Genomic DNA, 54,996 nt, shown 5'->3' with positions numbered 1-54,996 from the left:
CACAGCCCCAGCGGGCCACCGGCCCGCGACAAGACTTCTGAGATTCCACGAGAGAGAGACAGGGACCACATGTCCAGCGATTCCTCCTTCGGCCACATGCGCATCGGCCTCGCGACCGCGGAAGAGATCCGCGGTTGGAGCTACGGCGAGGTCAAGAAGCCGGAAACCATCAACTACCGCACCCTCAAGCCGGAGAAGGACGGGCTCTTCTGCGAGAAGATCTTCGGCCCGTCCCGCGACTGGGAGTGCTACTGCGGCAAGTACAAGCGCGTGCGCTTCAAGGGCATCATCTGTGAGCGCTGCGGCGTCGAGGTGACCCGCGCCAAGGTGCGCCGCGAGCGGATGGGCCACATCGAGCTCGCCGCCCCCGTCACGCACATCTGGTACTTCAAGGGCGTGCCCTCGCGCCTCGGCTACCTGCTCGACCTGGCGCCGAAGGACCTCGAGAAGATCATCTACTTCGCGGCCTACATGATCACGTCGGTCGACGAGGAGCGCCGCCACGCGGAGCTGCCGAACCTGCAGGCCCAGCACGACCTGGAGAAGAAGCGCCTCGGCGACGAGCGCGACGCCGACATCGCCGCGGTCGCCCGCGACCTCGAGAAGGAGCTCGAGCAGCTCGAGGCCGACGGCGCCAAGGCCGCGGACAAGAAGAAGGCCCGCGACCTCGCCGACAAGACGATGGCGCAGATCCGCAAGCGCTCCGACGCCGAGCTCGACCGCCTCGAGCAGGTCTGGGACCGCTTCAAGAACCTCAAGGTCGCCGACCTCGAGGGCGACGAGGGCCTCTACCGCCAGCTGCGCGAGAAGTACGGCCTGTACTTCGAGGGCTCCATGGGCGCCGAGGCCATCCAGAAGCGCCTGGAGACCTTCGACCTCGACGCCGAGGCCGAGATGCTGCGCGACACGATCGCCAACGGCAAGGGCCAGCGCAAGACCCGCGCCCTGAAGCGCCTCAAGGTCGTCAACGCGTTCCTCACGACGGAGAACTCGCCGCTGGGCATGGTCCTGGACGCCGTTCCGGTGATCCCGCCGGAGCTGCGCCCGATGGTGCAGCTGGACGGCGGCCGCTTCGCGACCTCCGACCTGAACGACCTGTACCGCCGCGTGATCAACCGCAACAACCGCCTGAAGCGCCTGCTCGATCTCGGGGCCCCCGAGATCATCGTGAACAACGAGAAGCGCATGCTCCAGGAGGCCGTCGACTCGCTGTTCGACAACGGCCGCCGCGGCCGCCCGGTCACCGGCCCGGGCAACCGCCCGCTGAAGTCGCTCTCCGACATGCTCAAGGGCAAGCAGGGCCGCTTCCGCCAGAACCTGCTCGGCAAGCGCGTCGACTACTCCGGCCGTTCGGTCATCGTCGTCGGCCCGCAGCTGAAGCTGCACCAGTGCGGCCTGCCCAAGCAGATGGCGCTGGAGCTGTTCAAGCCGTTCGTGATGAAGCGGCTCGTGGACCTGAACCACGCGCAGAACATCAAGAGCGCCAAGCGGATGGTCGAGCGCTACCGCCCGCAGGTCTGGGACGTGCTCGAGGAGATCATCACCGAGCACCCGGTGCTGCTGAACCGCGCGCCGACGCTGCACCGCCTGGGCATCCAGGCGTTCGAGCCGCAGCTGGTCGAGGGCAAGGCCCTGCAGCTGCACCCGCTCGTGTGTGCCGCGTTCAACGCCGACTTCGACGGCGACCAGATGGCCGTGCACCTGCCGCTGTCGCCGGAGGCCCAGGCCGAGGCCCGCATCCTGATGCTGTCCTCGCACAACATCCTGAAGCCCTCCGACGGCCGTCCCGTGACCCTGCCCTCGCAGGACATGATCATCGGGCTGCACCACCTGACCACGAAGCGTCCGGGCGCGCTGGGCGAGGGCCGCGAGTTCTCCTCCGCCGCCGAGGCCATCATGGCCCTGGACGCCGGCGAGCTGCACCTGAACGCGGTCGCGAAGATCCGCGTCTCCGGGTTCGTCCCCTCGGACGAGCAGCCCGCGCCCGAGGGCTGGGAGGAGGGCCAGCCGGCCCTGCTCGAGACCTCGCTCGGCCAGGTGATGTTCAACGAGACGCTGCCCGCGGACTACCCGTGGGTGGAGCACGTGGCCGGCAAGGACGCGCTGTCCGAGATCGTCAACGACCTCGCGGAGCGCTACCCGAAGACGGTCACCGCGGCGACGCTGGACAACCTGAAGGACGCCGGCTTCCGCTGGGCGACCCGCTCGGGCGTGACCGTGGCCATCTCCGACATCACGTCGAACATGGACAAGACCGCCATCCTGGCCCCCTACGAGGAGCAGGCGCTGAAGGTCCAGGCCCAGTACGACAAGGGCCTGATCGCCGACGACGAGCGCCGCGCCGAGCTGATCGACATCTGGACCAAGGCGACCGACGAGGTGGCCGCGGCGATGCGCGAGGGCATGGAGAGCCTGAACACCATCAACCGCATGGTGACCTCCAAGGCCCGTGGTAACTGGCTGCAGCTGCGCCAGATCGCCGGTATCCGTGGCCTGGTGTCCAACCCGAAGGGCGAGATCATCCCGCGCCCGATCAAGTCCTCCTACCGCGAGGGCCTGTCGGTGCTGGAGTACTTCATCGCGACCCACGGTGCCCGTAAGGGCCTCGCGGACACCGCGCTGAAGACCGCCAACTCGGGCTACCTGACCCGTCGTCTGGTGGACGTGTCGCAGGACGTGATCGTGCGCGAGGCCGACTGCGGCACCGAGCGGGGCCTGACCGTCCCGATCGCGTCCGTGGACGAGATCGGCACCGTGCGCAAGCACGAGACCGTCGAGAACTCCGCCTACACCCGCACGCTCGCCACCGACGTCACCGACGCCGAGGGCAACGTGCTGGCCCAGGGCGGCGCCGACGTCGGCGACGTGCTGATCGACGAGCTGTACAACGCGGGCGTCACGGAGATCAAGGTCCGCTCCGTGCTGACCTGCGAGTCCGCCGTCGGCACCTGCGCGCTGTGCTACGGCCGCTCCCTGGCCACCGGCAAGCTGGTGGACATCGGCGAGGCCGTCGGCATCATCGCGGCCCAGTCGATCGGCGAGCCCGGCACGCAGCTGACCATGCGTACGTTCCACACCGGCGGCGTCGCCTCGGCCGAGGACATCACGCAGGGTCTGCCCCGTATCCAGGAGCTCTTCGAGGCCCGCACCCCGAAGGGCGTGGCCCCGATCTCCGAGGTCGCCGGCCGCATCACCATCGAGGACGCGGAGAAGCAGCTGCGCGTCGTGGTGACCCCGGACGACGGCTCCGAGGACATCGCGTACCCGGTGCTGCGCCGTGCGCGCCTGCTCGTCGCCGACGGCGACCACGTGGGCGTCGGCCAGCAGCTGGTCGCGGGTGCGATCGACCCGAAGCAGGTGCTGCGCGTGCTCGGCCCCCGCGAGGCCCAGAAGTTCCTGGTCCGCGAGGTCCAGGACGTCTACCAGTCGCAGGGCGTGGGCATCCACGACAAGCACGTGGAGGTCATCGTCCGCCAGATGCTGCGCCGCATCACGGTCATCGAGTCGGGCGAAACCGACCTGCTGCCGGGCGAGCTGGCCGACCGGTCCCGCTTCACCCAGGAGAACCGCCGCGCGGTCTCCGAGGGCAAGAAGCCGGCGTCCGGCCGCGACGAGCTCATGGGCATCACGAAGGCCTCGCTGGCCACGGACTCGTGGCTGTCGGCCGCGTCCTTCCAGGAGACCACCCGCGTCCTGACGCAGGCGGCCATGGAGGGCAAGTCCGATGCGCTGCTGGGCCTGAAGGAGAACGTGATCATCGGTAAGCTGATCCCGGCCGGCACCGGCCTGGACCGCTACACGCAGGTCACGGTCGAGCCGACGGAAGACGCCAAGGCGAACCTCTTCACCGGCCCGAGCGCCTTCACCGGGTTCGACTACGAGGGCATGGAGCCCGGCAGCGCGCCGGAGTTCCAGGCCATCTCGATGGACGACTACGACCTGGGCAACGACTTCCGGTAGCCCCGGAACGTCACACCACCCGCGGGGCGGCACCGATCCGGTGCCGCCCCGCGGCGTTCCCGGCTGCGGGCCCCGCGGGGTCCCGGCCGTGGGCCCGCGGGGTTCCCCCTGTGGGGTCGGACACGGACCGGCGCCGCCGCCGTCGTCCCCCGCCTAGTCAGCGGCGCGCCGGGCGCGCCCCGGCGCCGGGGGAGGGGCCTGGGGCTCCGCGGAATCGGAGGAGCCGGGCCGCGCGTGATACCCTAGGATCAATTGTTTTGTGTGTGGCAATAGGGACACGGTCCGGGTTGCGGGGAAGTTGCGCAACGTATGCCACACTTTTGCACGCCTACGGACTTTTGCCGCGGACGCTGCGAGAAACGAGCAAGGCAGCGTCCCGGCCCCGCGGTGAGCGGAACCGAGTCGAGGCAGAACCCAGAAACCGGAGGACACGATAGTGCCTACTATTCAGCAGCTGGTCCGCAAGGGCCGCTCGCCGAAGGTCAACAAGACCAAGGCCCCCGCCCTGCAGGGCAACCCCATGCGCCGTGGCGTGTGCACCCGCGTGTACACCACCACCCCGAAGAAGCCGAACTCCGCCCTCCGCAAGGTCGCCCGCGTGCGCCTCGCCGGCGGCGTCGAGGTCACGGCCTACATCCCGGGCGTCGGCCACAACCTGCAGGAGCACTCCATCGTGCTCGTGCGCGGCGGCCGAGTGAAGGACCTGCCGGGCGTTCGCTACAAGATCGTCCGTGGCGCCCTCGATACCCAGGGCGTGAAGAACCGTGGCCAGGCCCGCTCCCGCTACGGCGCCAAGAAGGAGAAGAAGTAATGCCTCGTAAGGGTCCCGCGCCGAAGCGCCCCCTCGTCTCCGACCCCGTCTACGGGTCGCCGCTCGTCACCCAGCTGATCAACAAGGTCCTGGTCGACGGCAAGAAGTCCACGGCCGAGCGCATCGTCTACGGCGCCCTCGCCGGCGCCCAGGCGAAGACCGGCTCCGACCCGGTCCAGACCCTGAAGAAGGCCATGGACAACGTCCGCCCGGCCCTCGAGGTCAAGTCCCGCCGCGTCGGTGGCGCCACCTACCAGGTCCCGGTCGAGGTCAAGCCCGGCCGCGCCACCGCGCTGGCCCTGCGCTGGCTGGTGGGCTACTCCAAGGCCCGCCGCGAGAAGACGATGATCGACCGTCTCCAGAACGAGATCCTCGACGCGTCGAACGGTCTCGGTGCCGCTGTGAAGCGCCGCGAAGACACGCACAAGATGGCCGAGTCCAACAAGGCCTTCGCCCACTACCGTTGGCAACTGGTGGGGGGAGATGGCGGCGGGGCCGGCCCGAAAGGAACCGGCCCCGCCGCCGTCCCCCGCACCAACACATAGGGAGACACCGTGGCACTGGACGTGCTCACCGACCTCAAGAAGGTCCGCAACATCGGCATCATGGCGCACATCGATGCCGGTAAGACCACTACGACGGAACGCATCCTGTTCTACACGGGTGTGAACCACAAGCTCGGCGAGACGCACGACGGTGCTTCGACGACCGACTGGATGGAGCAGGAGAAGGAGCGCGGCATCACCATCACGTCCGCCGCCGTGACCTGCTTCTGGAACCAGAACCAGATCAACATCATCGACACCCCGGGCCACGTGGACTTCACGGTCGAGGTGGAGCGCTCCCTGCGCGTGCTCGACGGCGCCGTCGCCGTCTTCGACGGCAAGGAGGGCGTCGAGCCGCAGTCCGAGACCGTCTGGCGCCAGGCCGACAAGTACGGCGTCCCGCGCATCTGCTTCGTCAACAAGATGGACAAGATGGGCGCCGACTTCTACTTCACGGTCGACACCATCATCAAGCGCCTCGGCGCGACCCCGCTGGTCATGCAGCTGCCGATCGGCGCCGAGTCCGACTTCATCGGCGTCGTCGACCTGCTGACCATGAAGGCCCTGGTGTGGCCGGGCGACTCCAAGGGCGACGTCACCATGGGCGCCCAGTACGAGACCCGCGAGATCCCGGAGGAGCTCAAGGAGCGCGCCGAGGAGTACCGCGCGAAGCTCGTCGAGCAGGTCGCCGAGGCCGACGAGGCCCTGATGGAGAAGTTCTTCGAGGGCGAGGAGCTCACCCTCGAGGAGCTCAAGGGCGGCATCCGCAAGCTCGTCATCGACAACGCGGCCTACCCGGTCCTCTGCGGCTCGGCGTTCAAGAACCGCGGCGTGCAGCCGATGCTGGACGCGGTCATCGACTTCCTGCCCTCCCCGCTGGACGTGCCCGACATGATCGGCCATGACCCCAAGGACGAGGAGAAGGAGCTCAAGCGCGAGCCCAACGAGGAGGAGCCGTTCTCCGCGCTGGCGTTCAAGATCGCGGCCCACCCGTTCTTCGGTCAGCTGACCTTCGTGCGCGTGTACTCCGGCAAGGCCACCTCCGGCATGCAGGTGCTCAACTCCACGAAGGGCAAGAAGGAGCGCATCGGCAAGCTGTTCCAGATGCACGCCAACAAGGAGAACCCGGTGGAGGAGGTGCACGCGGGCCACATCTACGCGGTGATCGGCCTCAAGGACACCACCACCGGCGACACCCTGTGCGCCACGGACGCGCCGATCGTCCTCGAGTCGATGTCCTTCCCGGAGCCGGTGATCTTCGTGGCCATCGAGCCGAAGACCAAGGGCGACCAGGAGAAGCTCTCCACGGCCATCCAGAAGCTCTCCGCCGAGGACCCGACGTTCACCGTCTCCCTCAACGAGGAGACCGGCCAGACCGAGATCGGCGGCATGGGCGAGCTCCACCTGGACATCCTGGTGGACCGCATGAAGCGCGAGTTCAAGGTCGAGGCCAACGTCGGCAAGCCGCAGGTCGCGTACCGCGAGACCATCAAGAAGGCCGTCGAGAAGGTCGACTTCACCCACAAGAAGCAGACGGGTGGCTCCGGCCAGTTCGCGAAGGTCCAGGTCTCGTTCGAGCCGCTGGACACCACCGAGGGCACGTTCTACGAGTTCAAGAACGCCGTCACCGGTGGCCGCATCCCGCGCGAGTACATCCCGTCCGTCGACGCGGGCATCCAGGACGCCATGCAGTTCGGTGTCCTCGCCGGCTACCCGATGGTGGGCGTGAAGGCGACCCTCATCGACGGCGCCTACCACGACGTCGACTCCTCGGAAATGGCGTTCAAGATCGCCGGTTCCCAGGTGTTCAAGGAGGGCGTGCGCCGCGCCAACCCGATCATCCTCGAGCCGATGATGAGCGTCGAGGTCCGTACGCCCGAGGAGTACATGGGCGACGTGATCGGCGACATCAACTCCCGCCGTGGGCAGATCCAGTCCATGGAGGACGCCGCCGGCGTCAAGGTCGTCAAGGCCCTGGTGCCGCTCTCCGAGATGTTCGGCTACATCGGCGACCTGCGTTCCAAGACGCAGGGCCGCGCCGTGTACTCGATGGAGTTCAACTCCTACGCCGAGGTCCCGAAGGCCGTCGCCGACGAGATCATCCAGAAGTCCCGCGGCGAGTAGCCAAGGAACACCATCCGCCGGACCCGGCCCCCGGGGCCGGCGGAACCGTGGGGCCGGCCCTCGTGGCCGGCCCCACGGGGCGGACCCGAAGCCCGCGGGCGAGCGGCCTGGCGGACACCGCACAATTTCAAAAAAGTAACAAGCCCACAGTAGACTTGCATGAGTTTCGTCCACGAACCGCGTGGGCGGGGTAAGTCTTCTGACAACGTTCTAGGAGGAACCTGTGGCGAAGGCAAAGTTCGAGCGGACTAAGCCGCACGTCAACATCGGCACCATCGGCCACGTTGACCACGGCAAGACCACGCTGACCGCCGCCATCTCGAAGGTGCTGGCTGAGAAGTACCCGGACCTCAACGAGTCCCGGGACTTCTCCGCGATCGACTCCGCCCCGGAGGAGCGCCAGCGCGGCATCACCATCAACATCTCGCACATCGAGTACCAGACCGAGAAGCGCCACTACGCCCACGTTGACGCCCCCGGCCACGCCGACTATGTCAAGAACATGATCACCGGCGCTGCCCAGATGGACGGCGCGATCCTGGTCGTGGCCGCCACCGACGGTCCGATGGCCCAGACCCGCGAGCACGTTCTGCTGGCCCGCCAGGTCGGCGTTCCGACGCTGCTGGTCGCCCTGAACAAGTCCGACATGGTCGAGGACGAGGAGCTGCTGGACCTCGTCGAGATGGAGGTCCGCGAGCTGCTGTCCTCGCAGGGCTTCGATGGCGACGACGCCCCCGTGGTGCGCGTCTCCGGCCTGAAGGCCCTCGAGGGCGACGCCCAGTGGGTCAAGGCCGTTGAGGACCTCATGGAGGCCGTCGACGAGTACATCCCGGACCCGGTCCGCGACCGCGACAAGCCGTTCCTGATGCCGATCGAGGACGTCTTCACGATCACCGGCCGCGGCACCGTCGTCACGGGCCGCGCCGAGCGTGGCACCCTGCCGATCAACTCCGAGGTCGAGATCGTCGGCATCCGCCCGATCCAGAAGACCACGGTCACCGGCATCGAGATGTTCCACAAGCAGCTCGACGAGGCTTGGGCCGGCGAGAACTGTGGCCTGCTGCTCCGCGGCATCAAGCGCGAGGACGTCGAGCGCGGCCAGGTCGTCGTGAAGCCGGGTTCCATCACCCCGCACACGAACTTCGACGCGAACGTGTACATCCTGTCCAAGGACGAGGGTGGGCGCCACAACCCGTTCTACTCGAACTACCGCCCGCAGTTCTACTTCCGCACCACGGACGTCACCGGCGTCATCACGCTGCCCGAGGGCACCGAGATGGTCATGCCCGGCGACAACACCGAGATGGCCGTCGAGCTCATCCAGCCGATCGCCATGGAAGAGGGCCTCGGCTTCGCCATCCGCGAGGGTGGCCGCACGGTCGGCTCCGGCCGCGTCACCAAGATCACCAAGTAGCCACTGCTTGATGGTCTGACCGAACGGTCGCCAGGAACCCCGCTGCTTCGGCAGCGGGGTTCCTGCGTTTAACGGTTGTCCACAAGTCGCGGAGGGGCCGTTTCGGGCGGGGCGGCGCGAACTATACTGGTGAGTAATCAAGGGGGCGGGTCATGGAACTGGCGGTGGTGGTTCTGGTCGGACTCGGATTCGCGGCGGGGTGGTTCGTCCGCGGCAGGACGCGGGGGCGTCCGTCGACGCGCGCCGGGTGGGACCCGGCCCTGCGTGCCGCCATGGCCCGGGCCTGGCAGGAGGGGTACGACGCCGGCGCCGGGACAGGGGCGCCAGCCGACCTGGCGTCCGCGCCGACGGCCCACGGCGGCCCCGCGCCCGCACACGCCGCCCCCTCGTCCGGCACCGCCGGCCCCGCGCCGGGCCCGGGCTTCCGCGGCGAGGTTCCGCCAGCGGAACACCCGCAGCCCCGCCCGTTCGGTGCCGACCCGGTCGTCGCGTGGGCGCCGCCCGCCGACCCCCGGGCCCGCACCCTGCGCAACATCAACGTGGCCCTGTACGCCGGGGCCCTGCTGCTGGTCGCCGCCGCGTCCCTGTTCATCGGGATCGCCCTCCCGGCGGGCTGGAAGTTCGGCGGGCTCGTCCTGCTGACGGCGCTCTTCTACGGCGGCGGCCTCCTGGTGCATGCGCGCAGCGAGACGCTGCGGCCGGCCGCGACCGCGTTCACGGGCACGGGGCTGGCCCTGGTGCCCGTCACCGGCCTCGCGCTGCACCTGCTCGTCCTGGACCACGCCGCCCTGGCCTGGTTCGTCACCTCCACGGTCGGGCTCGCGGCCTTCGTCCACGCGGCGGCCCGGCTGCAGAGCCGCGTTCTCGCGGCCCTGGCGTTGACGTTCCTGGTGTCGACGACGTGGTCCGGCGGTGCCGTGCTGAACCGGGGCCTGGTCTGGTACTTCATCTTCTCGATCCTGCTCGCTGCCCTCGCCACCCTCGCGGTGTACGCCCGTCCGCGCTGGCTCGGCCACACCTACGCGGCGGCGTTCCGGGCCTCGCACCGGTACCTGGTGCCCGCGGTCCTGGCCGCGTCGCTCACGGTGGCGTGGATGCTGAGCGCCCATGACTTCATCCTGCTGCTGCTCGTCTCGACCGGCTACTACGGTGCGGGCTTCGCGCTGGGGCCTGCCGCCGACCGCCGGCTGAACCTCTGGGCGGGGCGCGCGACGGCCACGCTCCTCGTCGCTCCGCTGGGCGTCGCGCTGGCCTGGGGACCGACCGGCACCGTCCGCGCCATGGCGCTGGTCGTCGTGGCGCAGCTGGTCGGCATCGAACTCCTGCGTCCCGGCTACGAACGGCTGCTGGCCGCCGGCGGCCGCCGTGCCGCGCCCGCGGTCCGGGTGGAGCAGTGGCTCCTGGGCTCCGCGGCCCTGCTGCTGGCGATGCTGGGGTCGGAGACGCTGGCCGCCCTCGCCCGGGGGGCCGCGCCGCCCCGGCTGCACGACCTGAACTGGGCGCTCGCGGCGGCCCTCGCGGCCGTGGGCTTCGTGGCCTGGCGCCGCCGGCAGGGGATGTTCTGGCTCCCCGTGGCGGGAGGGCTCCTGTTGGCCTTCGAGCCGTTCGAGCCGGCCCCGTGGCGGCAGGCCGTCGGCGGACTGCTGGCCCTGGCGGTGGTGGCGGCCGCGGGACGCCGGGAACCGGGGCGGTGGCGCCGGCACGCCGTCGTCGCGATGCGCTGCGTGGCACCGCTGCTGGCCGCCGCCTGGGCCGCGTGGGCGGCCCACGGATTCGCGGTGGGCCTCGGCCCTGCGGCCGGCGGACCGGCAGGGGGCGGGCAGCGGGCCGCCACGCTGGCCTTCACCGGGGCGTGGCTCGCCAATGCGGGGGCCTCGGCCTGGCTGGCCGGGAGAGGGCGCCGGCACGGGCGGGGTCCGGCCCGGCCGACCGGCCACGCGCTGTTCTTCGCCCTGTCGCTGGTCGCTGTCGTGTGGGGGACTCTGTCGGCCCGCGGGCTCGACCTGCGAGACGGGGCCAACGGCGGGGGCACGCCGCGCTGGGGCGAGGCCTGCGCCTGGGCGCTGCTGGCGGTCGGCGTCCTGGGGGCCGGGGTCATCCTCCACCGGGTGGCCCGCATCGAGGGCGGCGAGGGCGCCCGGGGCGGCCACGGGCCGGGAACCGCGCGCTTCCTCGCCCACGCAGCCGGCGCCGGCACCCTGCTCGTCGTGTTGGCCTTCTCCGGGTCCTTCGCGGGGGAGTGGGCCCCCGAGGCCGTGCTTGCGGTGGGGGCGGCGTACTTCATCGTGCGGGCCCTGTCCCCGGACGGCCACACGGTCCGCGGCGCCTACGCCCTGGCGGCCCACGTGTTCCTCGTGGGCGGCCTCCTGCACGCCGCCGACCGGCTGGGTGCCGACGACCATGCCAGGGCCGCCCTGTTCGCCGTGACGGTGGCGCTCGGCCAGGTCGGCCGCGCCGCACTCGTCCGCCGCGTTCCCCGCGGCCGGGGGATCGGCCTGTCCCGGACGACCGGATGGGCCGCCTACGTGCTGCTGCCGCTGGGGTTCCTCGCGTACGCGGCGGGCGGTGTGGTGGACCGCGCGTCCCTCGTGGTCCAACTTGTCGCCGCCGGGACCTACGCGGCCCTCTGGTGGCGGGAGACGCGCGACGGCCGGTGGGGCCGGGACCTCGTCGTCCTTCCGGCGGTGCTCGCCGCGGGACTGCTCGCCGTCGTCCCCTCCGACGCCGTCGCCGCCCGCTCCGGAGGCTGGCTGCCCGGACCCCTGTGGTCCGCGGCCGCCGCCGTCGCGGTCCTGGCCCTCGCGACGGGGGCCCTGCTCCTGCTGGAGGGCGCCACGACCGCAAGGGCGGCCGTCGGTGGGCCCACGGACCGGGTCCACTTCCAGCGGAAAACGCGCGCGGCGGCGGTCGCCACCGTGGTGGCGCTGGCCGCCTCGACGGCGCCCGCCGGGAACGGCTGGGCGGCCCTCGTCGCCGGGCTCGCTGCGGCCGCCCTCGCGGTGTTCGCGGCCGGGACCGCCGCGGCCGTCCTGCTCGCGGGCACCGTCGTCGCCGTCCAGGTCGCCGCGCACCTCGGGGCGCTCCAGCTGGTGGACGCCGTCTCCGGCCCGGCCGGGACCTCCAGCCCGTGGCTGTTCCCGCTTGGGCAGGCGGGCGCGGCGGTCGTCCTGTTCGCGGGGGCCGTCGCGGGCGGCCGCTTCGGTTTCGACGACGGCGACGGCCCGGCGAGCCCGACCTGGGCGATGGTCCGCGACGGGTCCCTCGGCCGCGGGCGCCCGGGATGGACCTGGCTTCACGCCCGCTACGTCTTCGCGGGGTCCCTGCTGGCGCTGGCGGTCGCGGGGCTGGCCGCGGCCGGCAGCGCGCGGGACGCCGTCGCCCTCACGGGATGCCTGTTCCTGGCGGTGGTCGCCGTCGCCGCGGTCTTCGAATGGCCGCGCCGGCGCCGGGAGGTCGCGGCGGAGGTCGCGGCGCTCGCCCTCGCGGCGCTGGCCCAGCGCGCGTGGTGGGTCGTGGACGGGCCGCACGAGGCGTTCTGGATGGTGCAGTACTGGGTCCTCGTGGTCGCGGCGCTGGCCGGCTACGAATACTGGCGACGCCGCCCGCAGCGGGGCACCCCGATCCTGGCGGTGTCCGCCGGCCTGCTCACGCTGAGCGGCCCCTGGGCGGTGTTCGGTTCCCTGCCCGCGGGGCAGGTGTGGGTGCTGCTCGGGTTCGCGGCGCTCCTGGCCTTCGGCCTGCTGTCCAACCGGAGGCTGTTCGTCCTGTGGGGCGCGGCCGGGATCCTCGTGGCCGTGCTGTGGTACCTGCGGTCCCTGACCTTCCTGCTCCTCGCGCTGCTCGCGCTGCTGATCATCGGGCTGGCGGTGTGGCGGCTGTCCCGCCTCGGGCGCCCGCGCGAGGGCGGGGTGCCGGCCGAACCGGGCGTCCCGTCCGGCGGCCCTCCGACCGTGCCGGCTCCCCGGCAGGGCCCGCTGGGCCTGCAGGCGCCGCCTGTCGTGGCGCCGCAGGACCCGCCGGTGCCCCCGGGGACAGCACTGGGGCTGCCGCATCCGACACGTCCCGCGCCGCAGGCCCCGCCGGAACCGGAACCGGGGGCGAGCCGGGCGGGCGGGATGCCCGGGCGTTAGGCTCGGAACCATGGAGTGGCTCCTGTTCTGGATCGTCGTGGGCATCGTCGTCGCCGTGGCCTCGGCCGTGCTCTGGGGGCGTCGGTACTTCCGGCACGAGATCGACCGGGCCCGACGGATCCGCCGGTCGCGCCGGGGACGCTAGCCGTGCCGCGCAGGATCGGCGCGGGCCGCGGCGCCGGGCCCTGGAGACTATTCGGACGGCAGGGCCGCCGCAGGCTCTGGCCGAAGCTGCTCGTCGCGCTGCTGCTGATCGGCATCGGGCTCTGGCTCGCCGCCGAGCGAGGGGACCTCGACCTGCCACTCGGCAACGCGGCCGCGGAAACGGCGGACTCGGCCACGGAGACGGCGGACCAGGCCGCGGGCCCGGCGGGCCCGCCGGGTTCGACCGCGGCTTCGGGGGGTTCGGCCGCGCCCCCGGCGGCGGCCCCGCGCCCGCCGCGGCCCCAGAGCGCGGTGCGCTTCGCCGTCGTCTCCGTCCACGACGGGGACACGCTGCGCCTGCGCCCCGAGGGCGGGGGAGCGGCCTGGGTGGCGGCGGCGGGGCGCGAAAGCACGAGGCTGCTCGGCATCGACGCCCCGGAGACCGGGGACCGGGCCGAATGCTTCGGCGACCGGGCCACCGCCGCGCTGCGCCGGCTGGCCGTTCCGGGCTCGTCCGTGTGGGCCGCCCCGGACCGGGAGCACTTCGACCAGTACGGGCGGGTCCTGCTGCACCTGTGGACCGCGGACGGGCGGTTCGTGCAGGGGATTCTCGTCGCGTCCGGGGCCGCCGAGGTCGAGTACTACGAGCCGAACACGACGTACGTGCCCGCGCTCCTGGACGCCGAGGCGGAGGCCCGCGGCCTCGGTGCCGGGCAATGGGGAGCGTGCGCCTAGCGGGACACGCTGTGGCGGGGGCCACCACTGGGCCGCCCTTTTGAGAATTCGGCGTCGCTGTGGGAGACTGGACAAGTTGTTCAAGCGCTTTTCCGTGTCTTGAGTCCGGTGGTCGGCCCCCGATCCGCGGACTAGGACGGTTCCGACCGGGATCGCGTCCCGCCCGGGATAATGCCCGGGGCGGGGACGGATCCGACGGGAACCGGTGGGAAGGCCAACAGAATCCACCCCCATTCTCCGGGGCGGCGTCGCGGATCTAACGCGACACGCCCGACCGCGGGGGTCGGAGGCCCGACGGGGTGAGGAACCCGGATCCTATCCGGATTCAGTCCGTGCGGGCGTGCCAGTCCGCAAGGACCCGTAGGGCACAGCAACTGTACAGAGAGTGCTACTCGAGAAAGAGGCATGACGCCATGGCGGGACAGAAAATCCGCATCCGGCTGAAGTCGTATGACCACGAGGTCATTGACGTTTCTGCCCGGAAGATCGTTGAGACGGTCACGCGCGCAGGCGCAACCGTAGTCGGCCCCGTGCCGCTGCCGACGGAGAAGAACGTGTACTGCGTTATCCGTTCGCCCCACAAGTACAAGGACAGCCGCGAGCACTTCGAGATGCGCACCCACAAGCGCCTGATCGACATCATCGATCCGACTCCGAAGGCCGTCGATTCGCTCATGCGCCTCGACCTGCCCGCGGACGTCAACATCGAGATCAAGCTTTAAGGGGAGGTGCTGAGAGACTATGACCGCAACCCGTAACCTCAAGGGCCTGCTGGGCACGAAGCTCGGCATGACCCAGGTCTGGGACGAGAACAACAAGCTCATCCCGGTCACCGTTGTCCAGGCCGATTCCAACGTCGTCACCCAGCTGCGCGACGCCGAGCGCGACGGCTACGCCGCCGTCCAGATCGCCTACGGCCAGATCGACCCCCGCAAGGTCACCAAGCCCCTCGCCGGCCACTTCGACGCCGCGGGCGTGACCCCGCGCCGCCACGTCGTCGAGCTGCGCACCGCAGACGCCGCCGACTACGCGCTGGGCCAGGAGCTGTCCGTTGGGCTGTTCGAGGCCGGCCAGAAGGTCGACGTCATCGGCAAGACCAAGGGCAAGGGCTTCGCCGGTGTCATGAAGCGCCACGGCTTCTCCGGCGTCGGCGCCTCGCACGGTGCGCACAAGAACCACCGCAAGCCGGGTTCCATCGGTGGCGCGTCCACCCCGGGCCGCGTCTTCAAGGGCCTGCGCATGGCCGGCCGCATGGGTAACGTGCGCCAGACGACGCAGAACCTCACCGTCCACGCTGTGGACGCCGAGAAGAACCTCCTGTTGATCAAGGGCGCCATCCCCGGTGCCCGCGGCCAGGTCGTCCTCGTACGCACCGCCGTGAAGGGAGCTTAAGTAAATGGCTAACAACGCTCTGAAGGTCGAGCTTCCCGCCGAGATCTTCGACGTCCAGACCAACGTCCCGCTGCTGCACCAGGTCGTCGTGGCCCAGCTGGCCGCTGCCCGCCAGGGCACGCACAAGGCCAAGACCCGCGCCGAGGTCTCCGGTGCCGGCCGCAAGCCGTTCAAGCAGAAGGGCACCGGCCGCGCCCGCCAGGGTTCGATCCGCGCCCCGCACATGACCGGCGGCGGCGTCGTCCACGGCCCGGTGCCGCGCGACTACAGCCAGCGGACGCCCAAGAAGATGAAGGCCGCCGCCCTGCGTGGCGCCCTCTCCGACCGCGCTCGCCACGACCGCATCCACGTGATCGAGGCCCTGGTGGCCGGCGAGAAGCCGTCGACCAAGGACGCCCTGGCGACCCTGCGCGCTCTCACCGAGCGCAAGAACCTGCTCGTTGTCATCGACCGCGAGAACGACGTTGCCGCGCTGTCCGTGCGCAACCTCGCCGACGTGCACGCCATCTACGTCGACCAGCTCAACACCTACGATGTGCTGGTTGCCGACGACGTCGTGTTCACCAAGGCCGCGTTCGATGCCCTGGTCAACAAGGAGGCCGCCAAGTGAGCGCCGCGACCCACAAGTCCCCGCACGACGTGATCATCGCTCCCGTCGTGTCGGAAAAGAGCTACGGCCTGATCGACGAAGGCAAGTACACCTTCCTGGTCGACCCGCGCTCGAACAAGTCCGAGATCAAGTACGCCGTGGAGTCCATCTTCGGCGTCAAGGTGGCCTCGGTGAACACCATCAACCGTGCCGGGAAGCGCAAGCGCACCCGCTTCGGGTGGGGCGAGCGCGTTGCGACCAAGCGCGCGATCGTCTCCCTGAAGGAAGGCACGATCGACATCTTCGGCGGTCCGCTCTCGTAGCGGAGACCACTTTAACGAGGAACTGACACATGGCTATCCGCAAGTACAAGCCGACGACGCCGGGCCTGCGTGGCTCGTCCGTCGCCGACTTCGCAGAAATCACCAGGACGACTCCGGAGAAGTCGCTGGTCCGCCCGCTGAGCAAGACCGGCGGCCGCAACAACTCCGGCAAGATCACCACCCGGCACAAGGGTGGCGGGCACAAGCGCGCCTACCGCGTCATCGACTTCCGTCGCCATGACAAGGACGGCGTGCCGGCGAAGGTCGCGCACATCGAGTACGACCCGAACCGCACCGCCCGCATCGCGCTCCTGCACTACGCCGACGGCACCAAGCGCTACATCATCGCGCCGGTCAACCTGAAGCAGGGCGACCCGGTCGAGGCCGGCGCCGGCGCCGACATCAAGCCGGGCAACAACCTGCCGCTGCGCAACATCCCGGTCGGCACCACGGTGCACGCCGTGGAGCTGCGCCCGGGCGGCGGGGCCAAGATGGCCCGCTCCGCCGGTGCGTCCATCCAGCTGGTGGCCCGCGAGGGCAAGTACGCCCAGCTGCGCCTGCCCTCCGGCGAAATCCGCAACGTCGACGTGCGCTGCCGCGCCACGATCGGCGAGGTCGGCAACGCCGAGCAGTCGAACATCAACTGGGGCAAGGCCGGCCGCATGCGCTGGAAGGGCGTCCGCCCGACCGTGCGTGGTGTCGTCATGAACCCGGTCGACCACCCGCACGGTGGTGGCGAGGGCAAGACCTCCGGTGGTCGCCACCCGGTCAACCCGAACGGCAAGCCCGAGGGCCGTACCCGCCGCCCCAACAAGGACAGCGACAAGCTCATTGTCCGCCGTCGTCGCACCGGCAAGAACAAGCGATAGGAGCCTGGAGACATGCCACGCAGCCTGAAGAAAGGCCCCTTCGTCGATCAGCACCTCTTCGTGAAGGTCGCTGCTCAGAACGAAAAGGGCACCAAGAACGTCATCAAGACGTGGTCCCGCCGTTCGATGATCGTGCCCGACATGCTCGGCCACACGATCGCCGTTCACGACGGCCGCAAGCACATTCCGGTGTTTGTCACCGAGTCGATGGTCGGGCACAAGCTCGGCGAATTCGCCCAGACGCGGACGTTCCGCAGCCACGTGAAGGACGACAAGAAGGGCAAGCGCCGCTAACCCCCCGGGGTTAGCCCAGCGCTCGCGCTTTTTCGAGAAGACGAGAGAAGGAAAGCAATGGAAGCCAAGGCAATTGCGCGCCATCTTCGCGTAACGCCTATGAAGGCCCGGCGCGTCGTCGACCTTGTTCGTGGTAAGCAGACGAACGAGGCCCTGGCGATTCTGAAGTTCGCCCCCCAGGCGGCTTCGGAGCCGGTGTCCAAGGTTGTTGCGTCGGCAGTGGCGAACGCCCGTGTCGCCGCGGACCGCGACGGCGTCGCGTTCAACGAGGACGAGCTGATCATCAGCGAGGCCTTCGTCGACGAGGGTGCCACCATGAAGCGGTTCCGCCCGCGTGCCCAGGGCCGCGCGTTCCGCATCAACAAGCGCACCAGCCACATCACCGTGGTTGTTTCGACCCCGGAGAAGGGTGGGGAGAAGTAAATGGGCCAGAAGATCAACCCGAACGGGTTCCGTCTCGGCATCACCACGGACCACATTTCGCACTGGTACGCCGACAGCAACAAGCCCGGCCAGCGCTACAAGGACTTCGTCCGCGAGGACGTCAAGATCCGCGAGCTGCTCTCCACCGGAATGGACCGCGCCGGCATCGCCAAGGTCGAGATCGAGCGCACCCGTGACCGCGTCCGCGTGGACATCCACACGGCGCGCCCGGGCATCGTCATCGGCCGCCGCGGCGCCGAGGCCGACCGCATCCGCGGCGAGCTCGAGAAGCTCACCAGCAAGCAGGTCCAGCTGAACATCCTCGAGGTCAAGAACCCCGAGATCGAGGCCCAGCTGGTCGCCCAGGGCGTCGCGGAGCAGCTTGCTTCCCGCGTGGCGTTCCGCCGCGCGATGAAGAAGGCCATGCAGTCCGCGATGCGCGCCGGCGCCAAGGGCATCCGTGTCCAGTGCTCCGGCCGCCTCGGCGGCGCCGAGATGAGCCGCAAGGAGTTCTACCGCGAGGGCCGTGTGCCGCTGCACACCCTGCGCGCGAACATCGACTACGGCAAGTTCGAGGCGAAGACCACCTTCGGCCGCATCGGCGTGAAGGTCTGGATCTACAAGGGCGACCTGACCTCCAAGGAACTGGCCGCCCAGGCCGCCGCCGCTCCGGCGCGCGGCCGTGGCGACCGCGGCCGTCCGGGGGCGGGCGGCGGCGAGCGCCGTCGTCGCAACGACCGCAACACCGGCGGCCAGGGCCAGCAGGCCCAGGCCCCGGCCGAGGCTGCCGCCCCGGCCGCAGAAGGAGGACAGGCTTAAATGCTGATCCCACGTCGAGTCAAGTACCGTAAGCAGCACCACCCGAAGCGTTCGGGCGCTGCCTCCGGGGGCACCACGGTGTCCTTCGGCGAGTACGGCATCCAGGCCCTGACCCCGGGTTACGTCACGAACCGCCAGATCGAGGCCGCCCGTATCGCGATGACCCGCCACATCAAGCGTGGCGGCAAGGTCTGGATCAACATCTATCCGGACCGCCCGCTGACCAAGAAGCCGGCCGAAACCCGCATGGGTTCCGGTAAGGGTTCGCCGGAGTGGTGGGTCGCGAACGTCAAGCCGGGACGGGTCATGTTCGAGCTCGCCGGCGTCAATGAAGAGGTAGCTCGCGAGGCCCTGCGCCTGGCGATCCACAAGCTGCCGGTGAAGGCACGCATCGTGCGTCGTGAGGGTGGTGAATAGGAATGGCGATCGGATCCAAGGATCTTGCCGTCGAGAAGCTCGACGGGTATGACAACGCCCGCCTGGTCGAGGAACTGAAGAAGGCCAAGGAGGAGCTGTTCAACCTGCGCTTCCAGTCCGCCACCGGCCAGCTCGAGTCGCACGGCCGGCTCAAGTCGGTCAAGCGCGACATCGCGCGCATCTACACGGTGCTGCGCGAGCGCGAGCTGGGCATCCGCGAGGAGGTCGTTGTCCCGGTCGAGGAGGCCAAGGGCAAGAAGGCCGCCAAGGACGCTCCGGCTGAGGAAACCAAGTAATGAACGAGAAGGAGAACGCAGTGGCTGAGCAGGCAGAGGCCCGCGGTTACCGCAAGACCCTTCGCGGGTACGTGGTTTCCGACAAGATGCAGAAGACCATCGTTGTGGATGTCGAGGACCGCGTGAAGCACTCGCTCTACGGCAAGGTCCTGCGCCGCAACAAGAAGGTCAAGGCCCACGACGAGAACAACACCGCCGGCATCGGCGACCTCGTCCTGATCGCCGAGACCCGCCCGCTGTCCGCGGACAAGCGGTTCCGCCTCGTCGAGATCATCGAGAAGGCCAAGTAGCCGAATCGCCCCGACAGGCACCCCGACCGGCGCCGGCGCTTCCCCCAGCGGGAGGCGCCGGCGCCGGCGTTTAACCGGCGGGGCGCCCGGTGCGGGCCGGTTCCGGCACGCCGCCCGCTAGCGGTCCCGGACCGGAAAGCGCGCCGCGGCGTCGCCCGACAGCTCGCCGGGGCGGACGGGCCGCCCGGGGCGACGGCGGCGAACGCCGCCAGCGTGCGTCCCGGGTCGGCGGAGCGCTCGCGCGCGACGCCGCGCGCGTTGAGCCGGTCGAAGTCGAAGCCGGCGCCCACGAGGCCGCGGAGGAAGCCCCAGCGCGTCGTCTTGGCGTCGTTGACCAGGTGGGCGAGCACGTCGTGGTCCCACCCCGGGCACAGCGACGGCGTCGCCCACGCGGCGGCCGGCAGCCCGGCGAGGTCCCGGACGAGGGCGTGGCGCTCGGCGTGGACGGTGGGCCAGGGGTCGGGCGTCACGGCGGCCTCCGGTTCGCGGGGGTGCCCGCCGCTCGGCGGACGCGGCCGACGCTACCCGGGGCGCGCGGGCGGCGGAAGAGCATATACCATGCGATTTCGGTTTGCGCACAGCGTCGCGTAGACTTGAAGTCTGTGCGCTTTCGCGTGCGGGGACTATCCACCTCCGCCGCGGGCATTTGCACGCCATCGGCCCTGGCCGACGGCGCGCGGCACGGCTCCCCGGCATGACGCCTCGGCCCTGCTTCCAACCAGACGGAATCCTTCGGACCGTCGGAGGTGGGGGTAAGCGATCGCCGGGGGGAGTCCATCAACCCGTTCCGCAAGGCTCACCTGGTGAGAACCAGCGAGACGACAGGAGTGAAGAGTGATTCAGCAGGAGTCGCGACTCAAGGTTGCCGACAACACCGGTGCCAAGGAAATCCTTGCCATCCGCGTGCTGGGCGGTTCCGGACGTCGCTACGCAGGCATCGGCGACACCATCGTCGCCACCGTCAAGGACGCGATCCCTGGCGGCAACGTGAAGAAGGGCGACGTCGTCAAGGCCGTCATCGTCCGCACCAAGAAGGAGCGCCGCCGTCCGGATGGCTCGTACATCCGCTTCGACGAGAACGCCGCCGTCATCCTCAAGAACGACGGAGAGCCCCGCGGTACCCGTATCTTCGGCCCCGTCGGCCGCGAGCTGCGTGACAAGCGGTTCATGAAGATCGTTTCCCTGGCTCCGGAGGTGCTGTAACCCATGGGTGCAAAGATCAAGAAGGGCGATCTCGTCCAGGTCATCACCGGCGCCACGCAGGAGCGCGGCGGCGACCGCGGCAAGCAGGGCAAGGTCCTGAAGGTCTTCCCGGAGCGCAACCGCGTTCTCGTCGAGGGCATCAACCGCGTCACCAAGCACCGCAAGGCGGGCCAGAACGCGTCCGGCGCCAACACGGGCGGCCTCGAGGTCGTTGAGGCCCCGATCCACGCGTCCAACGTCGCTGTCGTCGACCCCGAGACCAAGAAGCCGACCCGCGTCGGTTTCCGCCTCGAAGAGGTCGAGAAGGACGGCGTCAAGAAGACCGTGCGCGTGCGCTACGCCAAGGCTTCCGGAAAGGCACTCTAATGACTGAAGCAGCTGTGAAGATCCAGCCGCGCCTGAAGGCCAAGTACCTCTCCGAGATCCGTGGCTCCCTGCAGGACCAGTTCAACTACGCGAACACCATGCAGGTCCCCGGCCTGGTGAAGGTCGTCGTGAACATGGGCGTCGGCGAGGCCGCCAAGGACTCGAAGCTCATCGAGGGCGCCGTGCGCGACCTCACCGCGATCACCGGCCAGAAGCCGGTCGTCACGCGGGCCCGCAAGTCGATCGCCCAGTTCAAGCTGCGCGAGGGCATGCCGATCGGCGCCCACGCCACGCTGCGCGGCGACCGCATGTGGGAGTTCGTCGACCGCCTCGTCACGCTCGCGCTGCCCCGTATCCGCGACTTCCGCGGCCTGTCCGGCAAGCAGTTCGACGGCAACGGCAACTACACGTTCGGCCTCACGGAGCAGTCGATGTTCCACGAGATCGACCAGGACGGCATCGACCGCGTCCGCGGCATGGACATCACCGTGGTGACCACCGCCAAGAACGACGACGAAGGCCGCGCCCTGCTCAAGGCGCTCGGCTTCCCGTTCAAGACCGAAGACTAAAACCACTACGTTGCAGGTCCGCACTGACGGAAACCGCAACGAGGAAGGGCTGAAGCCCACATGACCATGACAGATCCTGTCGCAGACATGCTGACCCGTCTGCGCAACGCCAACTCGGCATACCACGACGAGGTCTCCATGCCCTCGTCCAAGCTGAAGGTGCGCATTGCGGAGATCCTGAAGCGCGAGGGCTACATCGCGGACTTCAAGGAGGAGGCAGCCGAGGTCGGCAAGACGCTGACCATCACGCTGAAGTTCGGCCAGAGCCGTGAGCGCTCGATCGCCGGCGTCCGCCGCATCTCCAAGCCGGGCCTGCGCGTCTACGCGAAGTCGACCAACCTCCCGCACGTGCTGGGCGGCCTCGGCATCGCTATCCTGTCCACCTCCTCCGGTCTGCTGACGGACCGCCAGGCCGCGAAGAAGGGCGTGGGTGGGGAAGTCCTCGCCTACGTCTGGTAACGGGAAGGGAGAGTAAAACCATGTCTCGTATTGGACGTCTTCCCATCACCGTTCCCGCGGGTGTCGACGTGAAGATCGACGGCAACGTCGTTTCCGTCAAGGGCTCCAAGGGCGAGCTGAGCCACACCGTGGCCAGCCCGATCACCGTGGCGCTCGAGGAGAACACCCTCACGGTGTCCCGCCCGAACGACGAGCGCGAGTCGCGTTCGCTGCACGGCCTGACCCGCACCCTGATCAGCAACATGATCGTGGGCGTGACCGACGGCTACACCAAGCGCCTGGAAATCCACGGCACCGGCTACCGCGTGCTGGCCAAGGGCGCGAACCTCGAGTTCGCCCTGGGCTACTCGCACCCCGTCCTCATCGAGGCCCCCGAGGGGATCACCCTCGCGGCCGAGGGCAACAACAAGGTCGTCGTCTCCGGCATCGACAAGCAGCGGGTCGGCGAGACCGCCGCCAACATCCGCAAGCTGCGCCGCCCGGATCCCTACAAGGGCAAGGGCATCCGTTACGAAGGCGAACAGATCCGCCGCAAGGTCGGAAAGGCTGGTAAGTAACCATGGCTCTGATTGTCAAGAGGGGCAAGAGCAAGGCCGCTGCCCGCGGCCGGCGCCACCTGCGCGTCCGCAAGCGCGTCACCGGCACCGCCGCGCGTCCGCGCCTGGTCGTGAACCGGTCGGCCCGCCACATGGTCGCCCAGGTCGTCGACGACGCCAAGGGCATCACCCTGGCGTCCGCCACCACCATGGAGGCCGACCTGCGTGCGTTCGACGGCGACAAGACCGCCAAGGCCAAGCGCATTGGCGAGCTGATCGCCGAGCGCGCCAAGGCCGCTGGCATTGAGGCCGTGGTCTTCGACCGCGGCGGCAACAAGTACCACGGCCGCGTGGCCGCGGTCGCCGACGGCGCCCGGGAAGGTGGACTGGCACTGTGAGCGAAGCTACGAACGAGAAGGATACCCAGGTGTCTGAAGGTACCCAGACCACTGGCGCCGACGCCGCAGGCCAGCAGGCCGGCGGCCGCCGCGACAACCGCGGCGAGGGCCGCGGACGCGGCGACGGCCGTGGCCGCGGCGAGGGCCGTGGCCGTGGCCGCGACGGGCGCGACAACCGCAACGAGGACAAGGACCGCTTCCTCGAGCGCGTCGTCGCCATCAACCGCGTCTCCAAGGTCGTCAAGGGCGGCCGCCGCTTCAGCTTCACCGCCCTCGTGGTGGTCGGCGACGGCAACGGACTCGTCGGTGTTGGCTACGGCAAGGCCAAGGAGGTCCCCGCAGCGATCGCCAAGGGCGTCGAAGAGGCCAAGAAGTCCTTCTTCCGCGTCCCGCGCGTCGGCTCCACCATCCCGCACCTGGTGCAGGGTGAGGCCGCCGCAGGCGTCGTCCTGCTGCGTCCGGCCGCCCCGGGTACCGGCGTGATCGCCGGTGGTCCGGTCCGCGCCGTCCTCGAGTGCGCCGGCATCCACGACGTCCTGTCCAAGTCGATGGGCTCGTCGAACCAGATCAACATCGTGCAGGGCACCATCGCGGCGCTGAAGGCGCTCGAGGAGCCGGCCTCCGTGGCGGGCCGTCGTGGCCTCGCCATGGACGAGGTTGTTCCGGCCCAGATGCTGCGCACGCTCAACGAGCAGAAGGCAGGTGCCTAGGCCATGGCCAAGAACCTTGTCCCCAGCGACGCGAAGCTCGCTATTACCCAGATCAAGTCCACCATTGGTGGCAAGCAGAACCAGCGCGACACCCTGCGGTCGCTCGGTCTGAAGCGCATCGGCCACACCGTGGTCCGGAACGCCGACGCCGTCACCGTGGGCATGATCAACACGGTTCCGCACCTCGTGAAGGTTGAGGAGGCGAAGTAGACATGGCGAAGGAATCCGCACTCAAGGTGCACCACCTGCGTCCGGCCGAGGGGTCCAAGACCGCGAAGACCCGCGTGGGTCGCGGTGAGGGCTCCAAGGGCAAGACCGCTGGCCGCGGCACCAAGGGCACCAAGGCCCGCTACCAGGTGAAGGCCGGCTTCGCGGGCGGGCAGCTGCCGCTGCACATGCGCCTGCCGAAGCTGCGCGGCTTCAAGAACCCCTTCCGGGTCGAGTTCCAGGTCGTGAACCTGGACAAGATCCAGGAGCTGTTCCCCGAGGGTGGCCAGATCACCGTCGAGGACCTGGTCGCCAAGGGCGCGGTTCGCAAGAACCAGCCGGTCAAGGTGCTCGGCACCGGCGAGATCTCGGTGAAGGTCGACGTGAAGGCCGACGCCTTCTCGTCCTCCGCCGCCGAGAAGATCGCCGCCGCGGGCGGCTCCACCTCGGAGCGCTAGGCCGCGTGAAGTCCAGCTGAAGGTCCCCCCGGACCGGGTCGCCCCGGTCCGGCGGGGGCCTTCCGCGTTTCCGGGACGGATGACGACGGCGGCGCCGCCGCCGTCGTCATCCGTTCACCGGGTCCCCAGCCACAGGCGGTAGACTCGGGAAGTCATTGCCGGCCGATCGGCCGGACCCACGTTTTCCAGGAGGACGCTTGCTCAGCGCCATCGCCCGGGTCTTCCGGACCCCCGACCTGCGAAACAAGCTGCTGTTCACGATCGCGATCATCGCGGTCTACCGCCTCGGCGTCTTCATCCCCGCCCCCGGCGTGCACTACGGCAACGTCCAGCAGTGCCTCGCGCTCGGCACCACCCAAGGCGGCCTCTACCAGTTCGTCAACCTGTTCAGCGGCGGCGCGCTGCTGCAGGTGTCGATCTTCGCGCTCGGCATCATGCCGTACATCACGGCCTCCATCATCGTGCAGCTGCTGCGCGTGGTCATCCCGCGCTTCGAGGAGCTGCACAAGGAGGGCCAGGCCGGCCAGTCCAAGCTGACGCAGTACACGCGCTACCTGACGATCGCGCTCGGCCTGCTGCAGGCGACGACCCTGGTCTCCCTCGCCCGCTCCGGGCAGGTGTTCCCCGGGTGCCCGGTCCCCGTGATCCCGGACGACAGCCTGATCAACATCATCCTGATGATCGTCGCCCTCACGGCGGGCACCGGCCTGATCATGTGGCTGGGCGAGCGGATCACGGAGCGGGGCATCGGCAACGGCATGTCCCTGCTGATCTTCGTGGCGATCGCCTCCGGCTTCCCCGCCTCCATGGGCGCCATCGCGTCCTCGCAGGGCTGGGGCGTGTTCGCCGGCGTCATCGCGATCGGCCTGGTCGTGGTCGCACTCGTCGTGTTCGTCGAGCTGAGCCAGCGGCGCGTGCCCGTGCAGTACGCCAAGCGCATGATCGGCCGCCGCACGGTCGGCGGGACCAGCACGTACATCCCGATCAAGGTCAACATGGCCGGCGTGATCCCCGTGATCTTCTCGTCCTCGATCCTCGCCCTGCCCGCCATGCTGGTGCAGTTCAACGTCCGCCCGGACGGGACGCTGCCGGAGTGGGCGCTGTGGGTGCAGACGAACTTCAGCTCCTCCTCGCCGGCGTACATGGCCGTGTACCTGCTGCTGACGATCTTCTTCACGTACTTCTACGTGGCCATCACGTTCAACCCGACCGAGGTCGCGGACAACATGAAGAAGTACGGCGGGTTCATCCCCGGCATCCGCGCCGGGCGGCCCACGGCCGAGTACCTCCAGTACGTCCTGACGCGCATCACGTTCCCGGGCTCCATCTACCTGGGCCTGATGGCGCTCACCCCGCTGATCGCATTCGTGCTGATCAACGCGGACCAGAACTTCCCGTTCGGCGGCGTCTCCGTGCTCATCATGGTGGGCGTCGGCCTCGAGACGGTGAAACAGATCAACGCCCAAATGCAGCAACGACACTACGAAGGACTTCTGCGATGACCCGACTGCTGATCATTGGTCCCCCCGGCGCCGGCAAGGGCACCCAGGCCGAGCGCATCTCCGAGAAGCTCGGCGTGGTCGCCATCTCCACCGGCGACATCTTCCGCGCGAACGTCAAGGGCGGGACCCCGCTCGGGCTCGAGGCGAAGAAGTACATCGACAACGGGGACTTCGTGCCGGACTCCGTCACGAACAACATGGTCCGCGACCGCCTGGACCAGGACGACGTCAAGGACGGCTTCCTGCTGGACGGCTACCCGCGCACGTCCGCGCAGGTCGACGAGCTGGACGCGATCCTCGCCGAGCAGGGCTCGAGCCTGGACGGGGTCATCCAGCTGACCGCCGACAGCGAGGAGCTCGTCTCCCGCCTGCTCAAGCGCGCCGAGATCGAGGGCCGCGCCGACGACACCGAGGACGTCATCCGCCACCGCCTGGCGCTCTACGAGGAGCAGACCGCCGTCGTCGTCGACCGCTACCTCGAGCGCGGCATCGTCCGCCGCGTGGACGGCATCGGCGCCATCGACGAGGTCACCGACCGCGTCCTGGCCGCGCTGGAGCCCGTCAAGTAGCCAGCCGGCGCCGCCGACCCGCAACCGCGGGCCACGGCGCCGCCCCGAGGAGAGCCTCCGCCACCGCGCGGGGGCTTTCCCGTTGGGGCCGCGGGGGAGTGCCCCGCACCACAGGCGGCCTCGCTCCGGAGACGCCCACGCGGACAGGCCCCGTCCGCACCCGGCGCGCTCTCCGCGGAGCGGCCCCCACCCCGCACCCCCACCCCCGCCGCAGGAAAGGCAGCACCATGGCGTTCGGCCAGCGAAAGATCGAGTACAAGTCCAACCCCCAGATCCTCAAGATGCGGGAGGCCGGCCTGGTCCTCGCCGAGGCCCTGGACGCCGCGGTGGCCGCCGCCCAGGTCGGGACGACCACGGCCGAGCTCGACGCGATCTTCTCCTCCGTCCTGGACAAGCACGGGGCCAAGAGCAACTTCAAGGGCTACCACGGCTTCCCGGCCACCATCTGCGCGTCGGTCAACCACGAGGTCGTCCACGGCTTCCCGTCCGACTACAAGCTCGCCGACGGGGACGTGCTGAAGATCGACGGCGGCGCGATCATCGAGGGCTGGCACGCCGACTCCGCGCGCACGGTCATCGTCGGCACCGCGGACCCGGCCGACCAGCGCCTGTCCGACGTCACGCAGGAGGCCATGTGGCGGGGGATCGCGGCCCTGGACGGCGCGCGGTTCACGGGCCAGATCGGCGAGGCCATCGACGACTTCGTCTCCGCGCAGGACGGCGAGCCGCTCGGCATCCTCGAGGACTACGTCGGGCACGGGATCGGGTCCGAGATGCACCAGGCCCCGGACGTGCTGAACTACCGCACCTCCCACCGCGGAGCCCGCGTGAAGCCCGGCATGTGCCTGGCGATCGAGCCGATGCTGGTGCGCGGCTCCATCGAGACGAAGGTCCTCGACGACGACTGGACGGTCGTGACCACGGACGGCCAGCGCGCCTCGCAGTGGGAGCACACCGTCGCCGTGCACCTCGGCGGCATCTGGGTGCTCACGGCCCCCGACGGCGGCGCGGCCGGCCTGGCCCCCTTCGGCGTCACGCCGTCCCCGATCCAGGCCTAGCCCGCGGGCCGGGCGGGAGTTCGGGCGTATCCGCTCGAACTTTCGTAGCGAAGACGCCGGTATCGACGCAGATCGTAGCGAAAACGTAGGAACGCCAAGATTTCGGAGCGAACCTGCAGCCATTCGGCCCGGATGGCTGCATGTTCGCTCCGAAATTTCTTACCTCCTCCGGAACCTCCGGACCATGCGAGGGCTACGTCCTAGGCCGCTCGCGACAAAAGGCGGCGGATGCGTGCCGTGCCCTCGCGGAATCCCTCCCGCAGATCGACCTCATGAAACACCACATGGATCCATCCCGCCCGGGTCCATCGGCGGTCTCGCTCCCGGTCGCTCCGCTTCGACTCGTAGTTGTCGTGGACCCTGCCGTCGTAGTTCATGGCGATCCGGTGCTCCCGATAGCCGAGGTCGGCATGGTCTGTCACCGGCGACGCCGGGTCCAGGGGCACCTGCAGTTCGGGCTCCGGCAGCCCCGCGGCGATGAGAGCGAGCCGGAGCTTGGTTTCGGCGGGGGAGTCCGCCCCGACGCGCACGTGGGCGAGGGCGCGGCGCGCTTGAGCGACTCCGCGCACCCCGCTGTGGGTGTCGACCGTCTGCCTCAGGTCGTCCAGACTGCACCACGGCTTGTTCCGGCCCTCCTGGTGTGGGCGCGGCTGCCGAACGAGGTGGTCCCCGACTGCCACGAGTTCATCCCGGCTCATGAAAGACGCCAGATCAAGCCAGAGCCGCGGACGTGTCGTGAAGGTGATGCCGCGTCTTGTGTCGAGATCTCCGGGGAGGAGCACTGTGCGCCGAACAGTGACCGTGCGGCCATCCACCGGCCGCGGTGCGCGCCCGCACATCCCGTGGTTGGCCACGAGATGGATCCGGGGGTCCCTCTGCATCGCGGGCGGGACGGGAAGTTGAAGGATGCGCGCCATGGTCGGGCCGGCCACAGCGTGGGACCGATGAGTGGCGCAAAGGGCGGCCAGAAGCTGTAGCTCGTCGGTCGGGCCCGGGCCGTGCCGGAAGATTCCCCTGCCGAGCTGGGTGACGTCGCTGGACCGCAACCGGCCGGTGGAGATGCCCGCGGCCTTCGCATCCGCCAGCGTGAAGGTCCTCAGGGCGAGGGAAGGTGGCAGGGGAGCTGCGGGTCGCATGCGGACAGGCTGCGCGCTGGAGCAGGGCAGGGGACTCCTAAATCGCCGATTGTGGGTAACTCCCCGCAGCGGCTGAGCGGTGGAGGGACGTCGCGGCCGGGGGACGCGGACGACCTCGCGGCCGGGGGAGGCGGACGATGGCGGCCGCGCGGCCAGCCTGGCGCGGGAGGCGGGCGATCCGCGACCGGGCCAACGTCCACCGGTGACATCCGGCGGGGATGGGGTGCATAGTGGCCCGAGAACTTCATGCTGTGGCGGGAGGCCGGTCCTGCACCGGGGCGGGCGGCGGGGAATGCTACCCCGCGGGGCGCGCCGTGTGGAGGATCTCGTCGGCGCGATTTCACGATTCGCGTCCGGGGCGGTAGGCTTGAGCGTTGGTTGTCTCTATGCCTGTGCCCAATTGCGTCTGACGCGTGGGGATCTGGCGCGGGAACAATCAAAGAACACACAGGCCGCGAGCGCAAGCGGACGGCCATGACGTTAGCGGAGGATATGGCCAAGAAAGAGGGTGTCATCGAGGTCGAGGGCACGGTGTCCGAGGCTCTGCCCAACGCGATGTTCCGCGTTGAGCTGCCGAACGGACACGTGGTGCTTGCCACGATCTCGGGCAAGATGCGACAGCACTACATCAGGATCCTCCCGGAGGACCGCGTGGTGGTGGAACTCAGCCCGTACGACCTGAACCGCGGCCGCATCGTCTACCGCTACAAGTAGCCAACCAGACGTCCGCCTTGGACCGACCGCTGCCGCGCGCGAGCGCGGGCCACGCTGCCGGGACGGGTGGGCGACGACGGCGGCTACTCCCAACGAATCCAGCAACCGCAAAAGGATAGAGCCTTGAAGGTCAACCCTAGCGTGAAGCCGATCTGCGACAACTGCCAGGTGGTCCGCCGTAAGGGCCGGGTCCTGGTGATCTGCAGCAATCCGCGTCACAAGCAGCGCCAGGGCTAAGTTCCCGCACGGGAACCAGCCTGCGCGTAGTTGAACACCAGGCAGCGCAGCGTCCACCACTACGCGGGACGCATACCCCCGGGCCCGGAGGCCGGGGACCTCGCAAGAGGGAATGCGCTGCTCCAAACCTCCGAATGAAACACGAAGGAAGACAACCGTTATGGCTCGTCTCGCAGGCGTAGACATCCCGCGCGAAAAGCGCGTTGTCATTGCGCTTACCTACATCTACGGCGTGGGCAAGACCCGTGCAGAGCAGACCATCGCCGAGACCGGGATCGACCCGAACACTCGCGTGAAGGACCTCAGCGACGACCAGCTGGTCCAGCTGCGTGACTACATCGAGGGCAACTTCAAGGTCGAGGGTGACCTCCGCCGTGAAGTGGCTGCCGACATCCGCCGCAAGGTGGAGATCGGCTCCTACGAGGGCCTCCGCCACCGCAAGGGCCTGCCGGTCCGCGGCCAGCGCACCAAGACCAACGCCCGCACCCGCAAGGGCCCGAAGCGGACCGTCGCCGGTAAGAAGAAGGCCCGCTAGAACTAGCGGCATCCAGCAGCAGGAACTTCGTAGGAGAACAAAATGCCCCCAAAGACTCGTGGAGCGGTGCGTAAGCCCCGCCGCAAGGATAAGAAGAACATCGCCGTGGGCCAGGCCCACATCAAGTCCACCTTCAACAACACCATCGTGTCCATCACGGACCCGACCGGTGCCGTGATCTCCTGGGCCTCGGCCGGCGAGGTCGGGTTCAAGGGCTCCCGCAAGTCCACCCCGTACGCCGCCCAGCAGGCCGCCGAGTCCGCCGCCAAGCGCGCGCAGGACCACGGGATGAAGAAGGTCGACGTCTTCGTCAAGGGCCCGGGCTCGGGCCGCGAGACCGCCATCCGCGCACTGCAGGCCGCTGGCCTCGAGGTCGGTTCCATCCAGGACGTGTCCCCGAGCGCGCACAACGGCTGCCGTCCGCCCAAGCGTCGCCGCGTCTAGTCGGTTCAATCCGCCGGGCACCGCCGTCGTCGGCCTCCTTCGGGAAGCCGGCGACGGCGGCGCCCACCGGATCGGGTCAAACCGAAGGCCGATCCAGACGAACGCCTCCTGGGCAGACGTCGTTTCCACCCCCATGTGTTGCGTCATATAGCGGACGCTCGCTGAAAGGAAATGTAAGTGCTCATTGCACAGCGCCCCACCCTGACTGAAGAAGTCGTCTCCGAGAACCGCTCCCGCTTCGTCATCGAGCCGCTGGAGCCGGGCTTCGGCTACACCCTGGGCAACTCCCTGCGTCGCACGCTCCTGTCCTCGATCCCCGGAGCCGCTGTCACCAGCGTCCGGATCGACGGCGTGCTGCACGAGTTCACGACCGTCCAGGGCGTCAAGGAAGACGTCACCGAGCTTGTCCTGAACATCAAGAACCTCGCTGTGTCCTCCGAGCACGACGAGCCCGTCGTCGCCTACCTGCGCAAGCAGGGCCCCGGCGTCGTGACGGCCGCGGACATCACGCCGCCGGCCGGCGTGGAGTTCCACAACCCGGAGCTGCACATCGCGACGCTGAACGCGAACGGCAAGTTCGACATGGAGCTGACCATCGAGCGTGGCCGCGGCTACGTCTCGGCGGCGCAGAACAAGTCCGTCGACGCGGAGATCGGCCGGATTCCGGTTGACTCCATCTACTCGCCGGTCCTGAAGGTGACCTTCCGCGTGGAGGCCACCCGCGTCGAGCAGCGCACCGACTTCGACAAGCTGATCGTCGATGTCGAGACCAAGGAATCGATCACCCCGCGCGACGCCGTCGCGTCCGCCGGCACCACCCTGGTGGAGCTGTTCGGCCTCGCCCGCGAGCTGAACACCGCCGCGGAGGGCATCGAGATCGGCCCGTCCCCGACGGACGCCGCCCTCGCCGCCGACATGGCGCTGCCGATCGAGGACCTGGAGCTGACCGTCCGCTCCTACAACTGCCTCAAGCGCGAGGGCATCCACACCGTGGGTGAACTCGTGGCGCGCTCCGAAGCCGACCTGATGGACATCCGCAACTTCGGCGCGAAGTCCATCGACGAGGTCAAGGCCAAGCTGGTCGAGCTGGGCCTGTCCCTGAAGGACTCCCCTCCAGGCTTCGATCTCGCTGCCCGCGCCGCCGCCCTCGACGAGGACGAGGCCGCGTACAGCGACGAAGAGGCCTAGGGCCCACTTCACCACCATTTCGTAGTCCGCCGGACCGCGCCGGCCGCGGCGGATACCACCCGAGGAGAAACCAACCATGCCTACCCCCCCGAAGGGCCCGCGTCTCGGAGGCGGCGCCGCCCACGAGCGCCTGATGCTCGCCAACCTGGCCGCCCAGCTGTTCGAGCACAAGCAGATCACCACCACGGTGCACAAGGCCAAGCGCCTGCGCCCGTACGCCGAGCGCCTCGTGACGTTCGCCAAGCGCGGCGACCTGTCCTCGCGCCGCCGCGTCCAGGCCGCGATCGCGTCCCGCTCGCGCACCAACAAGGGCATCGTCTACGAGCTGTTCGAGAACATCGCCCCGGTGATGGCGAACCGCGAGGGCGGCTACACCCGCATCACGAAGATCGGCAACCGCAAGGGCGACAACGCCCCCATGGCCGTCATCGAGCTCGTGATGGAGCCGGTTTCCCCGAAGCAGGCCGTCGTCAAGGAGGCCGAGAAGGCCACCGAGACCGCCGCGCCGGCCGAGGAGCCGAAGGCCGAGGAGACCGCGGCCACCGAGGCCCCGGCCGAGGAGACCACCACCGAGGCCCCGGCCGAGGAGAAGGACGAGAAGTAGGTCGTCCCGGTTTTCGCGGAAGGCCCGCCGCCCCTTCGGGGGAGGCGGGCCTTCCGCCATTAATGGGGTTGGGGGACGACGACGGCGGCGCCCGCGTCAAGTCCCGATCGGGCCGCCCGATTAGACTCGGATTCATGCGTGATTCCGTCCTGGCCGTCGATTCTCCCCTGACCGAACCGGCGACAGTGCGGATCCGGTTGGAGCTGGCGTACGACGGCGCGGCGTTCTCCGGCTGGGCCACCCAGCCCGGCAAGGCGACCGTGCAGGGCTCCCTCGAGGAGGCCCTCCAGATGGTCATCCGCCGTCCGGTCCGGACGGTCGTCGCCGGGCGGACGGACGCCGGGGTGCACGCCCGCGGCCAGGTGGTGCATTTCGACCTGACGCCGGGGGAGTACGAGGGGCTGCCCCGCGGGAAGGAGCTGCACCCGGACACCGCCCTGGTCCGCCGGCTGACCGGGGTGCTCTCGCGGCTGGGCGGCGCCGTCGTCGTCCATGCGGCGGGCGTGGCGCCGGAGGGGTTCGACGCGCGCTTCTCGGCGCTGTGGCGCCGCTACTCCTACCGGATCGCCGACGGCCCGGCGCACTGGGACCCGCTCGGCCGGTCCTTCACGCTCTGGCACGGGCAGCCGCTGGACGTCGCGGCCCTCAATGCGGAGGCGGCCCCCCTGTGTGGGCGCCACGACTTCCTGAGCTTCTGCAAGCCCCGCGAGCACGCCACCACGATCCGCACGCTGCACGACTTCAGGTTCGAGCGGGGCCTGGACGGGATCGTCACCGCGCACCTGCGGGCGGACGCGTTCTGCCACAACATGGTCCGCGCCCTGGTGGGGGCGACGCTCAGGGTCGGCGACGGCAGCGAGGAGCCCGGCTGGGTGGAGCGCCGGCTGGGGGAGCGGGTGCGGGATGCGAAGACCAAGCTCGCCGCGCCGCACCCGCTGGTGCTGGAGGAGGTCGCGTACCCGGACAACGGGGACCTGGCGGCCCGGGCGGAACAGACGCGGGCCCGGCGCGCCGCCCACGACGTCGAGCCGCGGGGGTAGCAGGGCAGCGGGGCACCGGCGGGTCGGCAGGGCGCCGGCACACGCAAGCGGCCCCGGACTCAAAGGGGCATGGTCCGGGGCCGCCTGGTTCTCCGGCCGCGCGTTGGAGGCGGTGGCCGCGCGGCCGGGGGGTGTCCGTGCGGCCGCCCCCAAGGCGGTCGCACGGGTCGGAAGCGGGCACCGCCGCCCGCGGTCTGGAGGGCGCTAGCCGAACACGCCGCTGTCGATGATGTTGATGGCGGCCGGCCCGAGGATCACGATGAACAGGGTCGGGAAGATGAACACGAGCAGCGGGAAGAGGATCTTCACCGGCAGCTTCATCGCCTGCTCCTCGGCCCGCTGGCGCCGGCGAACCCGCATCTGCCCGGCCTGCGCGTGCAGGACCCGGCCGACTCCGATGCCGTACCGGTCCGCCTGCACCACGGCCCGCACGAACGACTTCAGCTCCGGGACGGTGGACCGCTTGGCCATGGCCTCGTACGCCTCCGCCCGGGACCGGCCGACCTGCATCTCCTGCAGGGTGCGCGCCATCTCGCCGGCCATGGGCCCCTTGCCGGTGGCCGCGATGCGCGCCATGGCCGCCTCGAGCCCGAGCCCGGCCTCCACGGAGATCAGCAGCTGGTCCAGGACGTTCGGCAGCTCGATCCGCAGGTCGGCCTGGCGCTTGATCGCCGTGTTCCACAGCAGCAGGTCAGGCAGGAAGAACCCGAGCAGCGTGAGGAAAGCGGTCAGGGCCACCAGCTGCCAGCCGGAGTTCAGCACCAGCAGCAGGCCGCCGATGCCGAACCCGGTCAGCGCGGCGAGCGGCTTGACGACGATGACCCGGTCCAAGGGCCATGCCGCGGGCCGTCCGGCCTGCGAGAGCCAGCGGTCGATGCGGGCCTGGTAGCTGCCCGGCACGAGCCGGCGGGCCAGCGCCGCGAATTCCCGGTCGCCCTGCTTCGTCTCCTCGCCCGGCGCCTGGCCGGCCCGGGAGAGGTTGCTTTGGATCAGGACCAGCTGGTTCCGGTCCACGGAGGCGAGTCCGAAGACCAGCGCCGCCACCGGAACCACCAGCAACCCGATGGCCAACCATGCGATCATGTCGATTCCCATGTTCTCCCCCTAGAACCTGATCCGTACCATGCGGCTCATCCAGACCCCGCCGACGACGAGCATGACGCCGCCCACGGTGAGCATGAGCAGACCGATCGGGTGCCCGAACAGCGTGCCGAGGTAGCTCGGGTTCAGGACCGCGAGCAGGCCGGAGATGGCGAACGGCAGGGCGAGCAGGATGTACGCGGAGAACTTCCCCTCCGCCGAGAGCGCCCGCACCTGTCCCTTGATCTGTTCGCGTTCCCGCAGGGTTTCGCCCACCCGGTCCAGGACGCCGGCCAGGTCGCCGCCGACCTCCCGGTTGATGCGGATCGCCTCCGCCACCCAGGAGAAGTCCTCCGAGCCCATGCGCTGCCCGGCCTCCAGCATGGTCGCGTCCAGGCCGCGCCCCACGCGGGCCTCATTGACGATGCGCCCGATCTCCTCGGACATCGGGGCCTCGAACTCCTTGGCCGCCGAATCCAACGCCCGCTGCACCGAGTGCCCCGCGCGGAGGCTCCCCGACAGGGTCGCGACCAGGTCCGGCAGCTGGGCCTCGAACCGCCCGCGCCGCCGCCCGGTCAGCGCCTTGACGAGGAGCCCGCCCGCCACGGGGGCCAGGCCGGCCATGGCCAGCGCGGGCCGCCAGCCCCCGAGCGCGAACCCCAGGAGGCCGGACACGAAGGCCCCGACGCCGACCAGCACCAGCACCTCCGCCGGGGCCATGCGGATCCCCGCCTGCCCCAGCGTCTCCGCGTTGAGCCAGCGGAGCTTGCGCCCGGCCAGGCCGCGCTCGACGACCTTGATGGTGACGCCGCTGAACCGCTCGAGCGCGGACTCCTCCTCCGTCCCGGGCCGGCGGCGGTCGCGGGGGACCTCCGCCGTCGCCGGCCGGAAGGCCACGAACAGCAGCAGCCCCGCGGCGGCCAGCACCGCGGCGAACCCCGCCGCGAACGTCATGATGGGGACCACGGCTACCTCCCCCCGGACGGGCCGGCCGGTGCCGGCGTGTTGAACAGTCCCGGCGGCAGGGTGACGCCGACGTCGTGGAAGCGCTCCACGAACCGGGGCCGGACCCCCGTGGCGACGGGTCGGCCGAGGAAGCGGCCGTGCGCGTCGACGCCGGCGGAGTAGTCGAACAGGAACGCGTCCTGCAGCGTGACGACCTCGCCCTCCATGCCCTGGACCTCCGTCACGTGGGTGACGCGGCGGGTGCCGTCGCGAAGTCGCGTGAGGTGGACGATGAGGTCGACGGCGGAGGCGATCTGCTCGCGGATCGCCCGCAGCGGCAGGTCCATGCCGGCCATGAGGATCAGGGTCTCGAGGCGGGCGATCGCGTCGCGCGGCGAGTTCGCGTGCACGGTGGAGATCGACCCGTCGTGGCCGGTGTTCATGGCCTGGAGCATGTCCAGCGTCTCGCCGCCGCGGACCTCGCCGACCACGATCCGGTCGGGCCGCATGCGCAGCGAGTTGCGGACCAGGTCGCGGATCGTGATCGCCCCGGCGCCCTCGATGTTCGCCGGGCGGGACTCGAGACGGACCACGTGCTCCTGCTGCAGCTGCAGCTCGACCGCGTCCTCGATGGTGACGATCCGCTCGTCGTTCGGGATGAACCCGGACATGACGTTCAGCAGCGTCGTCTTTCCGGTGCCGGTGCCGCCCGAGATGATGATGTTCAGCCGGGCCCGCACGCACGCGTCCAGCAGGTGCGCCATCTCCGGGCTGAGCGTGCCGAACTCGATCAGGTTCCGCACCGTGAGCGGGTCGGCCGCGAACTTGCGGATCGTGAGGCTGGGCCCGTTGACCGCGAGCGGCGGGATGATCGCGTTGACGCGGGACCCGTCCTCGAGCCGGGCGTCCACGAGCGGCGACGACTCGTCGACGCGCCGGCCCACGCGGCTGACGATCCGGTCGATCACCCGGCGCAGGTGCGCCTCCGAGCTGAACGCGGTGTGGGCGTCGCTGAGCCGGCCGCCGCGCTCGACGAAGATCTGCTGGTGGTGGTTCACCATGATCTCCGTGACCGCGGGGTCGTCCAGCAGTCGCTGGAGCGGGCCCAGGCCCAGGACCTCGTCGCCGATGTCCCGGATCAGGCGCCGCCGCTCCTCGGGGGAGAGGGGCACCTGTTCGGCGTCGATGATCTGGGCGAGCTCGTCGCGGGCCAGCTTGCGCAGGGCGTCCTCGGACATCGACGGGTCGGAGATCCGCGCGCCGAGGCGCTCGAACAGCGCGTCCGCGGCGCGGGCCTTCAGCCCGGCGAGTGGATCCATGGGCGCGCTGGCCGCCGGGGCGGAACCGAACGCGGTCCCGATCCGGCCGCGGGCCGCCCCGTCGGGCGCTGCTTCGGGGGCGTCCGGCGTGTCCCAGGACGGAAGGTGCGCCGCCGTCGTCGTCTCCCCGGGGCCCGCGGCGGGTGCGGCGGGCGGCTCGGGGAGGACGACGGCGGGGCCCGCGGCGGCCGGGGTCGCCGGGACGGAATCCGGTCCCGGATCGGCGGCGGCCGGGTGGTCGTCCCCGCGGGCGGCCTGGAGGCGGTCGTGGAGGTTCATGCCACGACCTCCCGCCGGTGGGCCTGGCGCGCGGCGCCCGAACCCGCGACGCGGGCGGCCAGCTTCGCGAGCCCCTTGGCGGCGGCGTCGCGAGAGCGGTCCGCCAGCAGCGGCAGTCCCTTGTTCGTGCTCAGTGGGATGGCCTTGGAGCGGGGCACGACGGCGTCGACCGGCACGCCGATCGAGGCCTCGACGTCGCCCACGGTCAGGCCCGAGCGGCGGTCCGCGAAGTTGAGCACGACGTGCCGGCCCTGGGGGACCAGCTGCAGTTCGCGCAGCACGTTGAGCCCGGTGTTCAGGCCGCGGATGCTGGGGATGTCCATCCCGCACACCCAGACGGCGTCGGTGGCCTGCTCGAGCGCGGCGAGCAGGTGCTCGCCGAGACCGGGCGCGGTGTCCAGGATGACGTACGGGAACTCGGCTGCGAGCTGGTTGACCAGGACCGCGACCTGCTCCGGCGAGATGAGGTCCGCGTCCGCGGGGTTCCGGGGCCCGCAGAGCACGTAGACGCCCGTGTCGGAGAGCGTCAGGAAGGACTTCAACACCATGGAGTCCTGGGCCGCCGCGCCGAACACGGCGTCCGTGATGGTGTGCTCGGGTTCGAGGTTCAGGGCCGAGGCCACGTCGCCGAACTGCAGGTCCAGGTCCAGCAGGACGACTCCGGCGGGCGCCGTCTTGGCCATGGCCACGGCCAGGTTGGTGGAGACCGTGGTCTTGCCGACCCCGCCCTTGGGCGACATCACCGCGAGGACGCGCCCGCGGGGGCGCTCGCCGACCTCCGTGCCTTGGCGCCGGCGGCCCTCCGTGGTCAGGCAGGCCCGCTCGAGGATCTGGCGCAGTTGCGCCGGGTCGGCGTCCGGGTCGGTGATGTCGCGGATGCCGGCGCGCATGGCGTCGACGACGGTCTCCGGTGCGGGGACCGCGGCGAGGACGACGGAGACGTCCGGGTGCTGCAGCCCCATCGCTGCCGTGAGCCGGAACGCGGCCTCGAGGTCGACGTCGGGTCCAAGGAGCACGACGTCGGTCGGCTCGCCCAGACTGCGGTTGAGCAGGTCCGCCGGCGGGAGCTTGGCGGCCTCGGCCGCGACGCGCTGGACGTTGCCGGAGATCGCGCCGTGCGCGGCGGTGCGCACGCGGCGGTCGAGCTCCTGGGAGTCCGTGAGGAGTAGGAAGCGGCTCATTTCAGGACCTCCGCGATGTCCCAGAGCTTCTGCGTGCCCGGCTTGGTGTCCTCGTCCTGCTTGGACAGCCAGAGGGTCCCGAACTCCTGGCTGTGGATGATCTTCACGGCGTCTTCGGACGCGACCCCGAAGCTGACGTAGGCCGACCCGTTCGGGAGGGCGGCCTGGCCCTTGGGCCGCTCGCCGCCGGTCTCCTCCGGCGGCGCGATCTGGATGGAGGTGACGAGGACCTTCTCCAGCAGCAGCTTGGTGACCTTGCGCTTCTGGTTCTCCGTGTTCTTGTCGCCGTCGATCAGTTCGATCTCGTAGTTGCCGAAGACCCCCACCGTGTCGCCGGCGCGCAGCTTGCCGCCCACCACGCGGGCGGGCTCCAGCACGACCGTCATCTCCTGAAGTCCCGCGGGGACCGCGACGGATCCGGGCGTCAGCAGCGAGTCGGCGCCGACCAGCTTCGCGGCGAGGAGCTGCTCGCCGGCGACGAGGTCCTGCGCCGTGACGGTGTCCGGGTGCTCGGCCAGGGACTCGACGGCCCCGGGGCCGAGCGCGGAGCCCGGCAGGGACTCCGTCCCCAGCTTGTCGCCGAGTTCCGCGACCGGCGTGCCGGCCGGGATGTCCTCGGTGGCGACCAGGACCTTCCGTGGTTCCAGGTCGGCCTGGGCCCGCGCGTCGGCGGCGCCCACGTAATTGACCAACAGCACGGCGCCGACGATAGCCAGCACCAGGGCCGCTATGCCCCCAAGCAGCCTTGTGTTCATTTGTTGCCCCCAAGCAATCGATGAATCGGTGTGTGAACCTCCGCAGCCCCCTGCGGCGGACTATTCGGTGAGCCGGACGACGAAGGGGCCGTCCGGCGACGAGCCTCCGCCCCCGAAGTCGGAGTCGGGCGTCGTGTATTCGACGAAGCGGCCGATCAGGCCGAAGCAGTCCCCCTTGCATCCAGGTGTTCCGGTGTTGTTGTAGGTGAAGGTCGAGTGCTCGCCGGTGAAGTGCCAGCCCTTGACCTGCAGGGCGACGTACCGCGAAATCGTGTAGGTGGAGCCGTCGTAGCCGTCGTCGTCGTAGGCGAAGACGATCACGGTCGGGTAGTCCTCGTCCGTCCCGCCCGGGCCCTCGGCCTTCTGGATGGCCTCTTTCCACTCCTGGAGGAGCTGGGCGCACTCGCCGGCGCCCGGGATGGCGTTGCCGTTGGAGCCGTCGGCGGTCGCTTCGCCGTCGACCTCGCTCGTCAGCGTCGTGCAGTCCTCCTCGCCGTTGGGGCTGAGCCAACCGAACGCTCCCGGGAACTGCCAGGGCTGGCTGCCGGTGCAGTCCGTCGGGTCCGCGGTGGCGTCGCCGGAGCTGTTGTCCTTGTGGGTCTCGAACACGAACCACGTGTCCGGCGACGCTGCCGCGGTGTCGAAGACGCACTCGTTGAAGATGACGGGGAACTGCGACGGGCCCTCGCCGATGGCCTCCCAGGAGGCGACGGCGGTCGCCCCGACTTCGGTCTCCGCTTGGGGCCCATTGCCGCTGAGCTGCGAGAGGGCGTCGGCGAACCAGAGGCTGACGCTCCCGAGGGTCGCCCCCGCCTCGCTGGCGTCGGTGGTGGCGCGGACGGAGTTCGTGGAAACGGGCGCGACACTCGCGATGCGGGATGCGCCGTCGTGCGAATTGCTGTCGGCCAACGGTGCGAAGTGCGTCTCCGCATCCAGGCAGTGCTCGTCGACCGTCGACGGCGGTGCGCATTCCTGGGCGGCGGCGACGGCGACGGCGTCCGCCGCGTTCTGCAGCTGGGCGCGCTCCCAGTAGAGCTTGCCGACGTCGATGGACAGGGCCGCGAAACCGAGCAGGGCGACCATCGAGAGCGCCACCATGATGGCGGAGGCGCCGCGCTCGCCGGCGACCGGGTGTGTGGTTCCGGACCTGCGGAAGACGGTGGAGATGCGCATGGTGCCTAGCCTCCGCACTGCCGGCCGCTGGCGGCCGTGAGGGAGGCGGGCATGAACGGGAAGAACCCGCTGAGGGCCGGATCGTCCACGGCCGCCGTCACGCGGACCTCGATCTGGGGACCGCACTCGGCCCCGGAGCTGAAGGCCAGGGACTGGATGTAGATGCCGTCCACGGTCGGCGCCGCGTCCTGGGCGACGGCGGCCAGGGCGGCCTCGTCTTCGTGGATCGCGTAGTGGCGCGCTGCTTCGCGGGCCGCATTGGTGAGGGAGATCTGCTGGTGGAAGACCCAGCCGAACTCCATGATCCCCATCAACAGGGCGACGAGGACGGGCAGCACCAGAGCGAATTCGACCGCCGATGCCCCGCGTTCCCGATTGGTCTGGCCCCTCATCACGTCCCCCTCGTGAAGTCTGGAAATGGTGCCCGGTGGCGGGCGCCGGCGGTAGCCGGCGCCCGCCACCGTGAGCTTGCCCGACTAGGCGGTGGCAGGCGCCTTGATCTTGTTGGCCACGTCGGTGAACATCGAGTCCAGGTTCGTGCCGATGAGGGTGACCGCCACGATGATGGCGACGGCGATGAGCGCGACCATGAGGCCGTACTCGACGGCCGTGGCGCCCTTCTCCTCGCGGCGCAGCTTGCCGGCGACGGTCTCGAGGGCCAGGTAGATGTTTGCGAACAGCGTGTTCATGGAATATCCCCAGTTCACTAGATGGTGCGGCGATGCCGCCGCCTCCAAACCAACTTTTGAATGGCGGAGAATTCCTGGGAATGCGAAAGATGGCCCCAAGCCATAACGGGTCCCCCAACTCGATGCCCCAGGTCCGTTTCCGGCCCTGCCCCCCAGGCGGTTCCCCAACCGCTGGCATCTGCCCTGAAAGCTAGACCCCCCAGATTGGGGGCCGCAAGGGGTACGACGGCGGTCGCCGGCTCCGACGTTGGGTCGTTCCGCGCCCCGCGTGGGGTGGGAGGAGGCCTTCTTCACGATGACCACTTCACGTTCAATGGACTGGAAGGGCGCATGACAGCGAGTGTGGAATCCGCGGGATTCCAGCGGCGCTTCAAGCCTCAAGCAACCCCCGGGACTTCACCTTCGGTAGGTTGACGGTCCGCAGGATGAGCGAGGCTTTCGGATTGACGCACAGGTTGGCGCGGTCGACGCGCGACGGGGCCGGCGTCGGAAACTGGTGTTAAAAGAACGGCGGCTGGCGCGAACTATCCGCCGGCCCCCAGTTCTGCGGGAACGTCGCACCGCGGGACGTCCACGGTGAAGACGGAGCCCTGGCCGGGCTCGCTGGTGCAGCGGATCGATCCGTCGTGGGCTTCGACGATGGACTTGCAGATGGCCAGGCCGAGCCCCATGCCGCGGACCCCCGAACCCCGGGCCTTGCCCGTGCGGTAGAAGCGGCGGAAGACCTGCGCGCACTCGTCCGGCGCCATGCCTTGGCCTTGGTCGGCCACCTGGATTCGGGTGGATGACCCGGCCGGGAACACGGACACCGTCACGGTCCCGCCGTCGGGGGAGTACTTGATGGCGTTGCCGATGAGGTTGTCGAAGACCCTTGAGATGCGCAGGGGATCGACGTCGGCCCACGCGGTGTCGTCCGCTTCCAGCCGGAGTTCGACGCCGGCCCGTTCCGCCGCCACGGTCGCCATGGCCAGGGCCGTATCGGCGATCGAACCGAGGTCCGAGGGGCGGCGCAGCATCGTCGCGGCACCCGAGGTCGTGACGAGCAGGTCCTCGACCAGCGTGAGCAACCGGTCGGTGCTGCGCAGCGCGGCGTCCAGGCGCCTTCGGTCGGTCTCCGGCAGGTCGGCCTCGCCGTCGATCACGAGCTCGAGGTTCCCGACGACGGCGGTGAGCGGGGCGCGGAAGTCGTGGGACGCGGCCGCGACGAACTCGTCCTTGGCGCGGAGGGCCTCGACCAGGCCGGTGACGTCCTGGTAGACGACGAGGGCTCCCGCGGCCGGGGCGGCCAGGGGCCGCGAGGAGGTCACGAGTGCGACCTGGGCGTCTTCGGTCCCGGCCCAGATCAGGTAGCCGCCGAACACCTCGCCGCGGGACGCTCGGCTCAACGGGCTTTCGTCCGGGTCCAGGGGCGTGGTGCGGTCCGCGCGCCACAGGGACGGGGGCGTGGGCGCGCCGTCGTCGTCCACGCCGCCGCCGGTCCGGCGCCAGAGGTCCTCCATCGCCTGGTTGGCCAGGATTAGCCGGCCGTGGCCGTCGATCGCGCAGACGCCGACGTCGATGGTGCCCAGCACCGAGTTCAGCAGCTCCTCCTTGGCCGCGGTCTTCGCGAGCAGGGCCCGCAGCTCCGCGTCCTTCCTCACCAGCGACCGGTGGTCGTTGCGGGCATTCGCCGCGGCGTATCCGATGGCCAGGGACACGGTGGCCAGCAGCGCGGGACGCAACAGGCTGGCGGCGAGCCATCCCGGCCCCGGCGCGCCGGCGGCGTCGCCGTCGATCGTGGCCATCAGGGCGGGGAGGGCCTCGACCACCCAGGTGCCCACGAAGGCGGCGGTCGCCGCCTGCCACAGGCGCAGCCCGTCGCCGGACAGCCAGATGACGGGGAAGACCGCCAGCAGGACCAGCCCCGCGACCTCGCCGCCGGCCCCGAGCACCATGAGCGCGATCCCCGCGAAGTCCGCGGCGGGCACGAGAAGGGGGGCCGCGGGTGGGAGCCTGTTCCACGGGACCGCGAAGCAGGCCAGCAAGAGGGCGAGGACCAGGGCCACGCCGCTGGCGAACACGGGGGACCCGGACGCGGCGGGCCATGCGAAGGGTGCGACCAGCGCCAGGACGCCGATGAAGAACAGCAGCGGCAGCTGGTAGAGGGCGATTCGCGCCTGCGGGGCGAGGCCCCGGAGCAGCGACGCCAATGACGACGCCGTCATTCTGTGTCGCATGGGCCGTCGGCTCCTCGTGCTGCTCAAGGCCCGGTCTCTGGCCTTCTGTACCCTTGTCACATATCTTGCGGATAGCTTGGAGCCATCCAAACAGGGCGAGAAAGGTGCGCGCAACCGCCGCGGATCGTTCCCCCGGCTCCATGGTATCCGCCGGAGTACACCGTCAATGACCGGGGGGATAGGGATGAATGAGTTCGGAGCGGCGGTCGTCATCGAAGACGACGACGACGTCCGCAACGTCGTGGAGGCCGTGCTCGGGCAGGCCGGCTTCGACGTGGTGGCCACGTCGACGGGCCGCGATGGCGTGCGCGCGGTCGAGAGCCACCGCCCCACGATCGTCACCCTGGACATCGGCCTTCCGGACATCGACGGCTTCGAGGTGCTGCGGAGGATCCGCGCGCTCAGTGACTGCTACGTGGTCATGCTGACCGGCCACACGGACGAGCCCGACACGCTTCTGGCGCTGCAGGCAGGCGCCGACGACTACGTGTCCAAGCCCTTCCGCCCGCGCGAGTTGCGGGCCCGGATCGCCGCCATGCTGCGCCGGCCGCGGGCGGGCGAGGGGGGAGAGACGGGCTTCGCGCCGGCCTCCGGGACTCCCCAGCCCCCCCGCGTTCAGGGGCCCGGATACACCTACCGGGGCAAACAGCCGAGCCCGCCGCCCCGGGACGTGCCGGCCGTGCCTCCCGCTGGTCCGGCGCTGGCGGCCTCGCCGTTGGTCCACGACGGACTGGAGCTGGATCCCCGCACCCGCTCGAGCCGATTGAACGGGGCGCCGCTGGAACTCACGCGCAGCGAGTTCGACCTGCTGCGCGATCTCCTCCAGTCGTCCGGCGCCGTCCGCACGAAGCGGGATCTGGTGCGCGTGGCCCGCGGCGACCACCTGCGCTCCGAGTCCTACGTCAGCCAGGCGGACGAGCGCGCCGTCGAGGTCCATATCGGGAATATCCGCCGCAAGCTCGGCGAGGACACCCGCCGGCCGCGCTGGATCCAGACCGTCCGGGGCGTCGGCTACCGCTTGGTCGTCGACGAGTAGGGCGGGCTGGCGCCTCTGCCTAGAGGTAGCGTCGCAGCTCGGCCACCGTGGCGTCCCCGCAATCGAGGACGTCGGGGAGGCCTTGTGCGGCGATGTCCCAGCGGGATGCGCGGACCTGCCGGTGCAGCCATGCGGCCTGTTCTGCCAGCCGGACGGCCCCGATCATGCCGGCGGAGCTGCGGAGGCTGAGGACGGCTTCGATCCCGTCCGCGCGTTCCCGGCGGTCGACGATGGACCGGATCCGCGCGGCCCGCGCGGGCCAGGCCGCACGGAAATCGACGACGAATCGGCGCGCGGCCGCCTCGCCGATCTGGGAGGACAGGTCGCCCAGCGTGCTGGGGTCCAGCAGGACGAGTCCGCCGTAGCTGGAAGGGCCGGTGGTCGGCCAGTCGTCCCGGGGCGCGCCGGAGTTCGCGTCGGCGACGCCTGGATCCGGGGACGGGGCTTGCATGATGCCACCGTATGCCCGGTCGGCGACCCAGACGCCCCAACCCCTGCGATCCTGCGTAAAACGTCCCGCATTCCTGAGCTTGGTCGGGGTCGAGTCCATGGTGACCACGCTGCTCACGCTCCCGAGAAGGACGCGAGCGAGTTGATGACCGCCGGCCCCAGGATCGCAATGAACAGGACCGGGAAGATGAAGAACAGCAGTGGAAAGAGCACAGCGACCGGGAGCTTCATCGCCTTCTCCTCCGCCCGCTGGCGACGCTTGACGCGCATGACCTTCGCCTGGACGCGCAGGACCGAGCCGATCGCGATGCCGTAGGCGTCGGCCTGGACGACCGCCTGGACGAAGCTCCGCAGTTCGGGGACGTTGGAACGTTCCGCGAGGGCCTTGTAGGACTCGCGGCGGGAGCGGCCCACCCGCATGTCCTGGAGCGTCCGTAGCATCTCCTCGGCCATGGGCCCCTTGCCGTTGGCCGCGGCGCGCGCCATCGCGGCTTCGAAGCCGAGCCCCGCCTCGACGGCGATGAGCATTTGGTCCAAGGTGTTGGGCAGTTCGAGCCGCAGCGCCTTCTGTCGCTCCTGGCCCTTGCTGACGAGCATGAGGTCGGGGATGAAGTATCCGAAAACGACGACGGCCACGGCCAGGAGCTTCAGCAACGGGTGCTCCGCGTTGGATCCGAGGACCAGCCCCAGCAGCGCGCCGGTGACCGCAAAGACGGGCTTGGCGGCCAGAACGCGCTCCATGGACCAATCGGACGGACGGCCGGACAGGGCGTGGAGACGCTCGAGCCGGGCCAGATACGACGGCGGGGTCAGGGCGCTCCCAAGCCGCAGGAAAACGGAAGGGCGAGCCGTGCCGTTGCCGTCGGCGGCCGGCAGCCCGCGGAGCAGGTTCGATTGCTCGGCCCGGCGGGCGGCCCGGTCCGAGGTCCCGAGGGCGAAGAACGCCCAGCCGACGGCTGCAGCGACGAGAACGGCGCCGATGAGAGGTGTCAGCATGGTCAGAACTTCAGATCGATGATCTTGCGGAGCCAGAGGCAGCCGATGGTCATCAGGATGGCCGACGCCGCGAGCATTCCCCATCCGATCGGATGGGTGAACAGCACGTTCACGTAGCCGGGGCTGACGACAGCGAGCATGCCGACGATGCCAAACGGGAGGGCCACGAGGATGTACGCGCTGAACTTTCCCTCGGCGGCCAGGGCTTTGATGTGGCCCTTGATCTCCGCGCGCTCGCGGATGGTATCGCCCACCTGGTCCAGAACCTCGGCCAAGTTGCCACCGACCTCCCGGTTGATCTGGATCGCTTGGGCGATCCAGGTGAAGTCCTCGTTCTTCATGCGCTCCGAGGTGCCGTCGAGAGCCGTGAGCAGGTCCTTGCCCAGGGAGGTCTCGGCGACCACACGCCGCATTTCCTCCGCGGTCGGGCTCGCGGAATCCTCGCCGGCGGCGTCGATGGCGCGCAGGATCGAGTGTCCGGCGCGCAGGCTCCCCGTCAGCAGCTGAAGGGTGTCGCCGAGCTGCGCGTCGAACGCGGCGCGCCGCCGGTCCCGAAGGATCCCGAGGAGGACGTGGGCCAGCACGGGCGCGGCGACGAACAGGAGCACGCCCAAGGCGATGCCTGCGACGATGACGCCCACGGCCGCCAGGGCTGAAGCACCGGACAGCACCAGGATGATGAAGTCCGCCTGGCTGATCCGCAGGCCGGCCAGCTCGAGCGCTTCCGGCGCGTAGAGCCGCAGCGGGTGTGCCGTCAGATACCTGTTCAGGCCATCCGAGGCGGAGCCGGCCATCCGGGAAATCGCCGTGTCCGAGGGGGTGCCCAAGGGACGCCGCCGGTCGGCCGGAAGCGACGTGTCGGGCACGAGGACGAGCCGGCCGACGAAGGTCGCTGCCACGGCGATGAGGAGACCGAGCCCGATCGCGAGCGTCATCGCCGTGCCCCCTCAGGCTGAGGGGTCTGGAAGATCCGGGCCGGGACCCGGATGCCCATGTCCTCGAAGCGGTCCAGGAAGCGCGGACGGATGCCGGTGGTGACGGGAGTGCCGCGGAACCGGCCGTTCTCGTCGACGCCGGCAGCGAAGTCGAACACGAAGGCGTCCTGGAGCGTCACCGTTTCGCCCTCCATGCCCTGGACCTCCGTCACGTGCGTGATGCGGCGGGAACCGTCGCGCAGGCGGGAGACCTGGACGATGAGGTGCACCGCGGAGGCAATCTGCTCGCGGATGGCGCGAAGGGGCAGATCCATTCCGGCCATGAGCACCAGCGTCTCCAGACGTGAGATCGCGTCGCGGGGGGAATTCGAGTGCACGGTGGACAGCGACCCGTCGTGTCCGGTGTTCATCGCCTGGAGCATGTCCAGCGCCTCCCCGGAGCGGACCTCGCCCACGACGATGCGGTCGGGCCGCATACGCAGGGAGTTGCGAAGCAGGTCGCGGATCGTGATCTCGCCGCGGCCCTCGGTGTTCGGGGGCCGGGACTCGAGGCGCACGACGTGGTCCTGCTGGATCTGCAGCTCCACGGCATCCTCGATGGTCACGATGCGCTCATCGTGCGGGATGTAGGACGAGAGGACGTTGAGCAGCGTCGTCTTACCGGTGCCCGTGCCGCCGGAGACGAGGATGTTCAGCTTCGCCTTGACGCAGGCGTCGAGGAGCTTGGCCATGTCCGGTGTCATCGTGCCGAAGTCGATGAGGTTCTGCACGGTCAGCGGCTTCTTGGAGAACTTGCGGATGGTCAGTGAGGAGCCGCCCACGGCCAGGGGAGGGATCACCGCATTGACGCGGGAGCCGTCCTCAAGCCGCGCGTCGACGAGCGGGGACGACTCGTCCACGCGCCGGCCGATGCGGGACACGATGCGGTCGATGACGCGCCGCAGCTGTTCCTCCGACGTAAACACGGTGTCGGACAGCGTGAGGGAACCGCGGCGCTCCACGTAGATCTGGTCGCGACGGTTGACCATGATCTCGGTGATCGACTCGTCGTCGAGCAGGCGCTGGAGCGGACCGTAGCCCAGCACGTCGTCGGCCACGTCGTCGATGAGGCGCTGGCGCTCGTCTCCGGTGAGGGGTACCCGCTCGCCTTCGATGATCTGGGCCAGTTCGCCGCGTGCCAGGGCGCGCAGCTGTTCGTCGGTCTGCTTGGAGTCGCCGAGGCGGGAGCCGAGCCGGGCGTAGAGGGCCGTGGCGGCACGCTGCTTGAGGAAGGCGAGGGCGTCACCCGCCGGGCGGGATTGCGCGGGTGCCTTCGTGGGCACACGGGTCTCCGCAGGGGCTAGGGCGAACGGTGCCGCCGCGTCCGCCGCGGCGAGGGCGGAGTCCTCGGACTCTGCGTGGTGCTCGGGCTCCGCGCTGCGGCGTCCGCGAGACCGCGCCGGGAACGCCGGCTCCTCCACGTCGCCGACGAGCAGCGCGTCGAAATCGAGGTCCGCCGCCGAGGCGGCGGAGGGACCAGAAGACCCGCCCAAGTCGACCGGCGACACGGGATTCCCCATCGTGGCCGTCGGGGCCGCGGTCTGCGGGCGTGGGGGCCACGTGTCCGCAGGGGCGGCGTGTGTGGCACCGTTGCGGGCCCGCAGGCGCTCGGCGAGGCTCATGCGACCACCACCCGGCGGTGGGCGCGGCGACGGGACTGCTCATCCGCGGCCGGCAGGAAGCGCTGGACCACCTGGCGCAGGGCCTTCACGGCGGGGTCGCGCGGGGCACTGTGCAACAACGGGACCCCCTTGTTGGTCGAGTGGGCGATGGCGCGGGAGCGCGGCACAGCGACGTCCAGAGGCGCCCCGAGCGTGGCTTCGATGTCCGCGACGGCGAGGCCCGACTTGGCCTCGGCCATGTTCAGGGCGCGGTGCTGCCGGGCCGGCAGCAGTCCCAGCTCGCCCCAGAGGTCCTGGGCCAGGCGCAGGGAACGCACGGCCGGTACGTCCATCGTGGTGACCAGCAGCACATCGGTCGAGCGCTCCAAGGCGGTGAGGACGGTCTCGGGCATCCCGGTGGGGGTGTCGAGGACCACGTAGGGGAACTCGTGAGCCAATTGATCGATCAGGTGCCCGACCTGGGCGGGCGAGATCGATTCGCCCTCCACCGGGGAGGCGGGCGCGCACACGGCGTAGAGGCCCGTGGGGTGCGGGGTCAGGAATGTCTTGAGCACGAGAGGGTCGCGGGCCGCGGCCGGTGAGACGGCGTCGGTGATGGTGTGCTCGGGGGTCGCGTAGAGGGCGGAGGCGACGTCGCCGAACTGCAGGTCGAGGTCGACGATCACGACGCCGGTGGGCGCGCTCTGCGCCAGGCCGACAGCGAGGTTGGTGGCGAGGGTCGTCTTGCCCACCCCGCCCTTCGGAGAGGCGACGGTCACCACGGTGCCGCGGCGCTCCACGGACGTCTCCTGGGCAGCCTCCGCGGCGCGGCGCCGGCTCTCCGAAGACCGCGTGGCGCGCTCCACGGCGGCTGTGAGCTCGGCGGGCTCCGACGCGGGGTCGACGACGTCGCGGGCTCCGGCCCGCAGGCTCTGGAGCACGAGCTCCACGGAGGGGCGGGCCACGACGAGGACGCTGACCTCCGGGTGCTGCAGGTCCACGACGGTGGCCAGGCGGAGCGCGGCGTCGAGTGGAACGCCGGGACCCAGGACCAGGACCTCGAGCGGTTCCCCGTCGAGGTGCTGGAACAGGTCCTCGGGCTGCTCGGGCAGGGCGGCCGTGCGGAAGGCCTGGAGGCCTCCCGGAACTGCGGCGACCGCCTGCGCGAGCCGCGCCTCGAACCCGGCGTCGGGCGTGATGACGGCGAAGCGGCTCACGGGTACAGCTCCTCGATGGTCATGCGGTGGGGGTCGGACTCGGTGGCTTCCTTCGGCTCCTTGCTGAGCCAGATGCGGCCGAACTCGGCGGCGTAGATGACCTTGTGCGCGTCGTCGTCGTCGACGGCAACGGTCACGAGGAATGCTCCCGTGGGTAGGGCCTCGGGGTTCTCCTGCGCGGCGGCGGCGGTGCCGTCGCGCTGGACGGTGGTCACGAGCACCTTGTGGAAGACGCGCTGGGTCATGGACTTGTCGACCTTGTCGCCGTCCGGTTCGTCCTTGGTGAAGGAGGCGAAGACGCCGACCGTGTCGCCGGCGACGATCTTTCCTCCGACGACGCGTGCCGCATCCACGGAGAACGTGACTTCCTGCAGCCCCTTGGGCACCGGCACGGAGCCAGGCGCGGAGAGCGTCTTCGGATCCACGAGGCGCTCGGCGAGCAGGGGCTCGCCGGGGGCCAGAGCGGTCGAGGTGACGAGGCCCGCCTTGCCTTCGAGCGAACCCAGGGCGGTGGGCGCGACGGCGGAGGTCGGCAGCGGCCGGGCCTCGAGGACGTCGTCGAGGTTCTCGACGGGGGTCCCGGCCGGGATCGATTCGGCGACGACGAGGACGGTGACGGGCTCGAGGGCGGACTGGGCGCGCGCGTCGGCCCCGTTGGCGTAGGAGATGACGAGCACCAGCCCGATCACGGCCGCCACGGCGGCCGCGAGGCCGGTGAGCAGGCGTCGGTTCATCGGGATTCCTTAGCTGGTGAGTTGGACGGCGGTGGCGCCGTGGGGTTGGACGGGGCCCAGGGTGTAGCCCTCGTCGAGGGAGACGTAGGTGACGAACTTGCCGATGATCCCGCGGCAGCTGCCTTCGCAGGAGACACCCTGTGTGGTCGAGCGGTAGACGGCGTACGGGTCGCTTCCGGTGAAGCGCCATCCGGCGACCGCGAATGCAGCGAAAGAGACCATGCTGTACTTGGCGCCGCTACCCGTGCCCTCGACCTTGTTGAAGACGGGCAACAGGACGATGGGCGTGCGGCCGGCGGCGAGGTCGGCCTGCCACTTCTGGTAGACGCTGTTGCAGTTGGGCGGCCCGCTGTTGCCAGGCTCGCTTCCGCCCTCGGCCACAGCGAGGTCGATGTACCCGCCGCACTTGCCGGCGTCTTGCACGAGCCAGCCGAACCCGCCTTCCACCGCGGCGCCCGAGGGACCGTAGTTGCAGTCGGCATTGGCATGCGCGCCGTGGCCCTGCAGCAGTTGGTACGAACCGTCGACCATCCCCTGGACCTGGCAGATGGAGAAGGTGACGGGAAATGCGGTGGTGCCCTGGATCGGACTGCCCCATGCGGCCGTCGACCTGGCCCCGACTTCGATGTCCGTGATGCCGAGAACCTGCGCGAGTTTCATCGTGATGCGGTTAGTCGCGCTGCCGGCCTCTTTGGCCCCGGTCGTGGCACGGACTGTGCGCGCCGATTGGTTGATTTCCAGGGGGAGGAGATTGGTGGCAGCGTCGTTGGCGTTACCGTTGGCGAGCCCCTGCGCCGCGGCCGTATCGGGTGCGCAGGCGCCGAGTGCCGCCTGGCGCGCACACTGCTGGGCGACCGCGACGGCGACGGCGTCGGCGCCGCTCTGCAACTGTGCACGCTCCGAGTAAATGCGTCCGACGTCGATCGCCAAGGCCCCGAAGCCGAGGAGGACGACCATGCAGAGGGCGACTACGACGGCGGTGGCGCCGCGCTCGCCATCCGCGTCGCGGAAGGCTAACCGGCGCATCGCATGACTCCCTGCCCCGTGAGGGTGAAGGGGCTGACGATTCCCGTGAGGGTCGCGTAGTCCAGTTGGGCCTTCACTGTTGCAGTTGCCCCAGCGGCGCAGGAGCCCGTGCCGTTCGATGTGGTGACTTGCACCTTTGAGGTGGTGAGACCCGTGCCGACGGCAGCCTCGACCGTGCGGTCGCGGGCAGCAGTCGCGTTGTTGGTGATCGCCATCGTGCGGACGCCCTCGCGGGCGGCGTGCGTGAGGCTAATCTGGATGTTGTAGGCTCGCCCGAACTCGATGATGCCGAAGACCAGGGCCAGCAGGACAGGCAGGACGATCGCGAACTCGACGGCGCTTGCGCCTCGTTCCGAACACCGGGTCATGCTTGCTCCTGAGGTGGGAACTCGATTTGGTGAGAGGGGCGCTTGACCGCGGGTCGCCCCTCTGCGGGGCGCCCCGCGGTCATCAAGACCGACTAGCTGCCAACGATGCCCATGGCCGTCGCCGGGACGGGAACCTTTCCGGCAACGTCGTTGAACATCTTGCTGAGGTTGCCGCCGAGCAGGGTGACGGCGACGATGATGGCGACGGCGATGAGGGCGACCATGATGCCGTACTCGACGGCGGTGGCGCCCTCCTGCTTCTCGGCGAGGTAGTTGCGGGCACGCAGGTACAGGTTGAACATTTTCTTCTCCTGGGGGTGGATGCTGTCGGGATGGACTGACTTGGGTGGAAGTCCGGGCTCCCCAACGGCGCCCGGCCCTCATCCAGTTTCGACTCCGGGTTACGCTTTCGCCCCGGATCTTGGCCTCTCCTGACATTCCCCTGCGGAAAGACATTGAAACTTGCATTGTATTGCGCCTGTCCTGCGTTTTCCCTCGGCGATTCACGCGCTCGGGTGGCGATTCGGGGCCGGCGGCCCGCCGTCGCGCCCTAGTGGGAGTAGTAGCCGGACCGCTTTGGCGCTACGCCCGCCGATCGGCTAGACTTAGACGCTGTTGTGCATGTCCCATGCCCGGACACTACTTCCGCCACGGTAACGGCCCAGTTGCAGGGCCTCTGGTCGGTGGCGGTTGCGGGCGACACGGGACGACCGGTCGATGTCCAGCCCTCACCTGGCGAACTGGTCCCGCGCATCGACAACACGGCGCACCGCCGGCGGAGGATCTCACGCCCGCCACCGGAGGAGCGCTAGACCAGTAACCAAGGAAACGAAGGCCATTACCGTGCGTACGTACACCCCGAAGCCCGGCGACGCCGATCGCCAGTGGCACGTCATCGACGCCACTGACGTCGTCCTGGGCCGCCTCGCCAGCCAGACCGCAACCCTGCTGCGCGGCAAGCACAAGGCGACTTTCGCCCCCCACATGGACATGGGCGATTTCGTCATCATCATCAACGCGGAGAAGGTCGCCCTGACCGGCGCCAAGCTCGAGAAGAAGCGCGCCTACCGCCACTCCGGCTACCCGGGCGGCCTCAAGTCCGTCAGCTACGAGGAGCTCCTGGAGAAGAACCCGGTCCAGGCCGTGGAGAAGGCCGTCCGCGGCATGCTCCCGAAGAACTCCCTCGCCGCCAAGCAGCTGTCCAAGCTGAAGGTCTACCGCGGTGCGGAGCACCCGCACGCGGCCCAGCAGCCCAAGACCTTCGAGATCACCCAGGTCGCCCAGTAGGGCCCGGAGGAGACAAGATGACTGAGAACACCGAATCCATCTACACCTCCGAGTCCGCTCCGGTCGAGGAGACTGTCGCGGCCGAGCGTCCGGCCCTGACCGTCGGCGGCTCCGCCGTCGGCCGCCGCAAGCAGGCCATCGCCCGCGTGCGCCTGGTCCCGGGCTCCGGCAACTGGACCATCAACGGCCGCACGCTCGAGGACTACTTCCCGAACAAGCTGCACCAGCAGGAGGTCAACGACCCCTTCAAGCTGCTGGAGCTCGAGGGCGCCTACGACGTCATCGCCCGCATCGTCGGCGGTGGCCCCTCCGGCCAGTCCGGCGCCCTGCGCCTGGGCGTCTCCCGCGCCCTGAACGAGATCGATCGCGAGAACAACCGCCCGGCCCTGAAGAAGGCCGGCTTCCTGACCCGCGACGCCCGCATCATCGAGCGCAAGAAGGCCGGCCTCAAGAAGGCGCGCAAGGCCCCGCAGTACTCGAAGCGCTAAAGCCAGGGGACGACGGCGGGGCTCGCGCCTCACCGTTCCTCCCGCGAGGGCCCGGCAGTGGATTCCCACTGCCGGGCCCTCCGGCGTTTAAGCGTCCACCCGCGACACCTTGGCACGACGCATGGGACAATCTCGGCATGGGGGGAACATTCGGTTCACGGAGAACCACGATCCTGGTCTGGTGTGCCGCGGCAGCGATGCTGGTCCTGCCGGCCTTTAACGCGTTCACCGGGGAGATGAGCCGTTTCGGGTGGCAGATGTACGCCCGGGCGTCGACCTTGCCCGAGTTTCGGGCGACCTATAGCGACGGCAGCGTCAGAGGCATCCCGGTCCACCGCTTGGTGACACACGCCCGCGGCGAGGTCGATTACGCCGCCGTCCTGCCCGGATTCATTTGCGGGCGCGATCCCGAGGTCGTTGCGGTCCACGTGGAGCGCGCGACGCCGCCCCTGGAAAGGACGGTGCCATGCGCTGGCTAGGCCCGTCCATCGACGCCAGATTCCTCGCCGTCTCTCGGATCCTGCTCGGGGTCGCGGTCATCGCCGTCGGGTTCGAGGCCTCGCTGATCGTCGCCCGCGGTGAAGACGCGGGACGCTACGCGCTGCGGCCCTTCGAGTGGCTTCCCCATCCCGGGGATGCGGGCGCCATGGTGCTCCTGGCCATCTTCGGGATCACCGGTGTCTGCCTGGTGCTTGGCCTGTTCCCGCGCCTCATGGCGGCACTGGCCGCGCTGGCCGCGGTGTCGATACTTTGCATCGATTTGCAGGCCTACAGCAACCACCTGGTGCTGACCATCTGCCTGCTGTTGGTGATGACCGGAGCCCGCAGCGCGGACGCGTGGGCCTTGGGCGCCCGCCGCCGGCAGCGGGCTGTTCCGGAAGGCGCCCGGACGTCCGGCGGTCCGTGGCTGGTCCCGTCGTGGCCGGGGTTCCTGCTCCTGGCCCAGATCACGACGGTCTACTTCTGGACCGCGGTCTCTAAGCTCAATCCCCAGTACCTCTCCGGGGAGGTCATCCAGCTGAACCTCCGGCTCCCGCTCGACGACCGGATCCTGCCCTGGGCGGCGGCCGCGAGCATCGCGCTGGAGTTCTTCCTGGCGGTTGCGCTCTGGATCCAGCACCTGCGGCCACTCGCGTTCCTCGGGGGGCTCCTTCTCCACGGCGGGATCGTGGCCATGCTGACGGACCCAGTGCCGCTGGTCGTGTTCGCAGTGCTCATGGCGGTCGGGTACGCCCCGTCGGTGGCTGCCTACCGGGCGGGGAAAGAGCCGAGGCCGACGGCGGGGGCCGCCACGTCCGAGGCCGCTCGCATGGAGGCCTAGCGTGTTCGGGGTGGAGCATGTGGACGACCTCCATCGGCTCTAGGGAGTGTTGCTAAAGCTGGTTCCGAGCCAGACTAGGGCTGAGGCGAGTTGTATGGCGGCGTGGAAGTTGCGGGCAGTTTTGTCGGTTCGCATCGCCAGTCCGCGCCAGCGTTTGAGTTGGTTGAAGCAGCGCTCGACGACGTTGCGGCGCCGGTAGGTCTCCGCGTCGAAGGCCGGCGGCCGTCCGCCCCGGGATCCTTTCCTGCGGCGGTTGGCCACCTGGTCGGCCTTTTCCGGGATCGTCGCGGCGATCCCGCGGGCGGCCAGCCAGGCCCGGTTGGACTTCGAGGGGTACCCCTTGTCGGCCAGGA

General features: G+C 69.9%; 62 protein-coding genes and 2 pseudogenes. 43 read left to right on the top strand and 21 right to left on the bottom strand.

The features are described 5' to 3' along the window. The first annotated feature begins 69 nt into the window (after positions 1-69). From AC1Q5D_RS06615 to rpsQ, 19 genes and pseudogenes are all read left to right on the top strand, one after another. Complete coding sequence (locus tag AC1Q5D_RS06615; RefSeq protein WP_481737785.1) at positions 70-3,960, top strand: DNA-directed RNA polymerase subunit beta'; 3,891 nt, start codon at positions 70-72, stop codon at positions 3,958-3,960. A gap of 436 nt (positions 3,961-4,396) precedes the next feature. Beyond that, positions 4,397-4,771: a 30S ribosomal protein S12 gene (rpsL, locus tag AC1Q5D_RS06610; protein WP_481737784.1), complete on the top strand. Its 375-nt coding sequence runs from the start codon at positions 4,397-4,399 to the stop codon at positions 4,769-4,771. Beyond that, positions 4,771-5,238: pseudogene (rpsG, locus tag AC1Q5D_RS06605) on the top strand (30S ribosomal protein S7); the annotation flags it as partial. The gene rpsL and the pseudogene rpsG, both read left to right, overlap by 1 nt. A gap of 87 nt (positions 5,239-5,325) precedes the next feature. After that, positions 5,326-7,440, top strand: a complete 2,115-nt coding sequence (gene fusA, locus AC1Q5D_RS06600) for an elongation factor G (RefSeq protein ID WP_481737783.1) — start codon at positions 5,326-5,328, stop codon at positions 7,438-7,440. 223 nt (positions 7,441-7,663) lie between these two features. Continuing rightward, positions 7,664-8,854: an elongation factor Tu gene (tuf, locus tag AC1Q5D_RS06595; protein WP_481737782.1), complete on the top strand. Its 1,191-nt coding sequence runs from the start codon at positions 7,664-7,666 to the stop codon at positions 8,852-8,854. Between the two features lie 152 nt (positions 8,855-9,006). Next, a complete protein-coding gene (locus AC1Q5D_RS06590; protein ID WP_481737781.1) occupies positions 9,007-12,984 on the top strand; it encodes a hypothetical protein in 3,978 nt (1,325 codons plus the stop codon). A 10-nt stretch (positions 12,985-12,994) separates the two neighbouring features. Then, positions 12,995-13,129, top strand: a complete 135-nt coding sequence (locus AC1Q5D_RS06585) for a hypothetical protein (protein ID WP_481737780.1) — start codon at positions 12,995-12,997, stop codon at positions 13,127-13,129. 2 nt (positions 13,130-13,131) lie between these two features. Then, a complete protein-coding gene (locus tag AC1Q5D_RS06580) occupies positions 13,132-13,863 on the top strand; it encodes a thermonuclease family protein (protein WP_481737779.1) in 732 nt (243 codons plus the stop codon). Between the two features lie 413 nt (positions 13,864-14,276). After that, complete coding sequence (gene rpsJ, locus AC1Q5D_RS06575) at positions 14,277-14,585, top strand: 30S ribosomal protein S10 (RefSeq protein WP_003803825.1); 309 nt, start codon at positions 14,277-14,279, stop codon at positions 14,583-14,585. Between the two features lie 19 nt (positions 14,586-14,604). Next, complete coding sequence (gene rplC, locus AC1Q5D_RS06570) at positions 14,605-15,255, top strand: 50S ribosomal protein L3 (protein WP_481737778.1); 651 nt, start codon at positions 14,605-14,607, stop codon at positions 15,253-15,255. Positions 15,256-15,259: 4 nt separating this feature from the next. Further along, the gene (gene rplD / locus AC1Q5D_RS06565) at positions 15,260-15,865 is read left to right on the top strand and encodes a 50S ribosomal protein L4 (RefSeq protein ID WP_481737777.1); all 606 of its coding nucleotides are present in this window, start codon (positions 15,260-15,262) and stop codon (positions 15,863-15,865) included. After that, complete coding sequence (gene rplW, locus AC1Q5D_RS06560; RefSeq protein WP_481737776.1) at positions 15,862-16,167, top strand: 50S ribosomal protein L23; 306 nt, start codon at positions 15,862-15,864, stop codon at positions 16,165-16,167. The genes rplD and rplW overlap by 4 nt, the downstream gene beginning before the upstream one ends. A 29-nt stretch (positions 16,168-16,196) precedes the next feature. Further along, the gene (gene rplB, locus AC1Q5D_RS06555) at positions 16,197-17,036 is read left to right on the top strand and encodes a 50S ribosomal protein L2 (protein ID WP_481737775.1); all 840 of its coding nucleotides are present in this window, start codon (positions 16,197-16,199) and stop codon (positions 17,034-17,036) included. 12 nt (positions 17,037-17,048) lie between these two features. After that, complete coding sequence (gene rpsS, locus AC1Q5D_RS06550) at positions 17,049-17,330, top strand: 30S ribosomal protein S19 (RefSeq protein ID WP_481737774.1); 282 nt, start codon at positions 17,049-17,051, stop codon at positions 17,328-17,330. Between the two features lie 57 nt (positions 17,331-17,387). Beyond that, positions 17,388-17,753 (top strand): 50S ribosomal protein L22, encoded by a 366-nt coding sequence (rplV, locus tag AC1Q5D_RS06545; RefSeq protein ID WP_481737773.1) that lies wholly within the window; start codon positions 17,388-17,390, stop codon positions 17,751-17,753. Then, positions 17,754-18,572, top strand: a complete 819-nt coding sequence (gene rpsC, locus AC1Q5D_RS06540) for a 30S ribosomal protein S3 (protein WP_481737772.1) — start codon at positions 17,754-17,756, stop codon at positions 18,570-18,572. Next, complete coding sequence (rplP, locus tag AC1Q5D_RS06535) at positions 18,573-18,989, top strand: 50S ribosomal protein L16 (RefSeq protein WP_481737771.1); 417 nt, start codon at positions 18,573-18,575, stop codon at positions 18,987-18,989. A 2-nt stretch (positions 18,990-18,991) separates the two neighbouring features. After that, on the top strand, positions 18,992-19,285 hold the full coding sequence (gene rpmC, locus AC1Q5D_RS06530) for a 50S ribosomal protein L29 (protein ID WP_481737770.1): 294 nt from the start codon (positions 18,992-18,994) through the stop codon (positions 19,283-19,285). Beyond that, positions 19,285-19,575 carry a 30S ribosomal protein S17 gene (gene rpsQ / locus AC1Q5D_RS06525; protein ID WP_481737769.1) on the top strand — a complete coding sequence of 97 codons (291 nt, stop codon included), beginning with the start codon at positions 19,285-19,287 and terminating at the stop codon, positions 19,573-19,575. The genes rpmC and rpsQ overlap by 1 nt, the downstream gene beginning before the upstream one ends. 143 nt (positions 19,576-19,718) lie before the next feature. Here rpsQ and AC1Q5D_RS06520 read toward each other — a convergent pair. Then, positions 19,719-20,045: pseudogene (locus tag AC1Q5D_RS06520) on the bottom strand (maleylpyruvate isomerase family mycothiol-dependent enzyme); the annotation flags it as partial. Between the two features lie 364 nt (positions 20,046-20,409). Between AC1Q5D_RS06520 and rplN the strand changes: the two are divergent. The 12 genes from rplN to map all read left to right on the top strand — a co-directional run bounded on the left by rplN (position 20,410) and on the right by map (position 27,610). Next, positions 20,410-20,778, top strand: a complete 369-nt coding sequence (gene rplN, locus AC1Q5D_RS06515; protein WP_481737768.1) for a 50S ribosomal protein L14 — start codon at positions 20,410-20,412, stop codon at positions 20,776-20,778. A 3-nt stretch (positions 20,779-20,781) separates the two neighbouring features. Then, positions 20,782-21,144: a 50S ribosomal protein L24 gene (gene rplX, locus AC1Q5D_RS06510; RefSeq protein ID WP_481737767.1), complete on the top strand. Its 363-nt coding sequence runs from the start codon at positions 20,782-20,784 to the stop codon at positions 21,142-21,144. Continuing rightward, the gene (rplE, locus tag AC1Q5D_RS06505) at positions 21,144-21,713 is read left to right on the top strand and encodes a 50S ribosomal protein L5 (RefSeq protein ID WP_481737766.1); all 570 of its coding nucleotides are present in this window, start codon (positions 21,144-21,146) and stop codon (positions 21,711-21,713) included. The genes rplX and rplE overlap by 1 nt, the downstream gene beginning before the upstream one ends. Before the next feature lie 60 nt (positions 21,714-21,773). Continuing rightward, on the top strand, positions 21,774-22,172 hold the full coding sequence (rpsH, locus tag AC1Q5D_RS06500; RefSeq protein ID WP_481737765.1) for a 30S ribosomal protein S8: 399 nt from the start codon (positions 21,774-21,776) through the stop codon (positions 22,170-22,172). A 20-nt stretch (positions 22,173-22,192) separates the two neighbouring features. Beyond that, on the top strand, positions 22,193-22,729 hold the full coding sequence (rplF, locus tag AC1Q5D_RS06495) for a 50S ribosomal protein L6 (protein ID WP_481737764.1): 537 nt from the start codon (positions 22,193-22,195) through the stop codon (positions 22,727-22,729). Positions 22,730-22,731: 2 nt separating this feature from the next. Then, on the top strand, positions 22,732-23,106 hold the full coding sequence (gene rplR / locus AC1Q5D_RS06490; RefSeq protein WP_481737763.1) for a 50S ribosomal protein L18: 375 nt from the start codon (positions 22,732-22,734) through the stop codon (positions 23,104-23,106). Further along, positions 23,103-23,816 carry a 30S ribosomal protein S5 gene (gene rpsE, locus AC1Q5D_RS06485; RefSeq protein WP_481737762.1) on the top strand — a complete coding sequence of 238 codons (714 nt, stop codon included), beginning with the start codon at positions 23,103-23,105 and terminating at the stop codon, positions 23,814-23,816. Before rplR ends, rpsE begins: the two co-directional genes overlap by 4 nt. 3 nt (positions 23,817-23,819) lie before the next feature. Next, complete coding sequence (gene rpmD / locus AC1Q5D_RS06480; protein WP_481737761.1) at positions 23,820-24,026, top strand: 50S ribosomal protein L30; 207 nt, start codon at positions 23,820-23,822, stop codon at positions 24,024-24,026. 2 nt (positions 24,027-24,028) lie between these two features. After that, positions 24,029-24,481, top strand: coding sequence for a 50S ribosomal protein L15 (gene rplO, locus AC1Q5D_RS06475; protein WP_481737760.1), 453 nt, complete (start codon positions 24,029-24,031; stop codon positions 24,479-24,481). Positions 24,482-24,678: 197 nt separating this feature from the next. Beyond that, positions 24,679-25,983: a preprotein translocase subunit SecY gene (gene secY, locus AC1Q5D_RS06470; RefSeq protein ID WP_481737759.1), complete on the top strand. Its 1,305-nt coding sequence runs from the start codon at positions 24,679-24,681 to the stop codon at positions 25,981-25,983. Beyond that, positions 25,980-26,552: an adenylate kinase gene (locus AC1Q5D_RS06465; RefSeq protein ID WP_481737758.1), complete on the top strand. Its 573-nt coding sequence runs from the start codon at positions 25,980-25,982 to the stop codon at positions 26,550-26,552. The genes secY and AC1Q5D_RS06465 overlap by 4 nt, the downstream gene beginning before the upstream one ends. Before the next feature lie 227 nt (positions 26,553-26,779). After that, a complete protein-coding gene (map, locus tag AC1Q5D_RS06460) occupies positions 26,780-27,610 on the top strand; it encodes a type I methionyl aminopeptidase (RefSeq protein ID WP_481737757.1) in 831 nt (276 codons plus the stop codon). 200 nt (positions 27,611-27,810) lie between these two features. Here the strand turns inward: map and AC1Q5D_RS06455 are convergent, their stop codons facing one another. Beyond that, positions 27,811-28,746: a hypothetical protein gene (locus AC1Q5D_RS06455; RefSeq protein WP_481737756.1), complete on the bottom strand. Its 936-nt coding sequence runs from the start codon at positions 28,744-28,746 to the stop codon at positions 27,811-27,813. Positions 28,747-29,238: 492 nt separating this feature from the next. Here AC1Q5D_RS06455 and infA point away from each other — a divergent pair, with 492 nt between their 5' ends. From infA to truA, 7 genes are all read left to right on the top strand, one after another. Continuing rightward, positions 29,239-29,460, top strand: coding sequence for a translation initiation factor IF-1 (gene infA / locus AC1Q5D_RS06450; protein WP_068731548.1), 222 nt, complete (start codon positions 29,239-29,241; stop codon positions 29,458-29,460). Between the two features lie 123 nt (positions 29,461-29,583). After that, positions 29,584-29,697, top strand: a complete 114-nt coding sequence (gene rpmJ / locus AC1Q5D_RS06445; protein WP_481737755.1) for a 50S ribosomal protein L36 — start codon at positions 29,584-29,586, stop codon at positions 29,695-29,697. 160 nt (positions 29,698-29,857) lie between these two features. After that, complete coding sequence (rpsM, locus tag AC1Q5D_RS06440; protein ID WP_481737754.1) at positions 29,858-30,232, top strand: 30S ribosomal protein S13; 375 nt, start codon at positions 29,858-29,860, stop codon at positions 30,230-30,232. 42 nt (positions 30,233-30,274) lie between these two features. Further along, positions 30,275-30,676 (top strand): 30S ribosomal protein S11, encoded by a 402-nt coding sequence (gene rpsK / locus AC1Q5D_RS06435; protein WP_481737753.1) that lies wholly within the window; start codon positions 30,275-30,277, stop codon positions 30,674-30,676. A gap of 177 nt (positions 30,677-30,853) precedes the next feature. Further along, a complete protein-coding gene (locus tag AC1Q5D_RS06430; protein WP_481737752.1) occupies positions 30,854-31,864 on the top strand; it encodes a DNA-directed RNA polymerase subunit alpha in 1,011 nt (336 codons plus the stop codon). A 76-nt stretch (positions 31,865-31,940) separates the two neighbouring features. Then, complete coding sequence (rplQ, locus tag AC1Q5D_RS06425; RefSeq protein WP_481737751.1) at positions 31,941-32,468, top strand: 50S ribosomal protein L17; 528 nt, start codon at positions 31,941-31,943, stop codon at positions 32,466-32,468. A 134-nt stretch (positions 32,469-32,602) separates the two neighbouring features. Next, the gene (gene truA, locus AC1Q5D_RS06420; RefSeq protein WP_481737750.1) at positions 32,603-33,508 is read left to right on the top strand and encodes a tRNA pseudouridine(38-40) synthase TruA; all 906 of its coding nucleotides are present in this window, start codon (positions 32,603-32,605) and stop codon (positions 33,506-33,508) included. A 204-nt stretch (positions 33,509-33,712) separates the two neighbouring features. On the opposite strand, the gene AC1Q5D_RS06415 is transcribed toward truA, so the two are convergent. The 9 genes from AC1Q5D_RS06415 to AC1Q5D_RS06375 form a co-directional block, all read right to left on the bottom strand. Next, on the bottom strand, positions 33,713-34,591 hold the full coding sequence (locus AC1Q5D_RS06415) for a type II secretion system F family protein (protein ID WP_481737749.1): 879 nt from the start codon (positions 34,589-34,591) through the stop codon (positions 33,713-33,715). Positions 34,592-34,612: 21 nt separating this feature from the next. Continuing rightward, complete coding sequence (locus tag AC1Q5D_RS06410) at positions 34,613-35,554, bottom strand: type II secretion system F family protein (RefSeq protein ID WP_481737748.1); 942 nt, start codon at positions 35,552-35,554, stop codon at positions 34,613-34,615. Positions 35,555-35,556: 2 nt separating this feature from the next. Then, positions 35,557-37,131, bottom strand: coding sequence for a TadA family conjugal transfer-associated ATPase (locus AC1Q5D_RS06405; protein ID WP_481737747.1), 1,575 nt, complete (start codon positions 37,129-37,131; stop codon positions 35,557-35,559). After that, positions 37,128-38,312: a CpaE/TadZ family protein gene (locus tag AC1Q5D_RS06400; protein ID WP_481737746.1), complete on the bottom strand. Its 1,185-nt coding sequence runs from the start codon at positions 38,310-38,312 to the stop codon at positions 37,128-37,130. Before AC1Q5D_RS06400 ends, AC1Q5D_RS06405 begins: the two co-directional genes overlap by 4 nt. After that, entirely contained in the window at positions 38,309-39,010 is a 702-nt protein-coding gene (gene cpaB / locus AC1Q5D_RS06395; RefSeq protein ID WP_481737745.1) for a Flp pilus assembly protein CpaB, read from the bottom strand. Before cpaB (AC1Q5D_RS06395) ends, AC1Q5D_RS06400 begins: the two co-directional genes overlap by 4 nt. Positions 39,011-39,127: 117 nt before the next feature. Further along, entirely contained in the window at positions 39,128-40,240 is a 1,113-nt protein-coding gene (locus tag AC1Q5D_RS06390; RefSeq protein WP_481737744.1) for a pilus assembly protein TadG-related protein, read from the bottom strand. A 5-nt stretch (positions 40,241-40,245) separates the two neighbouring features. Further along, positions 40,246-40,632 carry a TadE/TadG family type IV pilus assembly protein gene (locus AC1Q5D_RS06385; RefSeq protein WP_481737743.1) on the bottom strand — a complete coding sequence of 129 codons (387 nt, stop codon included), beginning with the start codon at positions 40,630-40,632 and terminating at the stop codon, positions 40,246-40,248. Positions 40,633-40,716: 84 nt separating this feature from the next. Beyond that, positions 40,717-40,929 carry a Flp family type IVb pilin gene (locus AC1Q5D_RS06380; RefSeq protein ID WP_481737742.1) on the bottom strand — a complete coding sequence of 71 codons (213 nt, stop codon included), beginning with the start codon at positions 40,927-40,929 and terminating at the stop codon, positions 40,717-40,719. A gap of 524 nt (positions 40,930-41,453) precedes the next feature. Next, the gene (locus tag AC1Q5D_RS06375; protein WP_481737741.1) at positions 41,454-43,145 is read right to left on the bottom strand and encodes a sensor histidine kinase; all 1,692 of its coding nucleotides are present in this window, start codon (positions 43,143-43,145) and stop codon (positions 41,454-41,456) included. 184 nt (positions 43,146-43,329) lie between these two features. Here AC1Q5D_RS06375 and AC1Q5D_RS06370 point away from each other — a divergent pair, with 184 nt between their 5' ends. After that, complete coding sequence (locus AC1Q5D_RS06370) at positions 43,330-44,181, top strand: response regulator transcription factor (RefSeq protein ID WP_481737740.1); 852 nt, start codon at positions 43,330-43,332, stop codon at positions 44,179-44,181. Positions 44,182-44,200: 19 nt separating this feature from the next. On the opposite strand, the gene AC1Q5D_RS06365 is transcribed toward AC1Q5D_RS06370, so the two are convergent. The 9 genes from AC1Q5D_RS06365 to AC1Q5D_RS06325 all read right to left on the bottom strand — a co-directional run bounded on the left by AC1Q5D_RS06365 (position 44,201) and on the right by AC1Q5D_RS06325 (position 51,849). Further along, on the bottom strand, positions 44,201-44,632 hold the full coding sequence (locus AC1Q5D_RS06365) for a hypothetical protein (protein ID WP_481737739.1): 432 nt from the start codon (positions 44,630-44,632) through the stop codon (positions 44,201-44,203). 113 nt (positions 44,633-44,745) lie between these two features. After that, the gene (locus AC1Q5D_RS06360; RefSeq protein ID WP_481737901.1) at positions 44,746-45,624 is read right to left on the bottom strand and encodes a type II secretion system F family protein; all 879 of its coding nucleotides are present in this window, start codon (positions 45,622-45,624) and stop codon (positions 44,746-44,748) included. Between the two features lie 5 nt (positions 45,625-45,629). Next, a complete protein-coding gene (locus AC1Q5D_RS06355; RefSeq protein ID WP_481737738.1) occupies positions 45,630-46,562 on the bottom strand; it encodes a type II secretion system F family protein in 933 nt (310 codons plus the stop codon). Then, entirely contained in the window at positions 46,559-48,223 is a 1,665-nt protein-coding gene (locus AC1Q5D_RS06350) for a TadA family conjugal transfer-associated ATPase (RefSeq protein ID WP_481737737.1), read from the bottom strand. Before AC1Q5D_RS06350 ends, AC1Q5D_RS06355 begins: the two co-directional genes overlap by 4 nt. Next, on the bottom strand, positions 48,220-49,419 hold the full coding sequence (locus AC1Q5D_RS06345) for a CpaE/TadZ family protein (RefSeq protein WP_481737736.1): 1,200 nt from the start codon (positions 49,417-49,419) through the stop codon (positions 48,220-48,222). The genes AC1Q5D_RS06350 and AC1Q5D_RS06345 overlap by 4 nt, the downstream gene beginning before the upstream one ends. Next, on the bottom strand, positions 49,416-50,153 hold the full coding sequence (gene cpaB / locus AC1Q5D_RS06340) for a Flp pilus assembly protein CpaB (protein WP_481737735.1): 738 nt from the start codon (positions 50,151-50,153) through the stop codon (positions 49,416-49,418). Before cpaB (AC1Q5D_RS06340) ends, AC1Q5D_RS06345 begins: the two co-directional genes overlap by 4 nt. A 9-nt stretch (positions 50,154-50,162) precedes the next feature. Then, a complete protein-coding gene (locus AC1Q5D_RS06335) occupies positions 50,163-51,179 on the bottom strand; it encodes a pilus assembly protein TadG-related protein (RefSeq protein ID WP_481737734.1) in 1,017 nt (338 codons plus the stop codon). Further along, complete coding sequence (locus tag AC1Q5D_RS06330) at positions 51,167-51,547, bottom strand: TadE/TadG family type IV pilus assembly protein (protein WP_481737733.1); 381 nt, start codon at positions 51,545-51,547, stop codon at positions 51,167-51,169. Before AC1Q5D_RS06330 ends, AC1Q5D_RS06335 begins: the two co-directional genes overlap by 13 nt. A 92-nt stretch (positions 51,548-51,639) precedes the next feature. After that, complete coding sequence (locus tag AC1Q5D_RS06325; RefSeq protein ID WP_481737732.1) at positions 51,640-51,849, bottom strand: Flp family type IVb pilin; 210 nt, start codon at positions 51,847-51,849, stop codon at positions 51,640-51,642. Between the two features lie 541 nt (positions 51,850-52,390). Here AC1Q5D_RS06325 and rplM point away from each other — a divergent pair. From rplM to AC1Q5D_RS06305, 4 genes are all read left to right on the top strand, one after another. Further along, on the top strand, positions 52,391-52,834 hold the full coding sequence (gene rplM / locus AC1Q5D_RS06320) for a 50S ribosomal protein L13 (RefSeq protein ID WP_481737731.1): 444 nt from the start codon (positions 52,391-52,393) through the stop codon (positions 52,832-52,834). Between the two features lie 17 nt (positions 52,835-52,851). Beyond that, positions 52,852-53,322: a 30S ribosomal protein S9 gene (rpsI, locus tag AC1Q5D_RS06315; protein WP_481737730.1), complete on the top strand. Its 471-nt coding sequence runs from the start codon at positions 52,852-52,854 to the stop codon at positions 53,320-53,322. A gap of 137 nt (positions 53,323-53,459) precedes the next feature. Beyond that, positions 53,460-53,801, top strand: coding sequence for a hypothetical protein (locus tag AC1Q5D_RS06310; RefSeq protein ID WP_481737729.1), 342 nt, complete (start codon positions 53,460-53,462; stop codon positions 53,799-53,801). Then, a complete protein-coding gene (locus AC1Q5D_RS06305) occupies positions 53,789-54,643 on the top strand; it encodes an HTTM domain-containing protein (protein ID WP_481737728.1) in 855 nt (284 codons plus the stop codon). Before AC1Q5D_RS06310 ends, AC1Q5D_RS06305 begins: the two co-directional genes overlap by 13 nt. 39 nt (positions 54,644-54,682) lie before the next feature. Here the strand turns inward: AC1Q5D_RS06305 and AC1Q5D_RS06300 are convergent. Continuing rightward, positions 54,683-54,996, bottom strand: a 314-nt coding sequence (locus tag AC1Q5D_RS06300; RefSeq protein ID WP_481737727.1) for a transposase, incomplete at its 5' end; no start/stop codon positions are given.

It is taken from the genome of Arthrobacter paludis (assembly GCF_056782315.1).
Note: the sequence above shows the minus strand (reverse complement) of the source record. Positions and strands in the feature narration are given on the sequence as shown.

Coding starts and splice junctions, on each gene's coding strand:
- AC1Q5D_RS06585 (WP_481737780.1), top strand. CDS start 12,995: ATGGAGTGGCTCCTGTTCTGGATCGTCGTGGGCATCGTCGTCGCCGTG.
- AC1Q5D_RS06365 (WP_481737739.1), bottom strand. CDS start 44,632: ATGCAAGCCCCGTCCCCGGATCCAGGCGTCGCCGACGCGAACTCCGGC.
- AC1Q5D_RS06465 (WP_481737758.1), top strand. CDS start 25,980: ATGACCCGACTGCTGATCATTGGTCCCCCCGGCGCCGGCAAGGGCACC.
- rplO (WP_481737760.1), top strand. CDS start 24,029: ATGGCGAAGGAATCCGCACTCAAGGTGCACCACCTGCGTCCGGCCGAG.
- AC1Q5D_RS06380 (WP_481737742.1), bottom strand. CDS start 40,929: ATGAACACGCTGTTCGCAAACATCTACCTGGCCCTCGAGACCGTCGCC.
- AC1Q5D_RS06455 (WP_481737756.1), bottom strand. CDS start 28,746: ATGCGACCCGCAGCTCCCCTGCCACCTTCCCTCGCCCTGAGGACCTTC.
- AC1Q5D_RS06390 (WP_481737744.1), bottom strand. CDS start 40,240: ATGCGCATCTCCACCGTCTTCCGCAGGTCCGGAACCACACACCCGGTC.
- AC1Q5D_RS06355 (WP_481737738.1), bottom strand. CDS start 46,562: ATGACGCTCGCGATCGGGCTCGGTCTCCTCATCGCCGTGGCAGCGACC.
- AC1Q5D_RS06400 (WP_481737746.1), bottom strand. CDS start 38,312: ATGAGCCGCTTCCTACTCCTCACGGACTCCCAGGAGCTCGACCGCCGC.
- rplD (WP_481737777.1), top strand. CDS start 15,260: ATGGCTAACAACGCTCTGAAGGTCGAGCTTCCCGCCGAGATCTTCGAC.
- AC1Q5D_RS06310 (WP_481737729.1), top strand. CDS start 53,460: ATGGGGGGAACATTCGGTTCACGGAGAACCACGATCCTGGTCTGGTGT.
- rplX (WP_481737767.1), top strand. CDS start 20,782: ATGGGTGCAAAGATCAAGAAGGGCGATCTCGTCCAGGTCATCACCGGC.
- AC1Q5D_RS06405 (WP_481737747.1), bottom strand. CDS start 37,131: ATGAACCTCCACGACCGCCTCCAGGCCGCCCGCGGGGACGACCACCCG.
- rpsS (WP_481737774.1), top strand. CDS start 17,049: ATGCCACGCAGCCTGAAGAAAGGCCCCTTCGTCGATCAGCACCTCTTC.
- AC1Q5D_RS06335 (WP_481737734.1), bottom strand. CDS start 51,179: ATGCGCCGGTTAGCCTTCCGCGACGCGGATGGCGAGCGCGGCGCCACC.
- AC1Q5D_RS06385 (WP_481737743.1), bottom strand. CDS start 40,632: ATGAGGGGCCAGACCAATCGGGAACGCGGGGCATCGGCGGTCGAATTC.
- AC1Q5D_RS06305 (WP_481737728.1), top strand. CDS start 53,789: ATGCGCTGGCTAGGCCCGTCCATCGACGCCAGATTCCTCGCCGTCTCT.
- rpsC (WP_481737772.1), top strand. CDS start 17,754: ATGGGCCAGAAGATCAACCCGAACGGGTTCCGTCTCGGCATCACCACG.
- rpsK (WP_481737753.1), top strand. CDS start 30,275: ATGCCCCCAAAGACTCGTGGAGCGGTGCGTAAGCCCCGCCGCAAGGAT.
- AC1Q5D_RS06330 (WP_481737733.1), bottom strand. CDS start 51,547: ATGACCCGGTGTTCGGAACGAGGCGCAAGCGCCGTCGAGTTCGCGATC.
- rplP (WP_481737771.1), top strand. CDS start 18,573: ATGCTGATCCCACGTCGAGTCAAGTACCGTAAGCAGCACCACCCGAAG.
- cpaB (WP_481737735.1), bottom strand. CDS start 50,153: ATGAACCGACGCCTGCTCACCGGCCTCGCGGCCGCCGTGGCGGCCGTG.
- AC1Q5D_RS06350 (WP_481737737.1), bottom strand. CDS start 48,223: ATGAGCCTCGCCGAGCGCCTGCGGGCCCGCAACGGTGCCACACACGCC.
- rplV (WP_481737773.1), top strand. CDS start 17,388: ATGGAAGCCAAGGCAATTGCGCGCCATCTTCGCGTAACGCCTATGAAG.
- rplQ (WP_481737751.1), top strand. CDS start 31,941: ATGCCTACCCCCCCGAAGGGCCCGCGTCTCGGAGGCGGCGCCGCCCAC.
- rpsQ (WP_481737769.1), top strand. CDS start 19,285: ATGAACGAGAAGGAGAACGCAGTGGCTGAGCAGGCAGAGGCCCGCGGT.
- rplE (WP_481737766.1), top strand. CDS start 21,144: ATGACTGAAGCAGCTGTGAAGATCCAGCCGCGCCTGAAGGCCAAGTAC.
- rplC (WP_481737778.1), top strand. CDS start 14,605: ATGACCGCAACCCGTAACCTCAAGGGCCTGCTGGGCACGAAGCTCGGC.
- rpsH (WP_481737765.1), top strand. CDS start 21,774: ATGACCATGACAGATCCTGTCGCAGACATGCTGACCCGTCTGCGCAAC.
- rpsJ (WP_003803825.1), top strand. CDS start 14,277: ATGGCGGGACAGAAAATCCGCATCCGGCTGAAGTCGTATGACCACGAG.
- infA (WP_068731548.1), top strand. CDS start 29,239: ATGGCCAAGAAAGAGGGTGTCATCGAGGTCGAGGGCACGGTGTCCGAG.
- rpmC (WP_481737770.1), top strand. CDS start 18,992: ATGGCGATCGGATCCAAGGATCTTGCCGTCGAGAAGCTCGACGGGTAT.
- rplF (WP_481737764.1), top strand. CDS start 22,193: ATGTCTCGTATTGGACGTCTTCCCATCACCGTTCCCGCGGGTGTCGAC.
- rpsM (WP_481737754.1), top strand. CDS start 29,858: ATGGCTCGTCTCGCAGGCGTAGACATCCCGCGCGAAAAGCGCGTTGTC.
- AC1Q5D_RS06325 (WP_481737732.1), bottom strand. CDS start 51,849: ATGTTCAACCTGTACCTGCGTGCCCGCAACTACCTCGCCGAGAAGCAG.
- AC1Q5D_RS06415 (WP_481737749.1), bottom strand. CDS start 34,591: ATGATCGCATGGTTGGCCATCGGGTTGCTGGTGGTTCCGGTGGCGGCG.
- rpsI (WP_481737730.1), top strand. CDS start 52,852: ATGACTGAGAACACCGAATCCATCTACACCTCCGAGTCCGCTCCGGTC.
- map (WP_481737757.1), top strand. CDS start 26,780: ATGGCGTTCGGCCAGCGAAAGATCGAGTACAAGTCCAACCCCCAGATC.
- rpmD (WP_481737761.1), top strand. CDS start 23,820: ATGGCCAAGAACCTTGTCCCCAGCGACGCGAAGCTCGCTATTACCCAG.
- AC1Q5D_RS06590 (WP_481737781.1), top strand. CDS start 9,007: ATGGAACTGGCGGTGGTGGTTCTGGTCGGACTCGGATTCGCGGCGGGG.
- AC1Q5D_RS06375 (WP_481737741.1), bottom strand. CDS start 43,145: ATGCGACACAGAATGACGGCGTCGTCATTGGCGTCGCTGCTCCGGGGC.
- AC1Q5D_RS06615 (WP_481737785.1), top strand. CDS start 70: ATGTCCAGCGATTCCTCCTTCGGCCACATGCGCATCGGCCTCGCGACC.
- truA (WP_481737750.1), top strand. CDS start 32,603: ATGCGTGATTCCGTCCTGGCCGTCGATTCTCCCCTGACCGAACCGGCG.
- rplB (WP_481737775.1), top strand. CDS start 16,197: ATGGCTATCCGCAAGTACAAGCCGACGACGCCGGGCCTGCGTGGCTCG.
- AC1Q5D_RS06370 (WP_481737740.1), top strand. CDS start 43,330: ATGAATGAGTTCGGAGCGGCGGTCGTCATCGAAGACGACGACGACGTC.
- rplR (WP_481737763.1), top strand. CDS start 22,732: ATGGCTCTGATTGTCAAGAGGGGCAAGAGCAAGGCCGCTGCCCGCGGC.